Origin of the sequence: Microbacterium sp. A20 (genome assembly GCF_004794515.1) — a bacterium.
Taxonomy (GTDB): domain Bacteria; phylum Actinomycetota; class Actinomycetes; order Actinomycetales; family Microbacteriaceae; genus Microbacterium.
Map to the genome: position 1 here is coordinate 1 of NZ_SSDF01000091.1, position 57671 is coordinate 57671.

Annotated in this window: 50 protein-coding genes (1 of these 50 running past the window's edge); 30 read left to right on the forward strand and 20 right to left on the reverse strand. The window is 68.1% G+C overall.

Features of this window, described 5'->3' with window-relative positions; translation table 11 throughout:
- The 3 genes from infB to DW298_RS17055 form a co-directional block, all read left to right on the forward strand.
- Positions 1 to 2454: translation initiation factor IF-2 (gene infB, locus DW298_RS17045; protein ID WP_136043667.1), on the forward strand; the 2454-nt coding region annotated here is incomplete at its 5' end.
- Between the two features lie 94 nt (positions 2455 to 2548).
- The gene (gene rbfA, locus DW298_RS17050; RefSeq protein ID WP_136043668.1) at positions 2549 to 2974 is read left to right on the forward strand and encodes a 30S ribosome-binding factor RbfA; all 426 of its coding nucleotides are present in this window, start codon (positions 2549 to 2551) and stop codon (positions 2972 to 2974) included.
- Between the two features lie 114 nt (positions 2975 to 3088).
- Positions 3089 to 5212: a LuxR family transcriptional regulator gene (locus DW298_RS17055; RefSeq protein WP_136043669.1), complete on the forward strand. Its 2124-nt coding sequence runs from the start codon at positions 3089 to 3091 to the stop codon at positions 5210 to 5212.
- A gap of 5 nt (positions 5213 to 5217) precedes the next feature.
- Here the strand turns inward: DW298_RS17055 and DW298_RS17060 are convergent, their stop codons facing one another.
- Complete coding sequence (locus DW298_RS17060; RefSeq protein WP_205820434.1) at positions 5218 to 6114, reverse strand: A/G-specific adenine glycosylase; 897 nt, start codon at positions 6112 to 6114, stop codon at positions 5218 to 5220.
- A 55-nt stretch (positions 6115 to 6169) separates the two neighbouring features.
- On the opposite strand from DW298_RS17060, the gene DW298_RS17065 reads away from it, so the two are divergent.
- The 7 genes from DW298_RS17065 (at position 6170) to DW298_RS17095 (ending at position 13185) form a co-directional block, all read left to right on the forward strand.
- Entirely contained in the window at positions 6170 to 6823 is a 654-nt protein-coding gene (locus tag DW298_RS17065) for a hypothetical protein (protein WP_136043670.1), read from the forward strand.
- A gap of 44 nt (positions 6824 to 6867) precedes the next feature.
- Positions 6868 to 7767, forward strand: coding sequence for a tRNA pseudouridine(55) synthase TruB (gene truB / locus DW298_RS17070; protein ID WP_136043671.1), 900 nt, complete (start codon positions 6868 to 6870; stop codon positions 7765 to 7767).
- Positions 7764 to 8132: a hypothetical protein gene (locus DW298_RS17075; protein WP_136043672.1), complete on the forward strand. Its 369-nt coding sequence runs from the start codon at positions 7764 to 7766 to the stop codon at positions 8130 to 8132. The genes truB and DW298_RS17075 overlap by 4 nt, the downstream gene beginning before the upstream one ends.
- A gap of 57 nt (positions 8133 to 8189) precedes the next feature.
- Complete coding sequence (locus tag DW298_RS17080; protein ID WP_240745179.1) at positions 8190 to 8627, forward strand: hypothetical protein; 438 nt, start codon at positions 8190 to 8192, stop codon at positions 8625 to 8627.
- Entirely contained in the window at positions 8624 to 9577 is a 954-nt protein-coding gene (locus tag DW298_RS17085) for a bifunctional riboflavin kinase/FAD synthetase (protein WP_136043674.1), read from the forward strand. The genes DW298_RS17080 and DW298_RS17085 overlap by 4 nt, the downstream gene beginning before the upstream one ends.
- A gap of 232 nt (positions 9578 to 9809) precedes the next feature.
- Positions 9810 to 11954, forward strand: a complete 2145-nt coding sequence (locus DW298_RS17090; protein ID WP_136043675.1) for a DEAD/DEAH box helicase — start codon at positions 9810 to 9812, stop codon at positions 11952 to 11954.
- 202 nt (positions 11955 to 12156) lie between these two features.
- The gene (locus tag DW298_RS17095) at positions 12157 to 13185 is read left to right on the forward strand and encodes a 6-phosphofructokinase (protein WP_029263659.1); all 1029 of its coding nucleotides are present in this window, start codon (positions 12157 to 12159) and stop codon (positions 13183 to 13185) included.
- Positions 13186 to 13295: 110 nt separating this feature from the next.
- On the opposite strand, the gene DW298_RS17100 is transcribed toward DW298_RS17095, so the two are convergent.
- Both DW298_RS17100 and DW298_RS17105 read right to left on the reverse strand, forming a co-directional pair.
- Entirely contained in the window at positions 13296 to 14147 is an 852-nt protein-coding gene (locus DW298_RS17100) for a DUF559 domain-containing protein (protein WP_136043676.1), read from the reverse strand.
- A gap of 199 nt (positions 14148 to 14346) precedes the next feature.
- Complete coding sequence (locus DW298_RS17105; protein WP_136043677.1) at positions 14347 to 16446, reverse strand: S9 family peptidase; 2100 nt, start codon at positions 16444 to 16446, stop codon at positions 14347 to 14349.
- A 155-nt stretch (positions 16447 to 16601) separates the two neighbouring features.
- Between DW298_RS17105 and DW298_RS17110 the strand changes: the two genes are divergently transcribed.
- The 4 genes from DW298_RS17110 (at position 16602) to DW298_RS17125 (ending at position 20801) form a co-directional block, all read left to right on the forward strand.
- On the forward strand, positions 16602 to 17972 hold the full coding sequence (locus tag DW298_RS17110) for an inorganic phosphate transporter (protein WP_136043678.1): 1371 nt from the start codon (positions 16602 to 16604) through the stop codon (positions 17970 to 17972).
- A complete protein-coding gene (locus DW298_RS17115) occupies positions 17969 to 18304 on the forward strand; it encodes a peptidase (RefSeq protein ID WP_136043679.1) in 336 nt (111 codons plus the stop codon). Before DW298_RS17110 ends, DW298_RS17115 begins: the two co-directional genes overlap by 4 nt.
- 54 nt (positions 18305 to 18358) lie before the next feature.
- Positions 18359 to 19279: a phosphodiesterase gene (locus tag DW298_RS17120; RefSeq protein WP_136043680.1), complete on the forward strand. Its 921-nt coding sequence runs from the start codon at positions 18359 to 18361 to the stop codon at positions 19277 to 19279.
- A 61-nt stretch (positions 19280 to 19340) separates the two neighbouring features.
- The gene (locus DW298_RS17125) at positions 19341 to 20801 is read left to right on the forward strand and encodes an aspartate ammonia-lyase (RefSeq protein WP_136043681.1); all 1461 of its coding nucleotides are present in this window, start codon (positions 19341 to 19343) and stop codon (positions 20799 to 20801) included.
- A gap of 69 nt (positions 20802 to 20870) precedes the next feature.
- Here the strand turns inward: DW298_RS17125 and DW298_RS17130 are convergent, their stop codons facing one another.
- Positions 20871 to 21740 carry a fumarylacetoacetate hydrolase family protein gene (locus DW298_RS17130; RefSeq protein ID WP_136043682.1) on the reverse strand — a complete coding sequence of 290 codons (870 nt, stop codon included), beginning with the start codon at positions 21738 to 21740 and terminating at the stop codon, positions 20871 to 20873.
- Positions 21741 to 21829: 89 nt separating this feature from the next.
- Here DW298_RS17130 and DW298_RS17135 point away from each other — a divergent pair, with 89 nt between their 5' ends.
- The 4 genes from DW298_RS17135 (at position 21830) to DW298_RS17150 (ending at position 25092) form a co-directional block, all read left to right on the forward strand.
- On the forward strand, positions 21830 to 23059 hold the full coding sequence (locus DW298_RS17135; RefSeq protein ID WP_275087548.1) for a PrsW family intramembrane metalloprotease: 1230 nt from the start codon (positions 21830 to 21832) through the stop codon (positions 23057 to 23059).
- A gap of 39 nt (positions 23060 to 23098) precedes the next feature.
- Positions 23099 to 23779, forward strand: coding sequence for an alpha/beta hydrolase (locus tag DW298_RS17140; protein WP_136043683.1), 681 nt, complete (start codon positions 23099 to 23101; stop codon positions 23777 to 23779).
- A gap of 208 nt (positions 23780 to 23987) precedes the next feature.
- Entirely contained in the window at positions 23988 to 24356 is a 369-nt protein-coding gene (locus DW298_RS17145; protein ID WP_136043684.1) for an FKBP-type peptidyl-prolyl cis-trans isomerase, read from the forward strand.
- Positions 24357 to 24537: 181 nt separating this feature from the next.
- Complete coding sequence (locus DW298_RS17150; protein WP_136043685.1) at positions 24538 to 25092, forward strand: YceI family protein; 555 nt, start codon at positions 24538 to 24540, stop codon at positions 25090 to 25092.
- Positions 25093 to 25125: 33 nt separating this feature from the next.
- On the opposite strand, the gene DW298_RS17155 is transcribed toward DW298_RS17150, so the two are convergent.
- Positions 25126 to 26418 carry an MFS transporter gene (locus DW298_RS17155; protein ID WP_136043686.1) on the reverse strand — a complete coding sequence of 431 codons (1293 nt, stop codon included), beginning with the start codon at positions 26416 to 26418 and terminating at the stop codon, positions 25126 to 25128.
- A 186-nt stretch (positions 26419 to 26604) separates the two neighbouring features.
- On the opposite strand from DW298_RS17155, the gene rpsO reads away from it, so the two are divergent.
- Positions 26605 to 26874 (forward strand): 30S ribosomal protein S15, encoded by a 270-nt coding sequence (gene rpsO, locus DW298_RS17160; RefSeq protein WP_005048780.1) that lies wholly within the window; start codon positions 26605 to 26607, stop codon positions 26872 to 26874.
- A gap of 79 nt (positions 26875 to 26953) precedes the next feature.
- On the opposite strand, the gene DW298_RS17165 is transcribed toward rpsO, so the two are convergent.
- The 7 genes from DW298_RS17165 to DW298_RS17195 form a co-directional block, all read right to left on the reverse strand.
- On the reverse strand, positions 26954 to 28162 hold the full coding sequence (locus DW298_RS17165) for an MFS transporter (protein ID WP_168429594.1): 1209 nt from the start codon (positions 28160 to 28162) through the stop codon (positions 26954 to 26956).
- Positions 28146 to 29354, reverse strand: coding sequence for an amidohydrolase (locus tag DW298_RS17170; protein ID WP_136043688.1), 1209 nt, complete (start codon positions 29352 to 29354; stop codon positions 28146 to 28148). Before DW298_RS17170 ends, DW298_RS17165 begins: the two co-directional genes overlap by 17 nt.
- A complete protein-coding gene (locus DW298_RS17175) occupies positions 29341 to 30372 on the reverse strand; it encodes a dipeptide ABC transporter ATP-binding protein (RefSeq protein WP_136043689.1) in 1032 nt (343 codons plus the stop codon). The genes DW298_RS17170 and DW298_RS17175 overlap by 14 nt, the downstream gene beginning before the upstream one ends.
- On the reverse strand, positions 30369 to 31391 hold the full coding sequence (locus DW298_RS17180; protein ID WP_136043690.1) for an ABC transporter ATP-binding protein: 1023 nt from the start codon (positions 31389 to 31391) through the stop codon (positions 30369 to 30371). The genes DW298_RS17175 and DW298_RS17180 overlap by 4 nt, the downstream gene beginning before the upstream one ends.
- Positions 31391 to 32389, reverse strand: coding sequence for an ABC transporter permease (locus tag DW298_RS17185; RefSeq protein WP_136043691.1), 999 nt, complete (start codon positions 32387 to 32389; stop codon positions 31391 to 31393). The genes DW298_RS17180 and DW298_RS17185 overlap by 1 nt, the downstream gene beginning before the upstream one ends.
- Positions 32390 to 32458: 69 nt before the next feature.
- The gene (locus DW298_RS17190) at positions 32459 to 34183 is read right to left on the reverse strand and encodes an ABC transporter substrate-binding protein (protein ID WP_136043692.1); all 1725 of its coding nucleotides are present in this window, start codon (positions 34181 to 34183) and stop codon (positions 32459 to 32461) included.
- A 48-nt stretch (positions 34184 to 34231) separates the two neighbouring features.
- A complete protein-coding gene (locus DW298_RS17195; protein WP_240745180.1) occupies positions 34232 to 35245 on the reverse strand; it encodes an ABC transporter permease in 1014 nt (337 codons plus the stop codon).
- 192 nt (positions 35246 to 35437) lie between these two features.
- Between DW298_RS17195 and DW298_RS17200 the strand changes: the two genes are divergently transcribed.
- Both DW298_RS17200 and DW298_RS17205 read left to right on the forward strand, forming a co-directional pair.
- The gene (locus DW298_RS17200; protein ID WP_136043694.1) at positions 35438 to 36904 is read left to right on the forward strand and encodes a chlorohydrolase family protein; all 1467 of its coding nucleotides are present in this window, start codon (positions 35438 to 35440) and stop codon (positions 36902 to 36904) included.
- A gap of 18 nt (positions 36905 to 36922) precedes the next feature.
- A complete protein-coding gene (locus tag DW298_RS17205; RefSeq protein WP_136043695.1) occupies positions 36923 to 37588 on the forward strand; it encodes a GntR family transcriptional regulator in 666 nt (221 codons plus the stop codon).
- Between the two features lie 15 nt (positions 37589 to 37603).
- On the opposite strand, the gene DW298_RS17210 is transcribed toward DW298_RS17205, so the two are convergent.
- Positions 37604 to 38608: a 2-oxoglutarate and iron-dependent oxygenase domain-containing protein gene (locus DW298_RS17210; RefSeq protein WP_136043696.1), complete on the reverse strand. Its 1005-nt coding sequence runs from the start codon at positions 38606 to 38608 to the stop codon at positions 37604 to 37606.
- Between the two features lie 169 nt (positions 38609 to 38777).
- On the opposite strand from DW298_RS17210, the gene efeU reads away from it, so the two are divergent.
- The 3 genes from efeU to efeB are packed head-to-tail and all read left to right on the forward strand — an operon-like array spanning position 38778 to position 42294.
- Positions 38778 to 39722, forward strand: coding sequence for an iron uptake transporter permease EfeU (gene efeU / locus DW298_RS17215; RefSeq protein WP_136043697.1), 945 nt, complete (start codon positions 38778 to 38780; stop codon positions 39720 to 39722).
- Positions 39719 to 40951, forward strand: a complete 1233-nt coding sequence (efeO, locus tag DW298_RS17220) for an iron uptake system protein EfeO (protein WP_136043698.1) — start codon at positions 39719 to 39721, stop codon at positions 40949 to 40951. Before efeU ends, efeO begins: the two co-directional genes overlap by 4 nt.
- 38 nt (positions 40952 to 40989) lie before the next feature.
- Positions 40990 to 42294 (forward strand): iron uptake transporter deferrochelatase/peroxidase subunit, encoded by a 1305-nt coding sequence (gene efeB, locus DW298_RS17225; RefSeq protein WP_168429595.1) that lies wholly within the window; start codon positions 40990 to 40992, stop codon positions 42292 to 42294.
- A 6-nt stretch (positions 42295 to 42300) separates the two neighbouring features.
- On the opposite strand, the gene DW298_RS17230 is transcribed toward efeB, so the two are convergent.
- Together DW298_RS17230 and DW298_RS17235 are read right to left on the reverse strand one after the other, a co-directional pair.
- A complete protein-coding gene (locus DW298_RS17230; RefSeq protein WP_136043699.1) occupies positions 42301 to 43179 on the reverse strand; it encodes a serine hydrolase in 879 nt (292 codons plus the stop codon).
- Positions 43176 to 44318, reverse strand: a complete 1143-nt coding sequence (locus tag DW298_RS17235) for an acyltransferase family protein (protein WP_136043700.1) — start codon at positions 44316 to 44318, stop codon at positions 43176 to 43178. Before DW298_RS17235 ends, DW298_RS17230 begins: the two co-directional genes overlap by 4 nt.
- Positions 44319 to 44429: 111 nt before the next feature.
- On the opposite strand from DW298_RS17235, the gene DW298_RS17240 reads away from it, so the two are divergent.
- The gene (locus DW298_RS17240; RefSeq protein ID WP_136043701.1) at positions 44430 to 45656 is read left to right on the forward strand and encodes an LLM class flavin-dependent oxidoreductase; all 1227 of its coding nucleotides are present in this window, start codon (positions 44430 to 44432) and stop codon (positions 45654 to 45656) included.
- Position 45657: 1 nt separating this feature from the next.
- Positions 45658 to 46302 carry an FMN reductase gene (locus DW298_RS17245; protein ID WP_136043702.1) on the forward strand — a complete coding sequence of 215 codons (645 nt, stop codon included), beginning with the start codon at positions 45658 to 45660 and terminating at the stop codon, positions 46300 to 46302.
- Positions 46303 to 46442: 140 nt separating this feature from the next.
- Here the strand turns inward: DW298_RS17245 and DW298_RS17250 are convergent, their stop codons facing one another.
- Together DW298_RS17250 and DW298_RS17255 are read right to left on the reverse strand one after the other, a co-directional pair.
- On the reverse strand, positions 46443 to 47159 hold the full coding sequence (locus tag DW298_RS17250) for a response regulator (protein ID WP_136043703.1): 717 nt from the start codon (positions 47157 to 47159) through the stop codon (positions 46443 to 46445).
- Positions 47156 to 48445 (reverse strand): ATP-binding protein, encoded by a 1290-nt coding sequence (locus DW298_RS17255; RefSeq protein ID WP_136043704.1) that lies wholly within the window; start codon positions 48443 to 48445, stop codon positions 47156 to 47158. Before DW298_RS17255 ends, DW298_RS17250 begins: the two co-directional genes overlap by 4 nt.
- 144 nt (positions 48446 to 48589) lie before the next feature.
- On the opposite strand from DW298_RS17255, the gene DW298_RS17260 reads away from it, so the two are divergent.
- Complete coding sequence (locus DW298_RS17260) at positions 48590 to 50026, forward strand: cation:dicarboxylase symporter family transporter (RefSeq protein WP_136043705.1); 1437 nt, start codon at positions 48590 to 48592, stop codon at positions 50024 to 50026.
- A 55-nt stretch (positions 50027 to 50081) separates the two neighbouring features.
- Here DW298_RS17260 and DW298_RS19445 read toward each other — a convergent pair whose 3' ends face one another.
- Complete coding sequence (locus DW298_RS19445) at positions 50082 to 50258, reverse strand: DUF5302 domain-containing protein (protein ID WP_017830923.1); 177 nt, start codon at positions 50256 to 50258, stop codon at positions 50082 to 50084.
- Between the two features lie 31 nt (positions 50259 to 50289).
- Positions 50290 to 50874, reverse strand: a complete 585-nt coding sequence (locus tag DW298_RS17265) for a VTT domain-containing protein (protein WP_240745181.1) — start codon at positions 50872 to 50874, stop codon at positions 50290 to 50292.
- Positions 50875 to 51014: 140 nt separating this feature from the next.
- Here DW298_RS17265 and DW298_RS17270 point away from each other — a divergent pair, with 140 nt between their 5' ends.
- A complete protein-coding gene (locus tag DW298_RS17270; protein ID WP_136043706.1) occupies positions 51015 to 52955 on the forward strand; it encodes a GDSL-type esterase/lipase family protein in 1941 nt (646 codons plus the stop codon).
- Positions 52956 to 52971: 16 nt separating this feature from the next.
- Here DW298_RS17270 and DW298_RS17275 read toward each other — a convergent pair whose 3' ends face one another.
- Entirely contained in the window at positions 52972 to 54282 is a 1311-nt protein-coding gene (locus tag DW298_RS17275; RefSeq protein ID WP_136043707.1) for a UDP-glucose/GDP-mannose dehydrogenase family protein, read from the reverse strand.
- A 361-nt stretch (positions 54283 to 54643) separates the two neighbouring features.
- On the opposite strand from DW298_RS17275, the gene DW298_RS17280 reads away from it, so the two are divergent.
- Positions 54644 to 56920, forward strand: a complete 2277-nt coding sequence (locus tag DW298_RS17280) for a polyribonucleotide nucleotidyltransferase (RefSeq protein WP_136043708.1) — start codon at positions 54644 to 54646, stop codon at positions 56918 to 56920.
- A 221-nt stretch (positions 56921 to 57141) separates the two neighbouring features.
- Positions 57142 to 57671: the 5' portion of an aldo/keto reductase gene (locus DW298_RS17285; protein ID WP_136043709.1), read on the forward strand. The gene runs 496 nt beyond the window's last position; 530 of the gene's 1026 nt are visible here — the first part of the coding sequence; it begins with the start codon at positions 57142 to 57144; its stop codon lies off the right edge, out of view.

The following is a 57671-nucleotide window of genomic DNA, read 5'->3' on the forward strand; positions in this document are numbered from 1 at the left end:
GCCCCCGAGGCGCCCGCGCCCGCTGCACCGACTCCTGCCCCCGCGGCAGCGGCCCCCGCAGCACCCGCCGCGGAAGCATCCAAGCCCGCAGAGGGCAATGCACCGACGCCCGGCGCCCCGCGTCCCGGCAACAACCCGTTCTCCTCCGCGCAGGGTATGGGTCAGCGCCCGGCCGGACCCCGTCCGGGCAACAACCCGTTCGCATCCGCGCAGGGCATGGGCCAGCGCCCGACGCCGGGCAACATCCCGCGTCCGCAGGCTCCGCGCCCCGGCGCGCCCCGTCCGGGTGCTCCGCGTCCCGGCTCGCCTCGTCCGGGTGCGCCCCGCAGCGGCGGTGGCGGTCGTCCCGGCGCTCCGTTCCAGCAGCGTCCCGGCGGCCCCGGTCGTCCCGGCGGTGCCGGTGGCCCCGGTGGTGCCGGTGGTCCTGGTGCACGTCCCGGCGGTGGCGGCGGCTTCGCCGGTCGTCCCGGTGGCGGCGGTGGTCGTGGTCGTGGTCCCGGCGGTGGTACCGCAGGTGCCTTCGGCAAGGGCGGCGGCAAGAGCAAGCAGCGCAAGTCGCGGCGGGCGAAGCGGCAAGAGTTCGAGATGCGGAGTGCTCCGGTCGTCGGTGGCGTCAACGTCACCCGCGGCAACGGAGAGATCATCCGCATGCGCCGCGGCGCATCCATCGCGGACTTCGCCGACAAGATCGAGACGCTGACCGGCTACACGGTGCAGCCCGGAACCCTCGTCACCATCCTCTTCAACCTCGGCGAGATGGCCACGGCCACCGAGTCGCTGGATGAGGCGACGTTCGAGGTCCTGGGCGCTGAGCTCGGCTACAAGATCCAGATGGTCTCGCCCGAGGACGAGGACAAGGAGCTCCTCGAGGGCTTCGGTCTCGACCTCGAGGCCGAACTGGAAGCCGAGAGCGAAGACGACCTCGAGATCCGTCCTCCGGTCGTGACCGTCATGGGTCACGTCGACCACGGTAAGACGCGACTTCTCGACGCGATCCGCCAGACCAACGTCATCGAGGGTGAAGCCGGTGGCATCACCCAGCACATCGGTGCCTACCAGGTCTGGACCGAGCACGAGGGCATCGAGCGGGCCATCACGTTCATCGACACCCCGGGTCACGAGGCGTTCACCGCCATGCGTGCCCGTGGTGCGCAGGTCACCGACCTCGCGATCCTCGTGGTCGCAGCCGACGACGGCATCATGCCGCAGACGGTCGAGGCGCTGAACCACGCCCAGGCGGCCAATGTGCCGATCGTGGTCGCTGTGAACAAGGTGGACAAGCCCGACGCCAACCCGTCGAAGGTGCGCCAGCAGCTCACCGAGTACGGTCTGGTCGCCGAGGAATTCGGTGGCGACGTCATGTTCGTCGACGTGTCCGCCCGGGCCAACACGGGTATCCAGGAACTCCTGGACGCCGTGCTGCTCACGGCCGATGCCGGTCTCGACCTGACCGCCAACCCGAACAAGGCCGCTCGCGGTGTCGCCATCGAGGCGAAGCTCGACAAGGGTCGCGGTTCGGTCGCCACGGTGCTCATCCAGTCCGGAACGCTTCGGATCGGTGACGCGATCGTCGCGGGTACGGCATACGGCCGTGTGCGTGCGATGGCGGATGAGAACGGCGAGCAGGTCCTCGAGGCCTACCCGTCGCGTCCGGTCCAGGTGCAGGGTCTGAACTCCGTTCCGCGTGCCGGTGACGTCTTCATCGTCACCGAGGAAGACCGCATGGCCCGCCAGATCGCGGAGAAGCGCGAAGCAGTCGAGCGCAACGCCCAGCTGGCCAAGGCCCGCAAGCGCATCTCGCTCGAGGACTTCACCCGCGCTCTCGAAGAGGGCAAGGTCGAGTCGCTCAACCTCATCATCAAGGGTGACGTCTCCGGTGCCGTCGAGGCGCTGGAGGAGTCGCTCCTCAAGATCGAGGTCGACGATTCGGTCCAGCTGCGCATCATCCACCGCGGCGTCGGCGCCATCACCGAGTCCGACGTGAACCTCGCGACGATCGACAACGCGATCATCGTGGGCTTCAACGTCCGTCCTGACACGAAGGCGCGCGAGCGTGCTTCCCGTGAGGGCGTGGACATCCGGTTCTACTCCGTCATCTACAACGCGATCGACGAGATCGAGAGCTCGCTCAAGGGCATGCTCAAGCCGGAGTACGAAGAGGTCCAGTCGGGTGTCGCCGAGATCCGCGAGGTGTTCCGCTCCTCGAAGTTCGGCAACATCGCCGGTGTCATCGTGCGATCGGGAACGATCACTCGAAACGCCAAGGCTCGTGTCATCCGCGACGGTGTCGTGCTGGCCGATGGTCTCGCCATCGAGTCGCTGCGTCGCTTCAAGGACGACGTCACCGAGGTCCGTACCGACTACGAGGCCGGTATCGGTCTCGGCAAGTACAACGACATCCAGATCGGTGATGAGATCGAGACGACCGAGCTCATCGAGAAGCCTCGCGGCTGATCAATTTCGAACACCTTCGGGCGTCCTCCCCTCCCGCTCCTCCGGAGCGCGGAGAGGAAGGGCGCCCTGAGGGTTCCTGGACAGGGAGAGAACAATGGCAGGCGAACGACAGGCCCGGCTCGCGGACCGAATCCGCGTGATCCTCGCAGAGCGGTTGGAGAAGGGGCTGCGCGATCCGCGCCTCGGCTTCGTCACCATCACCGACGTGCGTGTGAGCGGAGACCTTCAGCACGCATCGGTGTTCTACACGGTGCTGGGCACGGAGGAGGAGCGCATCTCCAGCGGTGCCGCCCTCACCTCGGCCACCGGCATGCTGCGCAGCGAGGTCGGACGGCAGCTGAGCACCCGTCTGGTGCCCACGCTGGAGTTCATCCCGGATGCTCTCCCCGAGAACGCGGACCACATCGGTGCGCTGCTTCGCGAGGCGCAGCAGCGCGATGCCGACGTCGCGAAGCTCGCGTCATCCGCATCACACGCCGGCGACGCGGATCCGTACCGCACCGAGGACGAGCCGGAGTGATCACGGTTTGATACGCTCGGCTTCGCGGGACTGCTTCCGTGAAGCTGGGGGAACGGCATCGAGGGTACGGGTACACAGGGGGCTCTCTTCGTCGCGCCTGCCGCGCTGGGCCTGTTGCTCGACGAGCTCCTGGATGTCGATCTCGGCTGTGTGCCCCATGTGCTCGCCCGCCTCGCCGCCGAGCTGGATGCGGACTCCCGGGCTATCCTCGAAGTCGCCGAGCGGTTGTCGGCGGATCAACGCCATGGCTTGCGCCCGCTGCCCAGCCCGCTGCCGCTCGTACCGTCCATCGCACGCAGATTCGAGGCGACGGAGCTCGGTGCCAGAGACCGCGAGTTGCTCACGGCGCTCGCGCTCTCGCTGGACGGTGGACTCGACGCCCTCCTCGAGTTCGACGGCAGGTCCGCGGCCGCGATCGCCGCGGGCCCGTTGGGGGAGCACATGCGGCTCCATGCCGGTCACGCGCGCTTCGCCGATCCCCGCCTCTCCATCTGGATCAGGGCAACGACCGGCACCGCAGCCGTCGCCGGCGTCCATGCGCGGCTCAGTGTGATCTTCCGTCGTCGAGGGGACCGGGTGAGTGAGGATTGGCACCGCGCTCGCGCCTCCCTCGAGGGCGCTCCCGAGAGCGCAGTCGAGTTGACGACCATCGCGAGGCAGCTCAGCGAGGCCGGCCACCCGGAACGGGCGCTGCTGCTCGCGCGGGAGGCAGCGGAGCATGCGCTCGGCGAAGCCCGGGACGAAGCGCATCTCGTCGCGGGGGCTTCGGCCGTCGGCGCCGGCTTCGCGACGGAAGCGATCGCGTGGTTCAGCGGGCTGTATCCGCACTCCGCGGAGCGCTGGCGACTCATGGGCCTCGGCGGCCTGCTCGTCGCCCAGGCGTTCGAGCAGGGCGCAGTGCCGGAGGTCGAACCGAAAGCCTTGCGCCCGCGCACGGATGACGCCGCGGACTGGTGCCATTGGACGAGGGCTGCGGCGCTGGCCGCCGTGATGTGCGCGGAGCGGGGCGATCGTCGCGCGATGCGGGTATGGCTCGACGCCGTGCGGGAGGGCACCGCACGAATCGGTGGAGAACGCGAGCTCGCAGACCCCGTCATCGCGCTGAGCTGGCTGATCTCCGGAGAGCGCGACATCGACGCGACTGCGGGCTCGGGCCCGGTGGCCGGCGGGATGCTGCGTGCGCTGCAGGCCGCGATGGACGGCGACGTCGATCTGGGGCTGCGGGTGCTGGCACGGGGCGGATCCGGAATGTCCGCCGAGGCGGACCCGTTCGTCCCGGGATTCGAGCACAGTCCCGTCGTCCAGGCGTATCGCGCTGTCATCGAGGTGCTGCTCCTGGTGTGGCGCGGTGACATCGGTCTTGCGCGCGACCGGCTGATCCAGGCCGCACTCGTGTTGCCGGTCTCGTTGCCCCTCGCCGGACTGGGTGTGGTGCTCGCCAGACGTCTCGATCTCGCCGTGCTCGGCGAACTGGGACCGTACGCGCGATCGCTCACCGCCGCGCTGCCGGCCGGTGCGAGGATCGACCGTCTCGTGGATCGGGGCATCCAGTCGTTTCTCGCGGGTTCCTTCGACGATGCTGCAGCGACGATCCGCCTCTGGGCCGATCTCGGGTCGGCGCGGACCACCATGACGGTTCCGGCGCTCGATGAACTCGCGCTCGACCCGGAGGGTGGCTCGACGCCGGCGCCATCCATCGAGCCGCCGGAGATCGCTCTCGCGCAGCGACTGCGGGTCCGGCTCGCGACGGCCGGAGACGGTCGCTGGCGGTCCGAGTGCATCGAGGTGCGAGAGGCGGCACGGACGCTCCGTTCGCCGTTCGCGCGGGCGAGGGTCGAGACGATGCTCGGTACCCAGTACGCCATACGCGATGACCATCGCTCGGCGCGCATCCACCTGCAGCATGCCGAGAGGCTGTTCGAGCTGTGCGGCGCGACGGCATGGGCGCGGACGATCCGCGGACGGTTGGACAGGCTCGACGCCAAGGAAGGGAGCATCGTTCCCGCCGTCGATGCCTTGTCGGCGTGCCGAGCCGCATGGTCGCTTCAGCTGACCGCGCGCGAATTGGAAGTGGCGATGTGCGCCGTCGGGGGAGCGGCGAACCGCGACATCGCTGAGCACCTCAACTTCTCGGTCCGCACGGTGGAGGTGCACCTCGGTCGCATCTTCACCAAGCTCGACGTCCGCAGTCGAGTCGAGCTGACGGTGCTCGCGCATCGCACCGACCACCACCTCTGAGCCTGTCAGCGAGGCAGGGAGAGGGCGGCTCCATCGGCTTCGGCGAGGCCGTCGGCGATGAGAGAGTCGATCGCGCGGTCCCGCTGACGGGCGTCCGGCCAGTCAGGGAGCACGAGGTCGAGCGGCACAGCCCCGGGAGATCGATCGCGCAGCAGCCGCAGCACGGCACCCCGCGCCTGTCGGTCCGAACCCTCGTAGGCGGCCTGGCGACGACGTTCGTCCCCGGTGTCCGGCCTGCCGGCTGCCAGCCACGCACAGCCGCTTGCGAGCGGACACAGCTCGCACCGCGGGGAACGCGCCGTGCACACGGTCGCGCCGAGCTCCATCATGGCGGCGTTGAACTGCGCGGCGTCCGCAAGCGACTCCGGCAGGAGGGAGTCCATCAGATCGAGGTCCCGGCGTGATGCGGCGCCGGGCTGGGCGCGGCCCTCGACAGCGCGGGCGAGCACGCGTCGGGTGTTGGTGTCGACGACGGGGTGCCGGTCGCCGTAGGCGAAGACGGCGACGGCGCGGGCCGTGTAGTCGCCGATGCCGGACAGGGCGAGGAGGGAATCGACGTCGCGGGGCACGACCCCGCCGTGGCGCTCGGTGATCTCCACGGCTGCCCGGAACAACCAGAGCGCGCGACGCGGGTATCCGAGGTTGGCCCACTGCTGCACGACTTCCGCTGCCGAGGCAGAGGCCATCGCCGTCGGCGTGGGCCATCGGGCAAGCCACGCCTCGAGATGCGGGATGACCCTTGCGACCGGGGTCTGCTGAAGCATGAACTCGCTCACGAGAACACCCCACGCGCCGAACTCGTTATGAAACGTAGACCGGCGCCACGGCAGGTCGCGAGCGGTCGATCGATACCATTCAGGCAGGTGCGACCTCATTTCAGGACGGGCCTGCAATTCGGGCATCCATCCACCCTACGTGAGCGGCCCGACGAGCCTGAGACCGGAGATTGGGGCACACATGATCAACACACGTACGAGCGCGCTCGTCGTCGCCACGACCTTGGCTGTGGGAAGCCTGGTCGGGTGCGCGGGGACATCGACACCCGCGTCGACGCCCAGCGGCGGATCCACGCCGACCGCAACGGCAACGACCACTCCGAGCCCGACGGCGGAGCCCCGGGTCGAGGATCCGGCGGACCCCGCTACCTGGATCATCGACGAGGCGGGAGTCGGACCGATCGACGTCGGAGGTGATTTCACCTCGACGCTCGGTGGCCTTGCCGGGCCATGGGCCAACGACACCGCGAACTGCTCGTGGTCAGCGTGGTGGATGGCAGCGGACTCGGCCTACGGTGTTTCCTTCGTCCGCGGAACAGAGAGCGAGGCGGCGCCCATCCGTGAGATCTCCGTGTACTCCGCAGCCGAGACTCCCGCCGTGGTCCCGGGGCCGGTGACGGAGGTCGGGCTGGGCATCGGAGCGACCAAGGCCGAGGTGCTCGCTGCGTACCCTGACGCGCAGGAGGGAGTGTCGACGATCGGAAGCGACACCTGGATCATGCTTCCGAGCGCGACCGATGCTCATGTCTACTTCGCCTTCCGCGAGAACAGCGACACCGCCTGGGACGTCACGGTGACGACCGGTGCTGAACCCTCGTACGAGGTCTGCGGCTGACCCGAGCGGCCGGTGCGCGGCATCGCTCTCGGTAGGCTGGGGGGATGGTCTCGCCCGGCATCCTTCTCGTCGACAAGCCCGCTGGGATGACCAGCCACGACGTGGTCGCACGCACGCGGCGCGCGTTCGGCACGCGGAAGGTCGGCCATGCGGGCACACTCGATCCGATGGCGACCGGACTCCTCGTCATCGGCATCGAAGGAGCCACCCGACTGCTGACCTACATCGTCGGCGCGGACAAGACCTATGAGGCGACGATCCGTCTCGGACAGACCACCGGGACCGACGATGCCGAGGGCGAGATCCTTGCCACCGCCGAACCCGAGGCGTGGAGCGCGGTCACGGATGCCGCCGTCGAAGATGGCATCCTGGCGTTGACCGGCGAGATCTCACAGGTTCCCAGCTCGGTGTCCGCCATCAAGGTCGACGGCCGGCGTGCATACGATCGGGTCCGGGCGGGCGAAGAGGTCGTGCTCGCGGCGCGGGACGTCGTGGTCTCTCGATTCGAGGTGGCGGCACGGCGTCAGCGGGACGGTTTCCTCGACCTCGATGTGATCGTCGAATGCTCGTCCGGAACGTACATCCGGTCCCTCGCCCGCGACCTCGGCGCGTCCCTCGGCGTCGGCGGACACCTGACCGCACTGCGGCGCACAAGAGTGGGGCCTTTCGAGGTGAGCGACGCCGTGGGCCTGGATGCGCTGGAGGGGGCCCGCACACTGACTCCGGCGGCCGCCGCCGGCCGCATCCTTCCCGTGCTCGACGTGTCGGCCGAGGAGGCACGCGATCTCCGCCACGGAAAGCGACTCCTGGATCAGGCCGGTCGCCTCGACGGCGCAGGAGCGAACACCGCGGCCGTCGACCCGGACGGCGTCCTGGTGGGCATCGTCGAGAAGCGCGGCGCAGATCTGAAGAGCGCCATGAACATGCCCGAGGGCGACCGATGATCCTGTGGCTGACGATCGCGCAGATCGCTGTCGCCGTCGCCGCCGGGGTCTTCTGCGTCGTCGCCGGCCTGAGTGGGCGTCGACCCAGCGACATCAGCGTCGGCGCGCTCGCCCTCGTCGAGGTGCTGCTCGTCGTCCAGGTGATCGTCGCGATCGTCGCACCGCTCGCGGGAAACCCGCCCACGGGAGACCTGCTCGAGTACTGGGTCTACCTCGTGTCGGCGGTGCTCCTCCCCATCGGAGCCGTGCTGTGGGCGCTCATGGAGCGCAGTCGGTGGAGCACGGTCATCCTCGGAGTCGCGGCACTCGCCATCGCGATCATGCTGTGGCGCATGCAGGTCATCTGGACCGTCCAGATCGCGTGACGCGAGGCGTCGTGGCGGAGTCCGCCTCCCTCTCGCGGCTCTAGGATGGAATGCGCTATGAGCTCCACCGCCCCCTCCACTCGGATGACCGGAATCGGTCGCGTCCTGGTGATCGTCTACGCCGTCATGGCGCTGGCGGCCACCGGCCGCAGCTTCGTGCAGATCGTCCGTCGATTCGACGAGGCGCCGCTGGCGTACTCCCTCTCCGCACTCGCTGCGGTCGTCTACATCCTGGCGACCCTCGCGCTCATCCTGGCCCGTCGTCGCGGGTGGTACACCGTCGCCTGGGTCGCGATCGTCTTCGAGCTCACCGGTGTGCTCGTCGTCGGGCTGCTGAGCATCCTGATGCCGGCGCTGTTCCAGCACGAGACGGTGTGGTCGCTGTTCGGGCGCGGATACCTGTTCATCCCCCTGGTCCTCCCGGTGTTCGGGATCTGGTGGCTGCGCACGCACCGCCCCGTCGACGCCCCGGTTCCCACCGAGGTGCACGCGTGATCGTCTTCCGCAGCCCCGAGGAGGTTCCGGCCGGATTCGGGCCGAGCGCGGTCGCCATCGGCAAATTCGATGGTGTCCATGCCGGTCATCGTGCGGTCATCGAACGGCTGAAGGAAACGGCCGCGTCCACCGGCAGCCGCGCGGTCGCCGTGACCTTCGACCGCAATCCGCTGGCCGTGATCCGCCCGGATCGGTGTCCCGAGAACGTCGTCACCGTCGATCGCAAGCTCGAGCTGCTGGGTGGCCTCGGCCTCGACGCGACCCTCGTGCTCACGTTCGACGAGGAGATGGCCGCCCGCAGCGCCGAGGACTTCGTCGTCGACATCCTCGTCGGTGCCCTGCAGGTGTCGACCGTGCTGGTCGGCCAGGACTTCCGTTTCGGCCACCGGGGCGCGGGCACCCCTGAGCTGCTGCGCGAGCTCGGCCCCCGCTACGGCTTCTCCGTCGAGGTCGTCGACGACGTGTACCTTCCGGGCTCCACCCGACGCGTCTCATCCAGTTGGATCCGTGAGCTGCTGATGGAAGGAGACGTCGCGTCGGCGGCCACGGTTCTCGGGCGCTATCCCGATGTCCGCGGCGAGGTCGTCCACGGCCTCAAGCGCGGCCGGGAGCTGGGGTTCCCGACCGCCAACCTCTCGACCATCGTCGACGCGTTCGTTCCCGCCGACGGCGTCTACGCCGGGTGGCTCGTCGATCACGACACGGGCATCCGTCATCCTTCCGCGATCTCCGTCGGCACGAATCCGACCTTCGATGACGTCCTCGTGCGGCAGGTCGAGGCGCATGTGCTGGGTGAGACCGGCCTCGACCTGTACGGACACGACGTCACGGTCGAGTTCGTGGCGCGGCTGCGGGGCATGGTGGCGTTCGAGGGAATCGAGAAGCTGATGGAGCAGATGGGGGCGGACGTCACGGAAGCTGCTCGGGCTCTCGGCGTCACGTTCGAGTAGTCTCCGCCCGCCGCCGTCCGCGCCCTCCTCGGACGACTCGGCGTGGGCGATCCGCAGGTGTCGCGTCGGATGACATAGAATGGACTCGGCTCCCGCCGATTCTCACGCTTCTCGCGTGCTTCGGCGGGAAGAAGACCCACTGTTCGTACGGTCCTGGCTCACGCCACACGCGGACATCGAGAACGGCCCGCGGCTTCATGGGGAAGCCGGAGCCTTCACGCTCAGGAGGAGCATGCCGACCACGGCAACCGCCACCACACGGCGCAAGAAGACGTCCCGTCGAGATGACGAGGCACCCCTCATCCCGATCCTCGCGCGCAAGGTGCGCGAGATCGAGGCGAAGTCGCAGCGAGGGAAGCTCGGCCCGACCAATCGGGTGAAGTTCCAGGTGATCGCATTCCTGGTGCGCGAGGAGCGCGCCCGAGTGAAGGCGGATGCCGAGATCGGCGAACCCGCCCGCGCTGAGCTGCTGAAGCGGCTCGACGGTGTGGCCACGATCCTCGCCAAGACGGCTGCACGCGACACTTCGCTCATCCAGCTGCTCGAGGCCGACCAGGCGACGTCGCCGGTGGCCAAGCGCATGCGACGCGACTGGCTGCTCGAATCCGGTGCGGAGCTGGCTCCCGAAGAGCTGATCATCGCGGATGCCGCACCGGTCCAGATCTCCACGATCCCCGCGGCCATCGCCGAGCGACAGGTCACGCCGCCCTCGGTCGAGTCCCGGCAGTTGGCGAACCCGTTCCTCGCTCCCGACCTGACGCCGCGACCGGCCGCGACCCCGCGCCGCCGCCTCGACGGCTGGGAGCTCATGGGCCCGCTGTACAAGGCTTTCGAGACCGGCGCCGGCGGATCCGCTGCGTCCATGGATCTGCCACCCGCGCCGGAGTACGACCACATCTCGCCCAAGGGCCTCGAGGTCATGGTGCATCAGTCACGATTCCTCGAGGCCGTGAAGGCGGGCCACCGCAGCTTCCTCCTCGCCGATGAGCCTGGCCTCGGCAAGACGGCGCAGTCGGTGCTGGCCGCGTCGGTGGCCGGTGCCTACCCGCTGCTCGTCGTCGTGCCCAACGTCGTGAAGATGAACTGGGCGCGCGAGGTCGAGCGGTGGACGCCGCAGCGACGGGCCACGGTCATCCAGGGCGATGGCACCGACATCGACGCATTCGCCGACGTGTTCATCGTGAACTACGAGATCCTCGACCGGCACATGTCGTGGTTGGCCTCGATCGGTCTGCGCGGAATGGTCGTCGACGAGGCGCACTTCATCAAGAACCTCTCCTCGCAGCGTTCGCAGAACGTGCTGTCGCTCGCCGCGCAGGTTCGTGAGCGCACCCCGGGACACGATCCGCTCATGCTCGCTCTCACGGGCACCCCGCTGATCAACGACGTCGAGGACTTCGACGCTATCTGGCGCTTCCTGGGGTGGACCACGGGGGAGAAACCGGGTCCCGAGCTGATGGAGAAGCTGGATGCGACCGGGTTCACCCCGGCCGACAAGGCGTTCTACTCCGAAGCCCGCGACGCGGTCATCTCGATGGGCATCGTCCGCCGTAAGAAGAAGGACGTCGCCGCCGACCTGCCGGACAAGCTGATCGCCGATCTGCCCGTGCAGCTCGACGACGAGTTCGGACGCAGCATCCGTCAGGCCGAGCGCGAGCTGGGGGAGCGGCTCGCCGCTCGCTACCGCCGCATCATCGAGGCCCGTGGCGACCGCGGGTTGGCCCCCGGAGAGATCGACGACGACATCGTGCGTCTCGTCGCTCAGAACGAGCTCGAGGAGTCGAAGGCCGCCGGCACCGGGGGAGACAACGTCTTCACCATGGTCCGTCGCATCGGTCAGGCCAAAGCGCCGCTGGCCGCGGACTACGCCGCCCAGCTGCAGCGCTCGGTCGGCAAGGTCGTCTTCTTCGCGAAGCACATCGACGTGATGGACCAGGCCGAGGCGCACTTCGCCGCCGTCGGCATACGGTCGGTGTCGATCCGAGGCGACCAGACCTCGACGACACGTCAGCAGGCGATCGACGATTTCAACAGCGATCCCGCCGTGGGCATCGCCGTCTGCTCGCTCACCGCTGCCGGCGTGGGGCTCAACCTGCAGGCGGCGTCGAACGTCGTGCTCGCCGAGCTGTCGTGGACGGCTGCCGAGCAGACGCAGGCGATCGACCGCGTCCACCGCATCGGTCAGGACGAGCCGGTCACCGCGTGGCGGATCATCGCCGCGCATACGATCGACACCAAGATCGCGGAGCTGATCGATCAGAAGCAGGGTCTCGCAGCTCGCGCGCTCGACGGTGAGGCTGTCGAGGAGTCGGCCGCAGAGCCCGTGCAGCTGGCGGCGCTCATGCACCTGCTTCGTCAGGCTCTGGGCTCGGCCTGAGCGTGAAGAACATCCGTTCTTAACGCTGGTTTCCCCTCTCCGACGACCGGAATCGGGAAGTTCGTCGATATCGGCGAATCTCGGTGTCAAGATCGGTGGTTTTCGTCGCCATCGAATGGCGCGGGGGGAGCCGGGACGCTAGTGTCGATCGAAGGCAGCGTCGCCTTTCCCCCATATCTCCCGAACGTCTGAAGGCACCAGCATGAAGATCGGCATCCTGACGAGCGGCGGCGACTGCCCCGGCCTCAACGCGGTCATCCGCGGCATCGTGCTCAAGGGCACCACCACGTACGACCTGGAGTTCGTCGGCATCCGTGACGGGTGGCGAGGCCTCGTCGACGGCGACTTCATGCCTCTCACCCGCCACGAGGTGAAGGGTCTGTCCAAGGTCGGCGGCACGATCCTCGGCACCAGCCGCACGAACCCCTACGAGGGTGAGCGCGGGGGAGCGGAGAACATCGCCAAGACCCTCTACGGGCACAAGATCGACGGCATCATCGCGATCGGCGGCGAGGGCACTCTCGCCGCGGCCGACCGTCTCGCGAAAGACGGGATCAAGGTCATCGGGGTCCCCAAGACGATCGACAACGACCTGCAGGCGACGGACTACTCGTTCGGCTTCGACACGGCCGTGAACATCGCCACGGACGCGATGGACCGGCTTCGCACCACCGGTGACTCGCACCAGCGGTGCATGGTCGCCGAGGTCATGGGACGCCACGTGGGCTGGATCGCCCTGCACGCCGGCATGGCTGCGGGCGCGCACGTGATCTGCATCCCCGAGGTGCCGATGTCGATCGACGACATCACCGAGCTCGTGACCAGCGCCCACGACCGAGGCCGCGCGCCCCTGGTCGTCGTCTCCGAGGGTTTCAAGCTGCTCGGTATGGACGAGGCATACAGCGACAAGGGCCTCGACGCCTTCAACCGGCCGCGGCTGGGTGGTATCGGCGATCTGCTCGCGCCCGAGATCGAGCGCATCACGGGCATCGAGACGCGCGCCACGATCCTCGGCCACATCCAGCGGGGCGGGTCTCCTTCCGCATTCGACCGTGTGCTGGCGACGCGTCTCGGCCTCCACGCCGCGGACGCGCTCGTCGACGGCGCCTGGGGTCAGATGGTGGCGATGCAGGGCACCGACATCGTGCGGGTCCCGTTCGCCGACGCGCTCGGGGAGCTGAACACGGTTCCGCGCTACCGCTACGACGAGGCCGCTGCGCTCTTCGGCTGAGACTTCGGCTCGCCCGGCGCTCTGTTCGCCGATTCAGGCGATGTTGCGACAACAGGCAGTTTCGCCGCTCAGATGCCTGAATCCGGCTGATTGCCTGATCTCGCGGGCGTTCAGGCGTGCGCGCGACGGCAATGCAGACCCTGCGCCATCGCGGTCAGCACCGTCTGTTCGACGTAGCGGGCGTCGTTCATCACCTGGTGCACGTCGAATCGGAGGATCGTGTAGCCGCGGAGCACCAGGCGCGCATCGGCGCGGATGTCGCGGCGCCGATCCTTCGGGGAGCTGTGATATGCGAACCCGTCGATCTGGATGCCGAGGCGGTCACCGATCATCCCGTCCAACGGGTGCCCGTCGACCCAGACCTGCTGGCGCACGACGACGCCGATCCCGCGCATCAGGGAGACGAAGGTGGTCTCCGGCCCCGAGTCCGAGCGATCGCCGACGAGCATGGTGAGACGGGATGCCGCCGCCGAGCGCCACGCGACGCGCTCGAGGACATCGACATCGACCCCGCCTCGGCGCACCGCGGACTCCCAGACCGTCAGGGCATCCGGTTCAGGCAGACACCGGGCGATCTGGAACAGGACGTTGATTACAGGCTCCTCCGTCGAGCGCGGATGCACGGGAACGGGACCCTGGCTGCGGTGGACGAGGATGCCGGATGCATCGAACCGCGATGCGCTGTGCGCGAGTGCGACGTGCACGGCATCCGTCTTCAGCTCCCACCAGCCGCGGAGACTGGCCGCGCTCGCGCAGGTCACGCGTCCGCCGACCTTCGCAGCCGCGACGCGCCTCGGGTCGCACTCGGGGGTGAGGAGCCAGGATCGGCGTACACGCCTGAGCCGTCCGTCCTCCACTGCTCGCGACACCGCGTGATCGGTGAAACCCGCACGGCGGAGGGCGGAGGAGTGCGCGGCACCGTTCTGCGCGCGCACCCATTCCGCAGCTGTCAGATCAGGCATGAGGTCAGCTTGCCCGTGCCGGCGGGCGTGGCGGAGCCGCAGTCCCGGCGCTGGGGGAGAGACGCCCTCGCGCGCGAATCTGTGGAGAGGGCGTCGCGCGCGCCGGCGGCAGAGCCGAGACAGGCGATCGCGCCGGAACAGGCAGTTTCGGGCGGGATCTGCCTGATTGGGCGGGATCGCCTGATGCGGCCGCGGCGGCTCAGGCCTCGGCGAGTCCCAGCGTGTCGAGCAGCCAGGCGAGCTCGAACGCACGCTCGCGCCACGAGTTGTAACGGCCGCTCACGCCGCCGTGCCCTGCCACCATCTCGCACTTGAGGAGCACATCGGATGCGCCGGCCTCGCGCAGGCGCGCGACCCACTTCGCCGGTTCCACGTACAGCACGCGGGTGTCATTGAGCGATGTCACCGCGAGGATGCGCGGGTAGCGGATGCCGTCGCGCACGTTCTCGTACGGGGAGTACGACTTCATGTACTCGTAGACGTCGGCGTCGTGAAGAGGGTCGCCCCACTCATCCCACTCGATGACGGTCAGCGGCAGCGAGGGATCGAGGATCGTCGTCAGTGCGTCCACGAACGGCACGCCCGCGAGGACGCCCGCGAAGAGCTCGGGCGCGAGGTTGGTCACGGCACCCATCAGCAGTCCGCCGGCGCTGCCGCCCTCGGCCACCATCCGGCTCGGCGAGGTCACACCGGTCGCGACCAGGTGCTCGCCGCACGACACGAAGTCCGTGAAGGTGTTGCGCTTGTTGAGCAGCTTGCCGTCTTCGTACCACTGGCGGCCCATCTCGCCGCCGCCGCGCACGTGAGCGACCGCGAAGATCACGCCACGATCGAGCTCCGAGAGCCGCGCGACCGAGAAACCGGGGTCGATCGAGTGCTCGTAGGAGCCGTAGCCGTAGAGATGCACGGGACGTGCTTGCGCACCCGGCTCTCCGAATGACCGCTTCCACACGAGAGAGATCGGCACCCGCACCCCGTCGGAGGCCGTCGCCCACTCCCGCCGCTGGCCGTACTCTTCGGGGTCGTAGCCGCCGAGGACGGTGACCTGCTTGCGCAGCAGCAGCTCGCGGCTGGCGAGGTCGAGGTCGTACACCGTGCCGGGCGTGACGAAGGATGTGTATCCGAGTCGCAGGAAGGGCGAGTGCCACTCCGGGTTCCCGCTCACCCCGGCCGAGTACAGCGGCTCGTCGAAGGGGATCTCGTCGACCGTATCCGTGGCGTAGTCGAGCAGTCCGACACGCTCGAGACCTTCGCTGCGGTACTCGATCGTGGCGAAGTCGCGGAACGCATCCATGCCGAGCAGACGCCGGCCGGCTTCGTGGGCGATCACCCGGTGCCGCTCGCCCTGAGGGTCGGACGCCGCCACCGAGACGAGTTCGAAGTCGAGGGCTCCGTCGTTGTGCAGGATGAAGAGCCGGTCCTCGCCGTCCACCACGGCGTGATCGATCGAGTACTCCACTCCTTCCCGGCGCGGCCAGACCAGGCGGGGTGCCGCGGTCAGGTCGCCGGTCAGGTCGACGAGGTACTCCTCGCTCGTGATGCTCGAACCGACCCCGATCACGAGGTAGCGCCGGCTGCGCGTGATCCCTGCGCCGAGCCAGAACTTCTCGTCGGGTTCGTGGAACAGCTGCACGTCGTCGGTGATCGGAGTGCCGAGACGGTGGAGCCAGAGCGTGTCCGGACGCCACGCCTCATCCCGGGTCGTGTAGAGGACGCCGGTGCCGTCCGGGGTGAAGAACGCGCCGCCGGTGTTCGGGATCTCGTCCTCGAGGGTGTCGCCCAAGACGAGGTCGCGCACGTGCACCGTGTACAGCTCGTCCCCCTCGAAGTCGGTCGACCAGAGCAGTTTCGTCGCGTCGTCCGACGTGTCGAACGCCCCGAGCGAGAAGAACTCGTGCCCCTCGGCCTCGACGTTCCCGTCGAGCAGGATCACCTCACCGGGAACCGGCACGCCGGCCTCGAGCGTCGGGGGAGTCCAGTCGTCGTGTTCCGCGGCAGCCCGGCAGTGGATGCCGTACTGGGCGCCTTCCTCGGTGCGGCTGTAGTACCACCAGTCGCCGCGTCGGGTGGGCACCGACAGGTCGGTCTCCTGCACCCGGCTCTTGATCTCCTCGAAGAGGCGCTCGCGGAGATCGGCCAGGTGCGCCGTCTCAGTGTCGGTGTGGGCGTTCTCCGCTTCGAGGTGTGCGATGACCTCTGCGGAGTCCTTCGCGCGCATCCACTCGTACGGGTCGTCGAACGTGTCACCGTGGTGCGTGCGAAGTGCGGAGCGGCGGGCAGCGAGAGGAGCGTCAGTCACCGTCCCACGCTATCCCAGGTCGAGTTGACCGGCACGGGGGAGGGTGGGAGAATTCACCGGGGCCGGTTAACGGAAGTCAAACCCACGGTGAACTCTTCGTTCGTCACGTCGATCACGTCGACATCTCCTTCTTCCTCAACGACCGAAAGCGAACGGTGGAAACCGCAGCCCTCATCGTCGTGCTTGTCATCGCGCTGGCACTCTTCTTCGACTTCACCAACGGCTTTCACGACACGGCGAACGCCATGGCGACGCCGATCGCCACCGGTGCGCTCAAGCCCAAGACCGCCGTCCTCCTCGCCGCCGTCCTGAACCTCGTGGGTGCGTTCCTGTCCACGGAGGTGTCCAAGACGATCTCCGGCGGCATCATCCGCGAGGACGCGATCATCTCTGCGGGAGCGGATCTGTTCCTCTCGCTGATCTTCGCGGGCCTCATCGGCGCCATCACGTGGAACATGCTGACGTGGCTCCTCGGCCTCCCGTCGAGCTCCTCGCACGCACTTTTCGGCGGCCTCATCGGCGCCACCCTGGTGGGCGCAGGTCTCGGCGGCATCGACTTCGGCATGGTGCTCTCGAAGATCGTGCTGCCGGCGCTCATCGCCCCCGTCACCGCGGGTCTCATCGCCTTCGCGGCGACGAAGATCGCCTACTCGGTCACGCGACGCTACGACGGCAAGCCCGACGGTCGCGACGGTTTCCGGTGGGGGCAGATCTTCACGTCCTCCCTGGTCGCCCTCGCGCACGGAACCAACGACGCGCAGAAAACGATGGGTGTGATCACCCTCGCCCTGATCACGATCGGTTGGCAGTCCGGAGTGCACCACGAACCGCAGCTCTGGGTGATCGTCGCGTGTGCCTTCACGATCGCGCTCGGCACGTACCTCGGCGGCTGGCGTATCATCCGCACCCTCGGCAAGGGGCTCACCGACGTCAAGCCCGCCCAGGGCTTCGCAGCGGAGAGCTCGACCGCCGCGACCATCCTGGCCTCCAGCGCGCTCGGCTTCGCCCTCTCGACCACGCAGGTGGCATCGGGATCCGTGATCGGCTCCGGCCTCGGTCGCAGAGGCTCCACGGTCCGCTGGCGGACGGCGGGTCGAATCGGCATCGGATGGCTCCTCACCCTCCCCGCAGCGGGAGCCGTTGGCGCTCTGGCCGCTCTTCTGGTCGTCTGGCTCGGCAACTGGGGTGTGGCGATCGATGCGGTCATCGCCCTCGCCATCATCCTCGGCCTCTTCATGCGCTCGCGCCGCAACGCGGTCACGTCGGCGAATGCCATGAGTGACGTGGCCGAATCGGGCATGGCCATCGAGCTGCCCGACACCCCGCCGCCGACGCGTCGCCAGCAGCGCATCCAGCAGGCCAAGGCGGAGGCGAAGGCCCGGGCCGAGGCCCGTGAGAAGGTCAAGGCTCAGGCGAAGAAGGACGCGCAGGCCAAGGCGAAGAAGAAGGCACAGGCCAAGGCGAGTGCCAAGGTCGACTCTTCCTCGAAGAACACGGACGCGATTCGGAACGGGGACTCGGAATGAACGTCGTCATCGATTGGATCGCGTTCCTCCAGGTGTTCCTCGCGGCGCTCATCGGCGCCGCCGCGATCGTCACCTTCTACGCCCTCGGTCTTCGTCTGCTGGTGCGCAGCGGTCGCGCACCGGTGGTGAGCCCCGCGGAATTCACGGATGCCATCACCGTGATCACCGAGAAAGAACTGAAGCGCGCGGAGAAGCAGGCGGCGAAGGCCGCGCGGAAGAGTCCGCTCACCGAGGGGCAGAAGCGGGTCGCACTCCTCGGCGCGTACGGCTGCTTCGCGCTGTGTGCCGCGGCCGTGGTCGCCGGCATCCTGCTCCTCGTCATCGGACACTGATCCGAGCTCGGCGCCGGCACGTCGAGCGTCGGTGCGGAGGCCTAGGCTGTTGGTATGTCCGCAGGAACGGGGAGAACGTACGCCTTCGGCCGCCATGAGCCCGCAAGCCATGTGCTGATCCACGTCAGTGATCCGCACTTCCTCGCGGAGGGGGCCCGGCTCAGCGGCCGCTACGACGTCGAAGCGAACTTCGCCCGAACGCTGGACGCCATCAGATCCGTGCATCCGCATCCGTTGGCGATCGTCGTCACCGGCGACCTCGCTGATCTGGGCGAGCCCGACGCATACCGCCGGCTGAGAGCCGCGGTCGAGCCGGTGGCGGATGAGCTGGACGCTCCGCTCATCTGGGTCGCGGGCAACCACGACGAACGCCCGGCACTGCGGGCAGGACTGCTCGATGCGGAGGCGACCGAAGACCCGGTGACGGGCGTCTGGGACCTCGACGGTCTTCGTCTCATCGCCCTCGACACGAGCGTCCCCGGCTGGCATCACGGCGACATCGATCAGGACCAGCTGTCCTGGCTCGCCGATGTGCTCTCGGACCCCGCTCCGTACGGCACCCTGCTCGCGATGCACCATCCACCGCTCCCGAGCCATCTGCCGCTCTTCGACATCCTGGAGCTGCGGCATCAGGACGAGCTCGCCGAGGTCATCCGGGGAACAGATGTCCGCGGCATCCTCGCCGGGCATCTGCACTATTCGTCCCAGGGCACGTTCGCCGGAGTCCCGGTGAGCGTCGCATCGGCCACCTGCTACACGATGAACGTGGCGCGCCCGTCGGCCGACGTGAACGGTATGGACGCGGCGCAGGCGTTCCAGCTCGTGCATGTGTATCCGGAGACGATCACGCACACGGTGGTGCCGGTGACCGAGGCTCCGACGGGAGACTACTTCTCCGAGGCCTGGCTGGAGCGGATGGCCGCCCTCACGCCGGAGGAGCGACTCGAGGCGTTCTCCCGCAAGCCCGGTCGGTGAGCGGCGTAGACTGGCAGCATCCCCCACCCTTCTCACCCGCCACGACCCACGAGGATGTGACATGGCTTCTGCCGCGCCTACCCCGACCCGCACCGAGACCGATTCGCTCGGGAGCATGGAGATTCCCGTCGACGCGTACTGGGGGATCCACACTGCCCGCGCCGACGCGAACTTCCCGATCACGAAACGGCCCATCTCGGTCTACCCCGACCTCGTGGTCGGCCTGGCGATGGTGAAGCAGGCGAGCGCGCGGGCGAACCGCGAGATCGGCGTGTTGGATCACGAGCGTGCCGACCTGATCGACCGTGCGGCGCAGCGCGTGATCGACGGCGAGTTCCACGAGCAGTTCACGGTGGGCGTCATCCAGGGCGGTGCCGGAACCTCGACCAACATGAACGCGAACGAGGTCATCACCAACATCGCGCTCGAGCTGGCCGGCCGCGGGAAGGGCGACTACGCGTTCCTCTCGCCGATCGACCACACCAACCGCAGCCAGTCCACCAACGACGTCTACCCGACCGCCGTGAAGATCGGCCTGTCGCTGACGCTGCGCTCGCTGCTTGAGGAACTGGACCTGCTGCGCCTGTCGTTCCTCGGCAAGTCCCGCGAGTTCCACGATGTGCTGAAGGTCGGACGCACTCAGCTGCAGGACGCCGTGCCGATGACGCTCGGCCAGGAGTTCAACGGCTTCGCCACGACCCTCGGCTACGACCACACGCGGCTGACCGAGAACGCCTCGCTCATGTTCGAGATCAACATGGGCGCCACGGCGATCGGAACTGGCATCACCACGCACCCCGGCTACGCGCCCGCCGTGCTCAAGCACCTGCGGGAGATCACCTCGCTCGACCTCCGCACGGCCGGCGACCTGGTGGAGGCCACCAGCGACACCGGCTCGTTCATGTCGTTCTCCTCGACCCTCAAGCGCAACGCGATGAAGTTGTCGAAGATCTGCAACGACCTCCGTCTGCTCTCTTCCGGCCCGCAGGCGGGCTTCGGCGAGATCAACCTGCCGGCGATGCAGGCGGGCTCCAGCATCATGCCAGGCAAGGTGAACCCGGTCATCCCCGAGGTCGTGAATCAGGTGGCCTTCGCGGTCGCGGGCGCCGACATGACGGTGACGATGGCCGCCGAGGCGGGTCAGCTGCAGCTGAACGCGTTCGAGCCGGTCATCGCACACTCGATCTTCCAGTCGATCACGTGGATGCGCCAGGCGATGTGGACCCTGCGCGTGAACTGCGTCGACGGCATCACCGCCAACCGCGACCGTCTCGGCGCGATGGTCGGAGCATCGGTCGGCGTCATCACCGCCCTGACGCCCTTCATCGGATACGCGGCAGCCGCGGCGCTCGCGAAGACCGCGCTGCTGACGAACCGGAGTGTCGCGGACCTGGTCGTCGAGGCCGGTCTGATGTCGCGCGACGAGGTCGTCAAGCAGCTCTCGCCCGCGCGTCTGTCCGGACTCGAGACGATCACCGCGGCGATCCCGGTGATCTCGCCGGAGGACCGCATCGAGGTCTGACCTGCTGCGAACGCGAGAAGGGGGATGGATGCCGCGGCATCCATCCCCCTTCTTCGTGCGTCGAACTTTTCAGTCGATGATGCGGCAGTGCGTCGTGAGCTCGCCGATGCCGTCGATGCCGACGGTCACGGTGGAGTGATCGCGCAGGAAGATCTGCGGATCCCGCGAATAGCCGGCGCCGCCGGGGCTTCCGGTCGAGATGAGGGTTCCGGGCAGCAGCGTGAGGGACTGCGAGAGGTGCGCGATCAGTTTCGCGACGGAGCGCACCATCTGGTCCGTGCTGGCGTCCTGAACGGTGTGGCCGTCCACGACAGCCCAGATGTGCAGATCCTGCGGGTCGGCGACCTCATCGGCGGTCACGGCGAACGGTCCGGTCGGAGTGAAGCCGTCGAACGACTTGCAGCGCGACCACTGAGCCTCGGAGAACTGGATGTTCCTGGCGGTGATGTCGTTGACCACGGTGTAGCCCCAGACGTACGAGAGCGCATCCGCTTCGCTGACGTCTTTGGCGGGGGTGCCGATGAGCACACCGAGCTCGGCCTCGTAGTCGACCGCCTCGCTGAGGGACCGTGGCCACGACGTGATCTGCTCGTGCCCCGTGAGCGAGTTCGGCCACAGCGTGAACACGGTCGGCGCGGCATCGGTCTTCAGGCCCAGCTCGCTGGAGTGCGCTGCATAGTTGAGCCCGACGGCGAGCACGGCCGGGGGAGCGATCACGGCGGAGGAGAACGTCCAGTCGCCCAGGGGATGGCGCACCACGTCTCCCGCGGCCAGCGCAGCGCGCAGTCGCTCGAGCAGGGCGTCTCCTCCCTCGATCAGCTGCTGCAGCGTGGCAGGGGGGTCGTTCAGGAGATCAGAGACGAGGATGGCGTCCGAGTCCTGCACCACCGCGAGAACGGCGCGGGGGGAGTCAGGACGGCGCAGGTGAGCGAACCGCATGGTTCTACGCTACCGGCTGGCGCACGGCGAGCGGGTGGAGGACTCAGCCATACCCGGGCCGCCTGGTTTGTTCCCCATAAGCTTTGGCTATGAGTTTCGGAGGACCCCCGCCGCCGCAGCAGCCCTCGCCGTACATGCCGCCGCCCGCGCGGCAGCCGTCGTATGCCTCACCTTTGGCGCAGCCGACGCCGTACACGCCTCCCGCGCCGGTCGCGCCGTCGCCGGCCGAGTCGCTGCCCGCGCTGCCCGTGCCGACACGCAAGGGACGCACGATCTCCCTCTGGCTCTTCGGTTTCCTCGGCTTCCTGCTGCTCGCTCTGGTGGGCTACTTCGGGTGGGCGCTCGGAGTGTTCGCCTCGGTCGTCGGCCTGGTGCTCGCCCTCATCCCGCTCACGGTCGTGTTCCTCGGAGTCCGGATGATCGACCGTTGGGAGCCCGAACCGAAGCGCCTGGTCTTCTTCGCGATCGCCTGGGGTGCCGTGGCGGCTGCGGGACTGACGCTTCTCGTCGACGTGGGGCTGACGATCCTCCTCGGCGTCACGTCCGATGCCTTCACGGCGGTCGTGCAGGCGCCGATCGTCGAGGAGTTCTGGAAGGGGCTCGGGATCTTCCTGATCTTCCTGCTCGCCCGGCGCGCGTTCGACGGCCCGGTGGATGGCGTCGTGTACGGAGCGCTCGTGGGGGCGGGGTTCGCTTTCACCGAGAACATCCAGTACTTCGCGCTCAGTCTGATCGAGGGAGGCGGCGAGCAGCTCACCGTCACCTTCGCCGTGCGCGCGATCCTGTCCCCGTTCGCACACGCCATGTTCACCGCGGTGACCGGTTTCGCCATCGGACTGGTCGCGCGTCGCCACGGGTCCGCGAGTTCCGCGATCGGCGCCGGCCTGCTCGGAATGCTCGGAGCCGTTCTCCTGCACGCACTCTGGAACGGCTCCGCGACCTTCGCGGACTTCTTCGGGCTGTACTTCACCCTGCAGGTGCCGCTCTTCATCGGCTTCATCCTCGGGATCGTCGCCCTCCGCCGCGAGGAAGCGCGCCTCACTCGTGCGCGGCTCGCCGAGTATGCGAATGCCGGTTGGTTCACGCCCGAAGAGGTCACGATGCTTGCCACACCAAGCGGGCGCAAGGCCGGTCTCAACTGGGCACGAGGTCTTCGCGGCGACCGGCGACCGATCATGCAGGAGTTCATCAGGGACGCGACCGCGCTGGCCGCGGTCCGTCAGCGGGCGATCACGGGTCGCGACCCGCTCGCCGTCGAGGACGAGCGCGCGCTGCTGATCCGCACCCGCGCCGCCAGGGCGGCCCTGCTGGCCTACTGACCTCCGCTCCGCGATACTCGTCGTGAGGAGGCGGTCGCGATGAGCACATTCGTCCTGATCCACGGTGGGGGAGACGTCGGGTGGTCCTGGCATCTCGTCGCCGCAGACCTCGTGGCGCGCGGACACGAGGTCGTCGCGCCCGATCTCCCCGCCGATGACGAGTCCCTCACTCTCGAGGACTACGCGGACTCCGTGGTGGCGGCCGTGGGGCAACGCGTCGATGTCGTCGTGGTCGGTCACTCGTTCGGGGCGTTCACGGCGCCCTTGGTCGCCGAGCGGCTGTCCGCCGACCTGCTCGTGCTTGCCGCGGGGATGATCCCTGCTCCGGGTGAACCCCCGGAGCGGTGGTGGTCCGAGTCCGGCTACCTCGCCGCCGCCGAGGCGCAGGCGGCGATCGACGGCGGGCTGACCGGTAACGACGACCCGTACGTGAGCTTCTACGACGACGTGCCGCGGGAGTTGGCGGACGAAGCCCTGCGGCGGGAGCGCGCCCATCCGTCCGCAGCGGCCATGGAAGAGCCGTGGCCGAGGGAGAGATGGCCGGAGGTGCCGACGCGTTTCATCGTGTTCGCGGACGACCGCTTCTTCCCGCCGAGCTTTCTCCGCGACCTCGCCCGCGAGCGTCTCGGGGTCGTCGCCGATGAGGTCCCGGGCGGACACTGCGCGATGCTGAGCAGGCCGATGGAGCTCGCGGAACTGCTCGCCGGCTACGTCGACTGACGCGGAGGAACCCTGTCGTGGCAAGACTCAGCGCCCGGTGCTGCGGCGATGCCTGCGAGTCTCCCGGGCGCTGAGTTGATCTGTAATCAGGGTGCACCCGACCACGGAGGGTGTCAAGAGGCTGTTGTCGGTGCACCCTTTCGAAGTGTTCGCTGTGAGCAGGTGCAATCGCGTTGACCCCTCCCGCGGGCTCGGGTTTGATGGAGGCATGACTGATCGCACAAAGCCTGAGTTCGATGCCCCCAGCGCCCCCGCTCCCGCGGAGCTCGTCATCCGCGACATCATCGAGGGTGACGGAGCCGAGGCGAAGCCCGGTGACACCGTGACCGTCCACTACGCCGGTGTCGAGTTCGAATCCGGCGAGGAGTTCGACTCGTCCTGGGGCCGTGGTGAGACGATCCAGTTCCCGCTGCGCGGACTGATCCAGGGCTGGCAGGACGGCATCCCCGGGATGAAGGTCGGCGGACGCCGTGAGCTGATCATCCCGCCGCACCTGGCCTACGGCCCGGTCGGCGGCGGCCATTTCCTCTCCGGCAAGACGCTGATCTTCATCATCGATCTCGTCGCCGTCGGCTGAGTCCGGCCCGCACGCACAGACGCCCTTCCTCTTCGGAGGAGGGGCGTCTCTGCTGTATATCGGAAGAACATCCGCATTCAGGGGAATATATGCGAATGAATGTAAGTTGTCACAGAGGTCGCGGCGAACGCGGCCCCTGTCCGAAGCCGCATCAGCGGCAGATGTCTCCGGAGGAGAAACCATGACCAGCATCGACATTCCCGGCTACCGTCCCGGCACCTGGGTGCTCGACCCCTCGCACAGCGAGGTGACGTTCAGCGTCCGCCACATGATGATCTCCAAGGTGCGCGGCACCTTCGGCGTCAAGAACGCGACCCTGATCGCGCCCGAGAACCCGCTCGAGGCCAAGGTCGAGGCTTCTGTCGACGTCACCTCGGTCGACACGAACGACGAGGGCCGCGACGCCCACCTGCGCTCCGCGGACTTCTTCGACACCGAGAACTTCCCGACGATGGAGTTCGTCTCCACCGGCGCGCGCGTCAAGGGCGACGAGCTCTTCGTCGACGGCGACCTCACCATCCGCGGCATCACCAAGCCGGTCAGCTTCGAGCTCGACTTCGGCGGCTTCGGCACCGACCCGTATGGCAACTACAAGGCGGGCGCTTCCGCGAAGACCGTCATCAACCGCGAGGACTTCGGTCTCACCTGGAACGCCGCACTCGAGACCGGTGGCGTGCTCGTGGGCAAGGACATCACGATCAACCTCGACCTGCAGGGCGCGCTGCAGCAGGACTGATCCCGTCAGGCGGTTCCTCGAACCCCGGGCCCGTCAGGGCTCGGGGTTCTCTGCGTCGTAGTCGTGGAAGCGGCGGTTGCGGCGCGAGAGCATCGCGACGAGGGCGATCACCAGGACCCCGCCGAGCAGCGGGGGGAACCACAGAGTGGTCAACGTGGCGAGCGTGCCGGCGTAGAGGGCTCCGACCCGCGGGCCACCGGCCACGACCACGACGAACAGGCCCTGCAGTCGTCCGCGCATCGCATCGGGCACCGCCGCCTGCATCATCGTGTTGCGGTAGATCGAGCTGACGTTGTCGGACGCGCCCGAGAGTGCGAGCGCCACGCAAGCGGCGACGATCAGGCCGATGTTCGGGGCGTCTTCGCCGGCGGGCGCGGAGAACGCCCCGATCAGCAGCACCACACCGAAGAGCAGGATCGATGCACCGTAGGCCTCGACAGCCCGCGCGATGCCGCGTCCGTGCCACCGGTACTGAACGACGCGGCCGGAGAACATGCTGGACGCGAAGGTTCCGACCGCGACGGCCGCCGTGAGGATTCCAGTCGTCACGGCACCACCGCCCAGGAGGACGGTGCCGAGGGCGGGGAAGAGCACGAGGGGCTGCCCGAACGTCATCGCGATGATGTCGATGATGTACTGCATCCGGATGTTGCCTGCCCTGCGCAGGAAGCGCCAGCCGTCGACGAGCGACTCCAGCCCGGGGCGCACGATCTCGCCCTCCGGCCGCAGCACCGGGAGCGTCCACAGGCCGAGGAACATCGACAGCATCAGCACGACGTCGATCGTGTAGGTCCAGCCATAGCCGGTGAGGGCCACGAGCAAGCCGGCCAGTGCGGGGCCCGCCATGACCGTGAGGCCGAAGGCGACTCCGTTGAGTGCGGATGCCGCGGCCAGCTGACCCCGGGGGATGAGGCGCGGCACGATCGCCGTACGCGTGGCCATGCCCACAGAGTTCGCGGCGGAGTTGATCATGCTGAGTGCGTACAGCCACCAGATCGTCTCGGTGCCGGTCCAGGTGAGCGCGGCGAGCAGTGCGGTCGATGCAAATGTGATGGTCGCCGCGATCAGGGCCACCCGGCGCCGGTCGAACGCGTCCGCGAGCATCCCGCCGTACAGCCCGGCGAGGATCATCGGGATGAGTCCGGCGACCGCGATCATCGAGACGGCGAACGTGCTCTCGGTGAGCACGAACACATGCAGCATCACGGTGACGATCGTCAACTGGCCACCGATGCCGGCGAGGGTCGATCCGATCCACATCCGCGCGAAGGCGGGACTGGTCTTGAGAGGAGTGAGGTCGATCAGGTGACCGCGTCGGCCGCTCACTCGTCGATCTTCTTCTGCACCGTTCGAGCCTAGTTGACCCCGATCGGGCCGCGGCCTCGGCGTTGTCACGCGGGGGACCCCTCGGCTGGTAGACTCTTCAGGTTGCCGTTCGATCGGCCGCGGATAAAGAGAGCCCTCGCATCAGGCGTCGGGCGCCGCGCAACAAGCAGAGAGGGGATCGAATCTATGGCACTGGAAGCAGACGTCAAGAAGGCGATCATCGAAGAGTACGCGACGCACCCCGGTGACACCGGATCCCCCGAGGTGCAGGTCGCAATGCTGACGCAGCGCATCAAGGACCTCACCGAGCACCTCAAGGAGCACAAGCACGACCACCACTCGCGTCGTGGTCTGTTCCTGCTCGTCGGTCAGCGCCGTCGCCTGCTGGGTTACCTGCAGGACATCGACATCAACCGCTACCGGTCGCTCATCGAGCGTCTCGGCCTGCGTCGATAAAGCAAGGCGATCCTGCGTTCAATCGCGCAGAACATTCTTGAGAAGGCCGCCCCACGGTGTGGGGCGGCCTTCGTCGTGTTCAGGGGCGTGCGGGCACCACAGACGGCACCTGCAGGTCGACCGGGCGGCAGCGGATCACGAACCCCACGACCAGGGCGAGCGCCGCGGCGCACACGATCATGAACACGAGGCTCGCCGTCCAGCCGGCGGTGAGGTCGTGCAGGACCCCGACGAGAAGACTCCCCGCGCCGGCGAAGGCGTAGCCGATGCCCTGCGCCACAGCTGACAGCACGCCCGCCGAGGCCTCGTTCGCGGCGAGCATCACGATGAGCGCGAGCGAGAGCCCGAACGTCGCGCTCTGCACGGCGCCGAGCACGACGGTGATCGCGATGTACGACTCGTCGCCGGAAGCGAGCCAGACGAACGCCGCCAACATCGCTATACCGAGGCCCGGACCGAACCAGAGCAGCACACGGCGGCGTCGGGCGAGGATCGGCGCGACGAGCGTCGGCACCAGGCCCGCGACGCTGGTCAGCGCGAGCAGCCAGCCGGCGGTCTGCGCGTCCACACCGCGATCTCCGAGGATGCGGGGGAGCCACGAGGCCACTGCGAAGAACAGCATGGCCTGCAGGCCGAACATCGCGGTGATCAGTGCGACGGTCGGTCGGGCCGACCGGGGCAACGTCATCCGAGACGAAGAAGGCGGAGGAGCATCCGAGCGCAGTGCCACGCCGACCATGGCGCCCGCGGCGATCAGAGCCGGCACGGCCCAGAGCCCGAGTGCCACGGCGGGCCCGCCGACCGCCTGGCTCAGCGGCACGGCGAGTCCCGCCCCGAGCGCGGCGCCTGCGCTGAACGACATGCTGCTCAGGCCGATCCAGAGTCCGCCCGCCCGAAGGGACTTCAGGTACTGCGGGAGCAGGGTCCCTGCAGCCATGATCGATACCCCGGCGAGGAACGTCCCCGCGAGCATGCCCCCGGGAACGGCGACCCGCAGCGCGAGCGCCCCGGCGAGCGCCACCATGGTCCAGATCAGCGCCCTGGTCACGCCGAGACGGCGGGCGAGCAGCGGCCCGACCGGTGCACTGATCCCGAAGGCGATCACCGGCAGCGTCGCCAGGAGGTTCAGCTGCACCGGTGCGAGGTCGAACGCCACCCTCGTCGGCTCGAGCAGAGCGGCGACCGAGGTGATCGCCGGGCGCAGGTTGAGCCCGATCAGCAGGGCTGCGCCGAGCCCGACCGCGCGATCGCGGAACTCGCTGCCTCGACGCTCAGAGCGCGAGGACACGAAGGCCATCGGCGACCACACGGCCGTCGTGCATGACGAGTCGGTCGACTCCTCGGTCCATCACCGCGCTGGTGGGCGTCTCGCCATCGACCAGGACCAGATCGGCCCGGTCGCCGACAGCCAGGCCGGGTCGGTCGTCGACCCCCTTGAGGCGCGGAGACGAGGCGGACATGATGCTCGCGCCACCCATCGTCGCGACGGCGAGAGCCATCTCGATGTGGTCGTCGCGGCGGAAACCGTTGGTGAAGGCCAGCTGCCAGGTGCGGTCGAGCATGTCTGTGTTGCCGTACGGGCTCCAGTAGTCGCGCTGGCCATCCTGACCGAGCCCGATCCGCACTCCGGCCTCGACGAGCTGTACCAGCGAGAGCTGGTTGCTGGTCGACGGGGCGACCGTGGCCATCGAGATGTCGAGCTCGGCGAACTCCTCGATCAGACGACGGCTGGTGGCCTCGCTCACCGAACCGAGTTCGTACGCGTGCGACATTGTGACTTTGCCCTGCATGCCGAGCGCACGTGTTCGTTCCATCACGAGCTCGGTGCTGAACACCCCGAGCGCACCGGGCTCGTGCAGGTGGATGTCGACCTCGACCTGGTACTTCTCGGCGAGACCGAACACGATGTCCAGGTGCTTGGCGGGGTCACGGTCGAGCTGTGACGGATCGATGCCGCCGATCACGTCCGCGCCCTGCTTGAGGGACTCCTCCAAGTACTCGACCGTCCCTTCTTCGCGAAGGATGCCGGCCTGGGGGAAGGTCATCACCTGCACGTCGGCGTGCCCGGCGAACTTCTCCTTCGCCGCGATCACCGCGTCGAACTTCTCGAGCTTGCAGTCGACGTCGACCTGCGCGTAGGAGCGGACGCGAGTCGTCCCCCGGGCGATCATTCGCTCGAGGGTACCGGCCACGCGGGTGGGAAGGTCGATCTCCGCATTGCGCCAGTTCTCGCGGTCGTTCATCATCATGCCCCAGACCCCGGGAGCGCCGGTGTGCTCACGGAACGGCAGTCCGATCCGGGTCGAATCCAGGTGCACGTGCACGTCGCTGAAGGAGGGCAGCAGAAGCCGGCCACGTCCGTCGACGTCATCGCCGGACACGGGCGCCTCTTCATGAGGGAGGATCCGGGTGATGCGCCCGTCCTCGATCAGGACATCGGAGGCGGAGCCGCCCCAGGGGCGCACGTCACGAATCAGCATGGACTTTCCTTTCTTCGGGGGAGCCGAGCCGCGACGCGAGGTCGGCGGCTTCAGCGAGATGATGGCACGCGGCGTCGCCGGTGGGAACCTGATCCACGCACTGCCGGCGCCTGTCTTCGTCGAGAAGGGGCAGCACCGGGCAACGTGTGCGGAACACGCACCCGCTGGGCGGGTTCGACGGATGGGGCAGGTCGCCGACGAGACGGATGCGCCGACTGCGATCGGCTGTGGGATCGGGGCTCGGAACGGAGGACAGCAGCGACTGCGTGTACGGGTGCTGTGGAGCGCCGAACACCGCGTCCCTGGTGCCGTGCTCCATGATGCGCCCGAGGTACATGACGGCGACCTCGTCGGCGAAGTGCTTGACGACCGACAGGTCGTGCGCGATGAACACGTAGGAGATGCCGGTGTCGGCCTGGATGTCCTGCAGCAGGTTGATGACCTGCGCCTGAACCGAGACGTCGAGGGCTGATACCGGCTCGTCGCAGACCACGACGTCGGGCTCCAGAGCGAGCGCCCTGGCGATGCCGACACGCTGCTTCTGTCCACCCGAGAACTCATGCGGGAAGCGGTTGTAGTGCTCCGGGCGCAGACCCACCCTGTCCATCAGAGCCGCGACGCGGTTCTTCATACCCTCCTTGGGGGCGATGCCCTGGGCCTGAAGGGGGGCCGCGATCGCCGCACCGACGCTCTGCCGCGGGTTCAACGACGAGGAAGGGTTCTGGAACACCATCTGCACGCGGCGCCGGAACTGCTGCAGGTCCGCTCCGCGCAACTGCGAGACGTCGGCGCCGTCCAGCAGGATCCGCCCCGACGTGGGAGTGAGCAGGCGCATCAGCAGCCGTCCGGTGGTGGACTTGCCGCAGCCGGATTCACCGACCAAGCCCAGTGTCGATCCGCGTTCGAGCGTGAAGGAGACCCCGTCCACCGCTTTCACCTGCGAGGAACCGCGCAGGAACCCCTTGCTGACGCTGAAATGCTTGGCGAGGTTCTCGACGCTCAGCAGCGGTTCGCTCATCGGGCCACCTCCTGCAGATCGAGCGTGGGAGTCGTGACGTCGATGTCCGTGAGGTGGCAGCGGGCACGGTGGTCGGTGCCGACCACCGTGAGGCCGGGGCGCTCGGTGCGGCATCTGTCGTCCGGGACGAGCGCTGCGACGGGGCAGCGATTGGCGAAGAGGCAGCCCTGCGGGAGATCGAGCAGCGAGGGCGGGAAGCCGGGGATGGGCGTGAGGCGCCCTGCGTCGTCGACCATCGAGGGCATGGATGCGAGCAGGCCCTGGGCGTAGGGGTGCGCGGTCCGGAAAAACAGGTCGTGCACGCCGGCCTCTTCCACGCACTGGCCGCCGTACATGACGACGACGCGCCGGCAGACTTCGGCGACGACGCCTAGATCGTGCGTGACGAAGATCACGGCGGAACCGGTCTCCGCCTGGAGCGATCCGATCAGATCGAGGATCTGCGCCTGCACCGTGACATCGAGCGCCGTGGTCGGCTCGTCGGCGATCAGGAGCTCCGGTTCGCAGATGAGGGCCATCGCGATCATCGCCCGCTGCCGCATGCCGCCGGAGAACTCGTGAGGGTACGAGTCGTATCGTGCCACCGGGTCGGGGATGCCGACGCGGTTCAGCATCTCGATCGCCTGGGCCTTCGCGGCTTTCGCGCTCACTCGGTTGTGCACGCGATACGCCTCGGAGATCTGCCGACCCACGGTGTAGAACGGGTGCATGGCCGAGAGCGGATCCTGGAAGATCATCCCGATCTTGCGACCACGATACGGGCGCATCTCGCTCTCGCTGAGCGGCACCAGATCCGTGCCGTCGAACAGGACCTGTCCGGTGACCCGGGCGCTGGTGCCCTTGAGGAGCCCCATCAGGGTCTGACTGGTCACCGTCTTCCCGGAACCGGACTCGCCGACGATGCCGACGGTCTCTCCGCGCTGCACGACGAGGTCCATGCCGTTCACGGCATTGACCAGACCATCGTCGGTGGGGAAGGTCACCCGCAGATCGCGGATGTCGAGGATCGGCGTGGTCATCAGTTGACTCTCACTCTCGGGTCGACGCTGGCATACACGAGGTCAACGATGACGTTCGCGGTGATGATGAAGAAGGCGGCGAGCATCGTGATCGCCATGGTGACCGGCAGGTCTCCCGAGGTGGCTGCCCGCACCGCGGTGAACCCGAGACCGGGGACGGAGAAGATCTGCTCCGTCAGCACGGCACCGCCGAGCAGGGCGCCGATGTCCAGGCCCAGCATGGTGATGATCGGAGTGATGCCGGCACGGACCCCGTGGGTCGTGATGCGTCCGGGACTCAGACCCTTCGCACGCGCCGTGCGCATGTAGTCCTCGCCGAAGGTCTCGATCATGTTGTTCCGCGTGATGCGGATGTACTGCGCACTGAACAGGATGGCCAGCGCGACCCAGGGGAGCAGGTAGTTCGTGAACCACGCCCCGGGTCCGGCGGGGCCGAACGGGGAGGAGATCTGATTGCTCGTGAACGGCAGCCAGTGCAGTGCGCTCACGAACACGAGCAGGAGCAGCAGCCCGGTGACAGGGACGGGGAGCGAGACGCCCACGGATGCGGCGCCGACGATGATCTTGTCCGTCGCCCTGCCCTTGCGGAGCGCGGCGAGGAGCCCGAGGCCGACGCCGACCACGGTCCACAGCACGACAGCGCCGACGGCGATGGAGATCGTGTAGGGGAGCGCCCGGACGATGACGTCGGTGACGTTCTCGTTCGTCTGGAACGACTTGCCCAGGCAGGGCCAGGCGCACACCTGCTCGGCGCCGGGGGCTCCGATGAGCCGTTCGCTGAAGAACCCACTGAGGTAGGTGAAGTACTGCACCAGGAACGGCTTGTCCATGCCGAGAGCGACGCGCGCCTGGTCGATGCGGTCAGGGGTGCACTCCTGGCCACAGGCGGCTGCCGCAGGGTCTGCCGGGCCGATCTGGAACAGGGCGAACGTCACGAAGCTCACGACGAGCAGGAGGATGACCAGCGCGGTCACGCGGCGGACGATGAATCCGAACATTGCTGTCCCGTACGGGGCCGACCGACCAAGCGGTCGGCCCCGTCCTTTCCGGAGGTGTCGTGTCGGGCGTTACTGCTCGACGCCGATGGTGGACAGGTCGATGCTTCCGAAGAAGTACCCCACCTGGGCGTTGTGGATCTTCGAGCCCACGACGCTGTTGGTGAAGGTGCGGATCAGCGGAACGAGCGGGTACGACTCCATGGCCTCGTTGTAGAGCTCCGCCCACTCGGTGTTCAGCTCTTCGGAGGTGCCGTTGGTGTTGCGCAGCTCGTACATGTCGCCGGAGAGCTTCTCGTCGTAGAAGCGCGAGATGTTGCTGAAGCCGTACGTCGTTCCGTCGAGGCTCGGCCCGATGTTGGGGTCGACCGTGGTCCGGGTGGATCCGGAGGCCGCACCACCGCACCAGCCGGCGCGGGCGATGTCGGGCATCTCGTCGCTGGCGAGCACCGTGTAGTAGTTCGCCGCCGGGATCGGCACGAGCTGCAGATCGATGCCGAGCTCGGCGAAGTTCTGCTGGAGCACGGTGCCGAGGTTCTTGTACCGGTCGATCGCGTTCGAGTATCCGTACGTGAGCGAGGCCGGAACGTCCTTGCCCTCGAGCAGCTTCTTCGCGGCGTCGAGCTGCGGGGCGCCGTCGATGTCGAGGTCGGTGGTCTCGGCGACGTAGCCGACCTGAGAATCGTTGAGGTACGAGTTGGTGAGCTTGCCGAAGCGCGCACCGCCGTACTGCACCTGGATCGCCGCACGGTCCATCGCCAGGGCGAGCGCGTGGCGCACGTCGGGGTCGGTGATGGTCTCGGTGTTGAAGTTCAGCACGTCGGTGCAGCCGAGCAGTCCGGAAGCCGTGCGGTCGGCGACAGACGACTCGGTCAGGCGTGACGTGTCCGAGGCCTGCAGGGCGCCGTTCGAGTCGAGTGTGATCGCGGTCGGGTCGGCGTCGGAGATCAGCTGCTGGCTGATGGTCGCCTGCGCGGTCGAGAGGGAGAACGTGAAGGTGTCCGGGAGGGCGGTCCGGTTCTCATCGGTCGCGGGGTCCCAGGAGGGATTGCGCACGAGCTTCAGCTCCCGGCCGCGGTCGTAGCTGGCGATCATGTACGGGCCCGAAGAGATCGGGTGGTTCGTGTAGTCGAGCATCGTGTCCTTCGCCTGCGGGACCGGCGCCGTGTTGGAACGCGACACGAGTGCGGCGAAGTCCGGGTTCGGCTGCTTCAGGTGGAAGATCACCGTCTTGTCGTCGGGGGTCTCGACGGCCGTCAGATCGCCACCGCCCGAGTACGGCCCCTTGTAGTCATCGGCGTCGAGAGCGGAGTTCAACTCCTGCGGCGCCTGGGTGAAGACGTCGCGCGCGAACGTGCGGGCGATGCCGTACTTCACGTCGGCGGCGGTGATGGGTGTACCGTTCTCGTACTTCAACCCGTCCTTGAGGGTGTAGGTCCAGGTGAGGCCGTCCTCCGAGGCGGTGCCGGTATCGGTCGCGAGGTCGCCGACGATCGTGGGCGGCTCTCCGGCCGTCTCCTTCGCCATCGTCAACGTGCGGTAGTAGAGCTGGCCGACGTTCGCGGTCTGCACGTAGTTGCTGTTGCCGGGGTCGAGCGTCATGAAGTCGCTCGACATCAGGACGTTGACGTTGCCGCCGGCCTCGTCGAAGCCCGGCTGCACGATGTGCGCGGCGTACGGGTCCTTCGAGCCGGTGGGGGCGGATTGCCCGTTCTGTGCGGTGACGCTCGTGCAACCGGTGACGACCAGGGCGATGGCCACGGTCGCAGCGGCGAGCAGGGGACTGCGGTGTCTCATGACGCGTTCTCTTTCAGTGGGGGTCGGGATGTTCGGGAGCGGGAAAGGTCAGCTGCGGGAGGCCTTGGGATCGAGCGCATCACGCACGGCGTCGCCGAGCAGGTTGAAAGCGAGCACCGTGATGATGAGCGCGGTGCCGGGCACGATCAGGAACCAGGGGTCGCTCAGATACCAGTTGCCCGCCTGTGCGGCGTTGAGCATCTGCCCCCAGGACGGCGTCGGGTCCTTCACGCCGACGCCGAGGAACGACAGTGCGGCTTCGGCGGAGATGTTCGCGGGGATCATCATGGTCGCGTACACGAGCACGACCCCGAGCACGTTCGGGATCACCTGACGGAAGATGATGGTCCGGTGCGAGGCTCCGTAGGACTTCGCCGCCTCGATGTACTCCTGCTCGCGGATGCTCAGCACCTGGCCGCGCACGACTCTGGCCAGGTACGCCCAGCCGAAGAACCCGAGGATCAGCACGAGGGAGGCGATGGGGACGAAGCTGCCCTGACCGAGCGGGGTGTCCCGCAGCCGCGACTGCAGGATCGGGGTGAGCGAGAGCACCAGGAGAAGATGCGGGAACGCGAGGAACAGATCGATGATGCGGCTGATGACCATGTCGACCTTGCCACCGAAGTAGCCGGCAGCGGCGCCGAGCACGGTGCCGAGGACGACCGAGACCACGGTAGACAGAAGGGCGATCAGCAGCGAGACCTGCGCTCCGTAGGCGATGCGCGCGAAGATGTCGCGCCCGAGTCCCGGCTCGACCCCGAGCCAGTGCTCCACGGACGGGTACATGTACGCGGGGAGCGGCAGGCCGGGGGTGTTGAAGTTGTCGAGCACTTCGGGCCCGGTGTTCGTGGTGAACGGATCCTGCCCCTCGATCGCGACCACCACGGGGGCGAGCAGGGCGAAGAGCACGATCGCCACGACGACCCCGAAGGAGGCGAGTGCGACCGGACTCCGACGGATGCGCAGCCACGCCGTCCCGAGGAGCGAGCGTCCGGTCGCGATCTTCGGCGGCGCGGTGGGCAGCGCCTCCGTCTTCGGGCTCAGCGTCTGGGTGTCCGTCACGATCTTCCTTGATGGCTCGGGGAGCGGGTGCTCAGAATTGTATACCAGCATCGGTCAACTTGGGATACCAAATCTCCAAGACGTCAATACGGCGCCGATTTAGTGGGCGAATTCAGCGGCGGCGGTTGAGGGGAGTAGGCGCGTGAGATAGTTTTTGGATACCAAACCGCATCTCAGATCATCGGGGCTCTCATGCGCACATTGCTCACCGCCGACCACGTCCTGGTGTTCGACGGCACCTCACATGCAGAACTTCGGCAGGGGGCCGTGATCGTCGAGGACGATGTGATCGCCTATGCCGGTCCGGCCGAGGAGGCGCCGTCGAACGTCGATGACCGCATCGACCTCGGGGAGAGCCTGCTGATGCCCGGGCTCATCGACCTGGACGCGCTCACGGACATCGACCACCTGATCCTGGACGCATGGGGTACCCGCGAGCAGTCGGCGCGACTGCAGTGGTCAGAAGGCTATTTCGATCGTCGACGGCATGTGTTCGACGAGGAAGAACGCGCGCGAGTGCGGGAGATAGCTCTCGTCCAGCTCGCGCTGCACGGCATCACCTCGTACATGCCCATCGCCTCGGAGGTGCACTCGGCGTGGGCTGAGTCGGCGACCGACCTTCACCGGATGGCGGAGTTCTCGCGGAAGCTCGGGCTGCGCGGCTTCCTCGGTCCGTCCTATCGGTCTGGCGTGAACGTCGTGACGGCGTCGGGTGAACGCGAGGTGCGGTTCGCCCCGGAGGAGGGTGAGGCCGGGTTCGCCGACGCCGTCCGATTCCACGACGAACTCGCTGCACTCGACGATCCGCTGCTGACCCCGGTCTTCCTGCCCTGCCGCATCGAGACCTTGACTCCTGCGCTGCTTGCGGCGACCGCAGCGGCGGCTGCCGAGCGCGGCGCGATCGTCCGGCTTCATGCGCTGCAGGGCGAGGTCGAGCGCGAGCTCGTCCTCCATGCCCACGGCTGCACTCCGCTCGAGTTCATCGAGAAGATGGGGCTGCTGAACGATCGCCTCATCGTGCCGCACGGCGTGTTCCTCGACGTGAACCCGCGGGTGCACGGCGAAGACCGCGGCGACCTCGCCCGACTGGTCGATGCCGGGGTGTCGATCGTGCACTGCCCGCTGACGAACGCCCGCTACGGATCCGAGCTGGAGACGTTCCAGCGCTACCGGCAGGCCGGAGTGAACATCGCGCTCGGTACGGATTCGTTCCCGCCCGACCTCGTCCGGGGCATCGACACCGGGGTGTCGGTCGCGAAGGTGCAGAACGGCAGTCTGGCTGCCGGCGACCTCGCGGGTTATGTCGACGCGGTGACGCTCGGAGGGGCTCAGGCGCTTCATCGGCCGGATCTCGGTCGAATCGCGCTCGGCGCCCAGGCCGATCTGACGGCGTTCCGGCTGGACGACGTGCGGATGGGCGCCGTCGATGACCCGCTGCGCACCCTGGTCCTCAACGGCACGGCGCGCGATGCGTGTCTGACGATGGTCGCCGGTCGGGTCGTCATGCGAGACGGGAGGGTCGACGGGATCGACCTCGACGCGATCCGCGCCGACACGCAGATCCTCTTCGCACGGATGCGGAACGCCTACACTGGGCGCGACCATCTGAGCGGAACGACGGACGAACTCTTCCCTCCGGTCTTCCCCCTTCATGCCTGACACCCGAGAGGTTCCGCGATGAGTTCCGACAGCATGATCACCGACGGATCCGCCCTCGCCGAGCGGGTCTATCGCGGCGTGCTGCGCAGGATCATCATCGGCGAGCTCACGCCGGGATCCTGGCTGAAGGAGCGGGATCTGTCGGAGCGGTTCGAGGTGTCCCGCGTCCCGGTTCGGCAGGCACTCCAGCGGCTGGAGGTGGAGGGTTTCGTCGTCACGACCCGAAACAAAGGGGCGAGTGTGACGCCGGTGACCAGGGCAGACGTCGAGGAGCTGTATGACGCGCGGCTGTGCATCGAGCCCTATGCGACGCGCCATGCCGCGCAGCGTGTCCACTCGGGAGCGGCGAGCGCTGACCGGTTGCGCGAGCTCCTCGAGCGTGCGCTCGCTCCGGGTGAGACGGCGGAGTTGGGGGAATCGAATCTCGGGTTTCACCTCGAGATCGTGCGCCTCTCCGGGAATCGCATCCTCGAACGCAGTCTGCTGCCCATGCTCGGCCGGATGCAGTGGATCTTCGGGATCACGCACGCCACGCGCGAGCAGGAGCACGCGGTGGAGCACCAGCAGCTGCTCGATGCCATCGTCGCCGGGCGCGGTGAGGTGGCGGCTGCGCAGGCCTACGCGCACATCGACCAGGGGCGCGAACCCATCATCGAAGCTCTCGCGAAGGCGCTCGACTGGTAGCGACGGTCGTTCGGGTCAGGCCGTCGCGCCCACGAGGTCGGCGTGGTGGATCGCAGCGACGTCGGGGTGAGCGCGCAGGCGCGACTTGAGGGCGTTCTCCCCATAGAGGGCATGGATCGGGTTGTTCGGATCCTTCGTGACGCCCTTCGCCTCCGCCGCGAGCTCGGGCGGAAGCTCGATCAGCGGGAGGCGCTGGTCGAGCGCGGGGTTGAAGAAGAACGGGATCGAGATCCGGTCGTTCGGAGCCTTGGGCGACACGACGCGGTGGTTCGTCGCCTTGAGGTAGCCGCCGGTGGCGTACTCCAGCAGCTCGCCGATGTTCACGACGAAGGCGCCGGGCACCGGGGGAGCGTCGACCCAGGTGCCATCGCGTTCGACCTGCAGGCCGCCCTTGCCGGGTTCGACCCAGAGGAGTGTGAGGACGCCCGAGTCCTTGTGCGCCCCGACGCCCTGCTGCGGCTCGGGTTCGTGGGTTCCCGGGTAGCGGACGATCTTGATAAGCGTCGAGGGCTCACCGAAGTGATCGTCGAAGTAGGTCTCATCGGCTCCGAGCGTCTGTGCCCACTCCCGCAGGAGACGCCGGGCGACGTCGGACAGGGTCGCGTGCCATTCGGCGACGACCTCCTGCAGCTCCGGCTGTGCCGCGGGCCACAGGTTGGGCCCGACGAGACGGTTGAACGCCGGACCGCCCTCGACGGGCTCGCGCTCGGGTCCGATGTCGATCTGCTCGCGCCAGTCGACCTGGCCCTGGGTCCGCTCGCCGCCGATGCGGGTGTAGCCGCGGAAGTGCGGGCTGTTGACGTTCTCGATGGCGAGCTTGTCGGCCTCGGGGAGGGCGAAGAAGTCGAGGGCGGCGCGGTGCAGGCGCGCCTCGAGCTCGGGGGAGATGCCTGTGCCGGTGAGGTAGAAGAAGCCGACGTCGTGCGTCGCCGCCCTGAGGTCGTCGCGGAATCGTGCGGCGGCCTCCGGGCCTTCATCGAGCTGGGACAGGTCGAGGATGGGGAGCGAGAGTTCAGCCATGGACCGAGGGTATGTCGGCTTTCGGGGCGGGAGGGCGACTGTTGCGCCGCGTTACCGTCCGGGGTCACCGGTGGGCGGCATTCGGTGTTCCGGGATGATGCGAACGCGGTGCTAGAGTCCTTTAGGTAAGGGCTGCCTTACCTCAATCGTCGCTATAGAAATCGTCTCCGTGCTCGCCACTTTTCTCATCGGCCTCCGTGAAGGTCTGGAAGCCGCGCTCGTCGTCGGCATCCTCGTCGCCTACCTCCGCCGCCTCGGCCGGAGGGACGCCCTGCCGAAGATGTGGGTCGGTGTCGGCCTCGCCATCGTCCTGGCCCTGGGTATCGGTGCCGTGCTCACATTCGGCGCCTACGAGCTCACCTTCGAGGCGCAGGAGCTGATCGGCGGCGGGCTCTCGCTGCTCGCCGTCGCGATGGTCACGTGGATGATCTTCTGGATGCAGCGTGCCGGACGCACCATGAAGGCGACGTTGGAGGGTGGCATCGATCGTGCGCTCACGGTCGGCGGACTCTGGGCGTTGATCGCGATCGGCTTCGTGTCCGTCGCGCGGGAGGGCATCGAGACGACGCTCCTCCTCTGGTCGATGGTGCAGGCCTTCGGCGACGCGCCGTCCGCTCTCCTCGGCGCTCTGCTCGGGCTCGCGGCCGCCGTCATCATCGGCTGGCTCATCTCGCGCGGGGCCGTGAAGCTCGATCTCCGCCGCTTCTTCGCCTGGACCGGCGGCTTCCTGGTCATCGTCGCCGCGGGGGTGCTCGCCTATGCGCTGATGGATCTCCAGGAGGCCGGCGCCCTCCCCGGCCCGTTCACCAGCGCGGCGCCGCTCGATCCCGCCACCGGGGCGGTCGCGATCGGGTGGGCGGCGTTCCCGTTCGGCTGGGCGTTCGACGTGTCGTCCGCCATCGCACCCAGCGGGGCGCTCGCCGCTGTGCTGCAGGCCACTGTCGGCTTCATGCCGGCGATGACCTGGCTGCAGGTCATCGCCTGGACTCTCTACATCCTCATCGTCGGTTCGTTGTACGTCCGCGGTCTCCGCTCGCGCCGCGCGCCGAAGCCCCGTGCTTCGGACGAGCTCGAATCCGACACGACCCCTCTCTCACCACAAGGAGCAGTATGACCACCTCTCATCGTGTCTTGGGGGCACTCGCCGCCGCGGGCGCTGCCGTCCTCGTCCTGAGCGGCTGCGTCGCGAAGAGCGATGTCGCGGCCGGTGCCTCGTTCGACGTCTCGTCGACCGATGGCGACTGCGCGGTCTCGGCGGCCACGGCGAAGAGCGGAACCCTCACCTTCGACGTGAAGAACGACACGGATCAGGTCTCGGAGTTCTACCTGCTGGCCGAGGACGGTCTGCGCATCGTCGGCGAGGTGGAGAACATCGCGCCGGCCGCCTCGCGCACGCTGACCGTGGTCGCGCAGCCCGGCGACTACTTCACGCTGTGCAAGCCCGGCATGCTCGGCGACGGCGTCGGAAAGGCGGCCTTCACCGTCACCGGTGACCGCGTCGCCGTCGACGGTCCCGATGCCGAGCAGAAGCAGCAGGCCGTCGACCTCTACGCCGCGTTCGTCAAGGACCAGGTCGGCCAGCTCGTCCCGGCCGTCGAGGAGTTCGTCGCGGCGTACGAGTCAGGAGATGATGAGGCCGCCCGCGCGAAGTTCCCGCTGACCCGTGCGTTCTACGAGCGCATCGAGCCGGTCGCCGAGGCGCTCGGAGACCTTGATCCGCGAATCGACTACCGCGAGGTCGACGCGGTGGCCGAGGGCCTGGACTGGACGGGGTTCCACCGCATCGAGAAAGACCTGTGGGTGCCGGCGCAGGACGCGCTCAACGCCGATGGTGAGACCCCGGCCTGGCAGGATTGGGCTCCGTCGACGCCGGCAGAGCGCGCTGACTTCGGCGACCTGCTGCTCGCCGACGTGCAGGAGCTCTACGACTATGTGCATTCCGACGACTTCACGACGGCTCTCGACGATCAGGGGATCGGAGGCATCTCGAACGGCTCCATCGCACTGCTCGACGAGGTCGCCACGGGCAAGATCTCGGGCGAGGAGGACTGGTGGTCGGGCACCGACCTCTACGACTTCGCGGCGAATGTCGAAGGCTCGAAGATGGCGTTCTCGCTGGTGAAGGACTTCGCCGCGGCACAAGGCGACGACGGTGAGGCACTCGTCGCGGAGATCGAGGGCGGCTACGCCGCGCTCGAGGAGTCTCTCGCCGCTCACGGCTCACTGACCGACGGCTTCGTCGGCTACGCCGAACTGATCGAAGACGACAAGCGCGAGTTCACCGACCTGATCAACGCACTGGCCGAGCCGCTCTCGCAGCTCACCAGCACCGTCCTCGACTGAACAGCGTCGAGCGGAATCGAACGGATACCATCACGGACGTGAACGAACCAGCAGCGGAGGCCGCGCCCGACACCTCATCGACGGGTGAGGTCTCCGCCTCCGGCGGGCTGAGCAGGCGCGGACTCCTCGGCCTCGCCATCGGCGGTGGCGTGGCCGGGCTTGCGGTCGGGGCTGGCGCGGGCCTGACCGGGGGAGTGGCGCTGGGCCGGGCGCGCGCCGCGGAGGACGCGCATTCGGCGTACGAGTTCTTCGGGACGCACCAGGCCGGCATCACCACGCCGGTGCAGGATCATCTGCATTTCGCGAGCTTCGACATGATGCCGCGCAGCGACCGCGACGATCTGATCTCGCTGCTGCAGGATTGGTCGTACGCCGCGGCCCGCATGTCGCAGGGACTCGAGGTCAGCGCGAGCGGCGCCGTCGGCGGCCCCGCCGAAGCACCGCCGGACGACACCGGCGAGGCGCAGGGACTCCCGGCCTCCGGCCTCACGATCACGTTCGGGTTCGGGCCCGGCCTCTTCGAGAACGAAGACGGCGACCGCTACGGGATAGCCGCGCGGCGTCCACCGGGCCTCGAACGGCTCCCGCCATTCCTCGGCGACGATCTCGACCCGCAGGCCTCCCACGGAGACCTCTGCATCCAGGCCTGCACCGACGACCCCCAGGTCGCCGTGCACGCGATCCGCAACCTCAGCCGTATCGCCTTCGGGCGTGCGCGCCTGCGCTGGTCGCAGCTGGGATTCGGCAAGACCTCGCGCACGACCGCCGCGCAGGCCACGCCCCGCAACCTCTTCGGCTTCAAGGACGGCACCGCGAACATCCTCGCCGATGACACCGAGGCCCTCGCCGACCATGTGTGGGTGTCTGAGAAGGACGAACCCGCCTGGCTCGCGGGTGGCTCGTACCTCGTCGCCCGCAAGATCGCGATGCTGATCGAGACCTGGGATCGTGTGCGCCTGTCGGAGCAGGACGCGATCATCGGACGTGACAAGGGGGAGGGTGCGCCGCTCTCGGGTGGAGATGAGTTCACCCCGCCCGATTTCCACGGTCGTGCCATCGACCCGAACAGTCACGTGAGCCTGGCGCATCCCGAACAGAACGACGGGGTGCGGATCCTGCGCCGCGGCTACAACTACGTCGACGGCAACAACGAACTCGGACGCCTCGACGCCGGACTCTTCTTCCTGTCATACCAGCGCGACCCCGCGCAGTTCATCTCGCTGCAGAGGCGGCTGTCGACCGATCTGATGAACGAGTACATCCGGCACGTCGGCTCGGGGATCTGGGCCGTGCCGCGAGGAGCGACCCCCGGTTCGTACGTGGGCGCGCAGCTGTTCGCCTGACTCTGCTCAGACCCCGTGTCGGGCGGTCTCGAGGATGTCGACCACCGTGGCGGCCATCTCGTCCGCGCCGAAGTGGTCGGCAGCGGTGATGGTCACGACCGCGTCGTCGAGGAAGATCAGCAGCTGGCCGTGTGCGCCGTGGAGCCGCCACCCGCGTCCGGGACCGCCCCAGCCGGCGAGGGCGTAGCGGTCGTAGCCGGGGTTCGGGCCGGCGACGACGCCGTTCTCGTGCATCGCATCGATCCACTGCGGCGAAACCAGCTGCTCGCCGCGCCACCTCCCGCGGTCGCGGATCAGCAGGCCGATCCGCGCCATCTCGCTCGTTCGCAACGGAAGCCCGCCGCCCGCTTCGATGCGTCCGTTCGGGCTCCGCGCCCAGGCCACGCCATCGATTCCGAGCGGGCGGAAGAATCGGACGTCCAGGTAATCGCCCACATCTCCGACTCGCGCGGCGAGTGCCGTCATCGCGGTGTAGGTGCTGGCGTTCGAGTACTGGAACACCCGCCCGCGCGACGGCCGACTCAGGAACTCGCGGGCGAGGTCCGGCCAGTCCGTCATCAACGTCTCGGACCACGGCAGATCGATGCCGCTCGACATCGTGAGCAGGTGGCGCAGGGTGACCGCGTCGACATCGTCACCGAGATCGAAGTCGGGCAGGTACGTGGCCACGGGCACATCGAAGGAGATCGCGCCCTCATCGGCGGCGATCGCGGCCGCCAGCACGCATACGCCCTTGGCGACCGAATGCATGTCCTCGCGCACATCGGGCGTCCAGCGGTGGTCCGCCTCGCCGGCTCCGATGCGCACGTGGAGTCCGTGCGCGTCGAACCCCGACATGGACGCGGCCTCGACGATGCGGTCGCGGACTGCCTCGGCGACGGTCATCGAGACTCGGCCCGCGGTCGTCGCGATCCGGTGGGGTCGTTTCGGCGTCCTTCCCGCGATGTGAGCGCGGGGTCGGCGAAGAGCCAGCGGGGGCGAGGCTCGACGAGTGGCCGGAACACCCAGCGCACCGGCTTCGTGGCCAGCAGCAATGCGACGACCACGGAGAGCGCCGTCACCAGCGGCAGCCAGATCCACGTCGGTTCCAGATCGCGCAGCGCGCCCGTCTCGCGGAACGGATAGAGCACGAACGAGTGGAGGAGGTAGACGTACATCGTGTACTGGCCGAACGTGGTCCACCAGTACGAGCCGCGCGGGATCAGGGCGAAGAAGGCGGCGCACAGCAGGACCGCGAGCAGCATCAGGGCGATGCGGATCGCGCCGGCCCACCACTGGTCGCCGACCAGGTCGGAGTACGAGTCCTCGTAGAACAGCCAGTGACGCAGGTCGACGGCCTGCCACAGTGGCAGCCAGTTCCACGCCGCCCAGCCGACCCCCGCGAAGACCGCGACCGCGGCGACCCGGATCCACCAGGGACGGAAATCGAGCAGGCGGAGCCGATCGACGATGTCGTGCTCGCGCAGCCACCAGCCGAGCGCGAAGAACGGCAGGAGACCGAGAGTGCGGGACAGCGAGAACGTGCTGTCGACGTTCGGAAGATAGCCGGAGCCGATCGAGATCACGACCGTCCACAGCAATGGCCAGCGCAGCAGTGCGAGATAGGGGAGCACCAGCCGGAAGATGCCGAGCGCGAGCAGGAACCACAGGGTCCAGCTCGGCTTCGTGAAGTTCGGTGTCGCCTCGCCCTCGACGAGCCACTTGGTGAGCGTCCACAGGGTCTCGAAGATCACGTACGGGAGGATGATGTCCGTGATCACCCGGGCCATCTGCGTCTTGGTGGGCGTGCCCGACTTGGAGAAGTAGCCGGAGATGATCGCGAACGCCGGCATGTGGAATGCATACAGCGCCAGGTAGAAGGCGAAGGCGATGTCCGAATCGTAGATGAGTCGCTGGATCGCATGCCCGAGCACGACGAGGACGATGCAGATGTATCGCGCGTTGTCCCAGAAGGGCACGCGCCGGCGTTTTCGCGGGATCGATCCTGTGGTGGGCCCTGAGATGTCCGCGCCGGTACTGCTCATCGTTCGAGGCTACAGGCCGGGAATAAAGTTGCGATGAGCGCGTTGACACATATACATTCAAATGAATAGAAACGGATGCGAGTCATCCGGTTCGGAGAACACGGAGCAATCATGAGCGAGCAGTCAGGCGCGCAGGCGATGCAGTTCGGCATCATGTCGGTCAGCGACATCACCCGCGATCCCACCACGGGCATCACCCCCAGCGAGCAGGAGCGCATCAAGGCGACCACGGCCATCGCCGTGCACGCCGAAGAGGTCGGCCTCGACGTCTTCGCGATCGGCGAGCATCACAACCCGCCGTTCTGGTCCTCCAGCCCGACGACCTTCCTGGCGGCCCTGGCCGCGCAGACCGAGCGCCTCATCGTGTCGACCTCGACGACGCTCATCACCACGAACGACCCGGTGCGCATCGCCGAGGAGTACGCGATGCTGCAGCACGTGTCCGACGGGCGCATGGACCTCATGCTCGGGCGCGGCAACACCGGACCGGTCTACCCCTGGTTCGGTCAGGACATCCGTCAGGGACTCCCGCTCGCGATCGAGAACTATGCGCTGCTGCACAAGCTATGGCGTGAAGACGTCGTCGACTGGGAAGGAAAGTTCCGCACCCCGCTGCAGGGCTTCACCTCGACGCCGCGCCCCCTCGACGGCATCGCGCCCTTCGTGTGGCACGGCTCCATCCGCACTCCGGAGATCGCCGAGCAGGCCGCCTACTACGGCGACGGGTTCTTCGCGAACAACATCTTCTGGCCGAAGGAGCACTACCAGCGGCTCATCGAGCTGTACCGTCAGCGCTTCGAGCACTACGGTCACGGCACCCGGGAGCAGGCGATCGTCGGCCTCGGTGGACAGGTGTTCATGGCAGCCAAGTCGCAGGACGCGGTGAACCAGTTCCGTCCGTACTTCGACAATGCGCCGGTGTACGGTCACGGGCCGAGCATGGAGGACTTCACCGAGATGACGCCCCTGACGGTCGGTTCGCCGCAGCAGGTCATCGATCGCTACGCCGGCATGCGCGAGCACTACGGCGACTACCAGCGTCAGCTCTTCCTCATCGACCACGCCGGTCTCCCGCTGAAGACGGTTCTGGAACAGCTCGACATCCTCGGGTCCGAGGTCGTGCCGGTGCTGCGCAAGGAGCTTGCGAAGGACCGCCCGTCCTCCGTGCCGGACGCACCGACCCACGCCGCCCGGGTCAAGGCCGAGTTCGGTGACGGTCCGACGCGCCAGGCTCGCCCCGGCGCCAACCGCGGTGACAACCTCACCGGCGACTCGCCTTACCAGGACAGCCCGGCACCCGCCGGGGCAGCGTTCGGGCTCGGCCGGAAGGAGGCGTGAGATGACCTCGCGTCGTATCGCCGTCGTGGCGGCGGGGCTCTCGAACCCGTCGTCCACCAGGATGCTCGCCGATCGGCTGGCCGCGGAGACGGTGAAGGCCCTCGCGGAGCGCGACATCGAAGCCACCGTCGACGTGATCGAACTGCGCGACTATGCGCACGACATCACGAACAACATGCTCACGGGGTTCGCGCCCCAGGCGCTGGAGACCGCGATCAACACGGTGGTCTCCGCCGACGCGCTCATCGCCGTCACGCCGATCTTCTCGACGAGCTATTCGGGGCTGTTCAAGTCGTTCATCGACGTGCTCGACCCCGATGCGCTCACCGGGAAGCCGGTTCTGATCGGCGCGAACGCAGGTACGGCTCGGCATTCGCTGGCGATCGACTATGCGATCCGTCCGCTGTTCGCCTATCTGCACGCCGAGGCCGTCTCGACGGGCGTGTTCGCGGCATCGAGCGACTGGGGCGATTCGGGTGACGACGTCGCTCCGCTCGCCAAGCGCGTGGAGAAGGGTGCGAGGGAACTCGCTGATGCGATCGCACGGAAGGAAGCGACGACGGTCGTGGACCCCTACGATCCCGCGACGTACCTGGGCGAAGGGCGCTCTTTCGGGCACATGCTGGGCGGTCTCGCCGGAGAGTGATCCGCCTTCCTCCGACCTGAAACGCGCCGAACGCCCGAAGAGGGCGTGCGGCGCGTTTCATCGTTCGGGGAGATCACATCACGGCCCGCAGATCGGTCAGGCGTCGCCCTGCATCGGAGCGGTCCGCGAAGATCAGTCGGTCACCGGGCCGCGAGTCCACCGTCGCCCACCCCGTCCGCTTCCTGTCGCCAGGCATACTCCGTCTCGGGGCGGCCTCGTGCGCCACGACGGGCGGTTCGGAGAACGACCCCTTCGGCGGTCAGGTGCTCGAGGTACCGGCGGGTCGCCACCCGGGAGAGCCCGAGCCGATCAGCGGCTTCGCGTGCCGACAGCGGCCCGTGCGCGCGCAGCTCCACCGTGACGCTCTCCAGAGACGAGGACGACAGTCCTTTGGGGAGCGGGATCGCTCCGGTCGCACGGCCGAGCAGCGCATCGATCTCCGCCTGCGTGGCCTGGCCTCTGGTCGATCGCGCTTGCTCCCGATGAGCGCGGTACTGCTCCATCCGCTCCCGGAACACCGCGAACGGAAACGGCTTGACGAGGTACTGGTGCACGCCCAGCGCCGCCATCTGTCGGACGCTCTCCGCATCGCGGACGCCGGTGATCGCGATCACGTCGGTGGCGGCGGCACGGGCGCGCAGTGCGCGCAGGACGTCGATCCCGGAGCCGTCGGGCATGGTGATGTCGAGGAGAACGAGGTCGAACGCGTCGGCACCGGGGTTCCTCAGCACGGCATGCATCGCTGCGCGGGCACTGCTGCATTCTCCGGCAACGATGAATCCGTCGAGCCGGGCCACGTAGTCCCGGTGCAGTTCGAGGGTCAGGGCATCGTCGTCGACGATCAGTGTGCGGATCATGCTTGCGACCTCCGGGATTGCGCGCCAGGGAGCACGACGCGGAACATCGTGGGGTCGTCGCTCACCGTGACCGAACCGCCGAAACCCGTGACCACGGAGCGCACGAGTGCCAGCCCCACGCCGCGTCCCTGCGCATCGGCGGGCTTCGTGGAATAACCCTGGTCGAAGATCCGCTCGCGGAGCGACTCCGGTATGCCGGGGCCGCTGTCGGCCACGTCCAGCACGATGCCCCCGTCGCCACTCGGGCGCAGCAGCACCTGCACCCACCTGTCGTCGGACTCGGCTGCCGCGTCCATCGCGTTGTCCACGAGGTTGCCGAGCACCGAGACGGCGTCCACGGGTGACAGCGGGGTGCGCGGTGTGTCCGGCTCGATGCGGACCCGCCAATCGATGCCGCGCTCCTTCGCCTGGGACGCCTTGCCGAGCAGGAGAGCGCCCACGGCGGGGTCCCCGTGGCGGCGGGCGGTCACCTGATCGACGAGCGACTGACTCTGGCGCGACGTCTCCGTGAGGATCTCGATCGCCTCCGCTGTGCGCCCGAGCTCCAGCAGCGCGACCGCGGCGTGCATCCGGTTGCCGTGTTCGTGGGTCTGCGCGCGCAGCGCCTCGCCCAGCGTCCGGATGGATTCGTACGACGACACGGCATCCCGCAGCTGCCCCGGCGGAAGGTCACCGGCGATGCGCCGGGTCAGCCGCCGAGCGATCACGGCCCCGCCGGCACCGAGCGCGACCAGCCCCACGGTGATGCCGAGTGAGAGGGGCAGTCGTCGGAGCAGGGTGTCGCTGATCGATTCGGTCGTGACGCCGGCGGCCACCCACCCGATGAGCTCTCCGCGGGATGTGGTCACCGGCGCGATCGTGCGAACCGATCGTCCGAGCGTGCCGGTGAACTCTTCCGTCAACGTGCGAGCTGTCGTCGGGATGGTGCCGAGGTAGTGTCCACCGATCCGGGTGAGGTCGGGGTGCGTGATCCGGATGCCGTCCGGCGTCATGATCGTGATGAAGTCCAGTTCTGCGTCCTCGACGACGACGTTGGCATACGGTTCGAGCGCAGCGGTGACCGCCTCATCCTCGTCATCGACCTCCGCCTGCAGACCGGCGACGACGGCGGGGGAGTGCGCGAGTGCGACAGCTGTGGCTGCGGTCACGCGCTCGGCCTCGGCCCGGATGGCACGCTGCGCCTCGACCACGAGGAACACCGCCACCAGGGCACCGACGACCAGTGCCGCGCCGAGCACGACGAGGAACACACGCGAGGCGATGCTGCGTCCGGAGGTGTGCGGCATCGCTTCCTCCGCTCGTCGATGGCCGGTGTCGAGACCAATACGACCACAAATCGCATCGGGGTGCGCGGTGGACCACCGTGAGAACCGATCGGCGGCGCAGAAGCCGCCATTCCGACGAAGCCGTCGACGATCGAGGAGGAAGCCATGGCGCTCACAACAGGATTCGCACTGCCGAAGTTCAACTGGCGACGAGGGAAGCACGCGTGGGACCGGCACACCTGGCTGTACGTGTCGGTGCTGATCGCCGTCGTGCTCGGCGCGGTGGTGGGGCTCATCTGGCCGGAGGTGGGTCGTGGGTTCGAGGCGCTGGGCACGGGGTTCGTCGCACTGATCAAGATGATGATCGCCCCGATCATCTTCTGCACGATCGTGGTGGGCGTCGGATCCATCGCCAAGGCCGCGACGGTCGGCAAGATCGGGGGCCTCGCGCTCCTCTACTTCATGGTGATGTCGACGTTCGCCCTGGCGATCGGACTCGTCGTCGGGAACCTCATCCATCCGGGTGCGGGGCTCGACATGGCGTCTTCGTCTTATGACGCGGTCGAGGCGGAGGCCAAGACGACGCAGGAGTTCATCCTCGGCATCATCCCGACCACGTTCTTCTCCGCCTTCACGGGAGAGAGCGTGCTGCAGGTGCTGTTCATCGCCTTGCTCGTCGGGTTCGCCCTGCAGGGACTCGGCGAGCGCGGCGCGCCGATCATGGAGGCGGTCAAGCAGCTCCAGAAGCTCGTCTTCCGCATCCTCGGGATGATCCTCTGGCTCGCACCCATCGGCGCCTTCGGGGCGATCGCCGCCGTGGTGGGCAAGACCGGCGTGGCGGCGATCTGGAGTCTCGGGACGCTGATGGTCGCGTTCTACATCACCTGCATCCTGTTCATCGTCGTGATCCTCGGCGTGATGCTGTGGGCGGTGACGCGGGTGAACATCTTCGCCCTCACGAAGTACCTCGCGCGGGAGTACCTGCTGATCGTCGGCACATCGTCTTCGGAGTCGGCCCTGCCTCGCCTCATCGCGAAGATGGAGTTCGTCGGTGTGTCCAAGCCCGTCGTCGGCATCACGGTGCCGACCGGATACTCGTTCAACCTCGACGGGACCGCGATCTACCTGACGATGGCCTCGCTCTTCATCGCCACGGGGATGGGGCAGCCGATGTCGATCGGCGAACAGATCGGACTGCTCGTGTTCATGATCATCGCGAGCAAGGGAGCGGCCGGCGTGACCGGTGCGGGACTGGCGACACTCGCCGGAGGTCTGCAGGCGTATCGCCCCGATCTGGTCGACGGGGTGGGCGTGATCGTCGGCATCGACCGCTTCATGTCGGAGGGACGCGCGCTGACGAACTTCACCGGCAATGCCGTGGCGACGCTCCTGATCGGCACGTGGACCCAGCAGATCGACCGCGACCGCGTGCGTCGGGTGCTGAGCGGTGAGCTTCCCTTCGATGAGTCGCTGCTCGACGGCGTCGACGCGCACGGGCGTCCGGATGCGCCTCAGGGCGCGGACGTGCAGGAGCTGCGGGAGGCAGCCGTGACGGAGATGGCGGCGAAGGAGGAGCGGGCAAGGGCGCGCGCGGAACGCTGACGAGAGGAGTGAGGGATGCGGGAGCCGCGGTGAACGGGCTCCCGCATCCGCGCGGTCAACCGCTCTTGCGTCGGAACTCGCGCCGGGTCTGCGGGGCGTTCGCACTGTGCACGGCGGAGTCGCCATCCAGGTGCGCCTCGCCCTGCCGGTGGTGCGCGTTCTTCTTCTCGAGCGCTTCCTTGAACTTGCGCTTCATCTCCTCAGACGAGGAGGCGCCTTCTTCGGTGCTCATGACCCGAGCCTAGAGCACCTGCCGCGGCGGGTCACCCTCTCGTGCCGCGCAGGATGCGATCCAGCAGCACGCCCAGACCGAGCGCGATGACGATCGACACCGGGACGGCGACCAGCGGCCCGCCGGGAAGGACGGCGGCGACCAGGGCGCCCACCGCTGCCTGGTACAGCGCCCATCCGGTCGCGGCCACGGCGACCAGCGCGAGGTACCGCGGTGGGTGGATGCGCGAAGCCCCGGCGACCAGGTTGATCGCCAGCCGTGCGAAAGGCACGAACCGCGCCGTGAAGAGCACAGTGGCCGTCCCGTCATCCAGGCGCCGCCGTGCCCATCCCAGTGCCTGCTGCACACGAGGCGCCCTCATCCACCGCCAGCGATCGGTCCCGACGATCCGGCCGACCAGGTAGCAGCAGGCGTCTCCGACGGTCGCGGCCGCCGCGGCGCAGACGATGACACCCCACAGCGGCGGGGTTCCGGTCGTCACAGCCAGCGCCCCGAGCGCGGTCACCGCGATCTCGCCCGGCACGACGACGAAGAAGGCATCCCCGACCACGAGCAGGCTCATCAGCACCAGGCTCCATGGGCCGGTGAGGGTTTCGGCGAGCAGATCCGTCGACACGTCGCCCACTGTGCCCTCGCACGGTGAACGGCAACCAAAGAGCACATAGCCGGTGACCCGTCGCCCAGCATCCGGTGAACATCCGGTGCCTCAGGCCGTTTACGGCAGGTGCGCTCTCGGAGCTCGGTCATCCTGAGGCTGTGAGAGTAGCGATCGTCACGGAGTCCTTCCTTCCGCACATGAACGGCGTCACCGGGTCTGTGCTGCAGATCCTGCGACACCTCGAGCAACAGGGGCACGACGCCCACGTGATCGCGCCCGCCGCCGCGGGAATGCCCGAGGAGGTGCACGGTGTGCCGATCGAGGCGATCCCGAGTCTCGCGCTTCCGGGGTATCACAGCGTCAGGGTCGGCACGTCGGGAGTCTCGCGCATCGCCTCCTCCCTGCGCCGGTTCCAGCCCGACGTCGCGCATCTCGCCTCGCCGTTCGCACTCGGTTGGCGCGGGGTGCTCGCCGCCGAGCGGATCGGTGTCGCCCGCGTCGCCGCGTACCAGACCGACGTCGCGGCCTACACGGAGCGCTATCGGGTCGCCGCGGCTACCGGAATCGCTCAGACACACATTGCGCGACTGCACCGACGAGCCACGTTGACGCTCGCTCCCTCTGCGGATTCCGCCCGGCAGCTGGCCAGACTGGGAGTCGATCGTGTGCGCCGCTGGGGGAGGGGCGTCGACGCGGAACGCTTCCAACCGAGTCGCCGGGATGCTGCGCTGCGTGCCGGGTGGGACGCCGAGACCGTGATCGGCTACGTCGGCCGCCTCGCTCCGGAGAAGCAGGTCGAGGACCTCGCCGTGCTCCACGACATCCCGGGCACTCGATTGGTGATCGTCGGAGACGGCCCGAGCAGGGCGCGATTGGAGGCGCTGCTCCCGAACGCGCTGTTCCTCGGCCACCTCGCCGGCGCTGCGCTCGCCGCGGCCACGGCATCGTTCGACGTCTTCGTGCACCCCGGCGAGAGCGAGACGTTCGGGCAGACCCTGCAGGAGGCGCACGCCAGCGGGGTTCCGGTGGTCGCGACCGGTCGCGGCGGACCCCTCGATCTCGTTCGCATGGGGGTCGACGGGTGGCTGTACCGTCCCGGTGACCTCGGTGACCTGCGCATGCGCGTGGCCGATCTGGCAGGGGATGCCCGCAAACGGCGTGCATTCGGCGAAGCCGGCCGAGAAGCGGTGCAGAGTCGCAGCTGGGCGAGTGTGTGCGAGCAGCTGCTCGGCCACTTCGAGGAGGCTCAGCTGCTGCAGCGGGTGGATGCGTCTTCGCGCGCTCGCCGCGTCGCGAGGCCCGAGTCGCCGCCGCCTGTCCCCGCACGCCGTTGGCGCCGCTTCGTCGCCCTGGGCGATTCGCTCACCGAGGGCCTGTGTGATCCCGCGCCGGACGGAGCTCTGCGCGGATGGGCCGATCGGCTCGCGCTGCTGCTCGCCGCACAGGGCGGGCTGCACTATGCGAATCTCGCGATCCGATCCAAGCGCGTGAGCGATGTGTCGGGTCGACAGCTGGAGCGTGCGCTCGAGTTGCATCCTGACCTCGTGTCGATCCTGATCGGTGCGAACGACCTGGTGAAGAGTCATGTCGACGTCGCAGCGCTCGCCGCGGAGCTGGAGCACACCGTCGTGCGGCTCCGGGCGGTCGGTGCGGATGTGCTGCTGGTCACTCCCTTCCTGCCGGATCGTCGAGCGGCTGCCATCTACGCACGGCGGTTCGCGGCATTCGCGACCGCGATGACGGGGATCGCGGCGCGCACCGGAGCGATCCTGATCGACACGGATCTGCATCCCTCACTGGGCGAGCGGCCGAACTGGGGTGAGGATCTGGTGCATCTGAGCAGTCGGGGGCACCGTTTCCTGGCGTATCGTGCGGCAGAGATGCTGGGGGTTCCCGATGCGGATGCGCTGGGCGTCCTCGACGCCGCCCTGCACGAGCACGAGCCGATCGGCGCGGGCGTGTGGTGGCGCCGGCATGCGCTGCCGTGGGTCTGGCGTCGCCTGCATGGCCGTGCGGCAGGTGATGGTCGAACCGCGAAGCACGACGACTATGTGTATCTCGGGCGTTCGTCCGCGACGCGATGGGCGAACGTCGGCTGATCCTCGCGGCCGGTGGTCAGCGGCGGCCCATCCCGTGATACTGCCAGCCGGCTGCGCGCCAGGCTGCGGCGTCGAGGCAGTTGCGCCCGTCGATGATGACCCTGCCACGGACCAGACCGCCGGCGTGCGCGGGGGAGAGGTCGCGCCGGTACTCGTCCCACTCGGTGACGACGACGACCGCATCGGCTTCCCGAAGAGCATCGTCGCGATCCCGCGCATAGCCCAGCTGTGGATGCGCGGCGGCGGCGTTCTCCATCGCGGCGGGATCGGTCACCACGACATCTGCTCCGAGGCCGCGCAGGCGAACAGCGACGTCAAGGGCCGGGGAGTCGCGGATGTCGTCGCTGAACGGTTTGAACGCGGCGCCGAGCACAGCGATCCGACGTCCGAACACGAGCCCGCCCAGCGCGTCGACGACGAGTCGGACCGCCCGCTCGCGCCGTCGGAGGTTGATCGCGTCGACCTCGTGGAGGAAGCCGACCGCTTCGCCGCGACCCAGCTCCTCCGCACGCGCGGCGAACGCACGGATGTCCTTCGGCAGGCACCCGCCGCCGAAGCCGATGCCGGCGCCGAGATAGCGTCGACCGATCCGCGAGTCGTGGCCGAGGGCGTCCGCGAGCAACGCCACGTCGGCGCCGGAGGCCTCGGCGATCTCCGCCATCGCGTTGATGAACGAGATCTTGGTCGCGAGAAACGCGTTCGCGGCCCCCTTGACGAGTTCGGCCGTGGCGAGGTCGGTGACCAGGAACGGCGTCCCCGTCTCCACGGCCGCCCCGTATACCTCGCGGAGCACTTCGACGGCGCGTGCACCGGCCGCGTCCGGTTCGGCGCCGACGACGAGTCGGTCCGGTGTCAGAGTGTCGTGCACGGCCCAGCCCTCTCGGAGGAATTCGGGGTTCCACACGAGGGTCGCACCGGAGTCGACGATGCGGGTCGCGAGTCGTGTGGCAGTGCCGACCGGAACGGTCGATTTGCCTGCGACAACGTCGCCGGGACGCAGATGGGGGAGAAGCCCGTCCACCGCCGCGTCGACGTATCGGAGGTCGGCGGCGTGACCGCCCGGGATCTGCGGCGTCCCGACCGCGAGGAAGTGCACCTTCGCGCCCGCGGCGTCCGCCATCCGATCGCTGAACCGGAGCCGTCCGGACTCCCGCCCTTTGGCGAGCAGCTCGGTCAGCTGTGGTTCGAAGAACGGCGCGGAGCCTGCATCGAGCGCCGCCACCTTCCGCTCGTCGACGTCGATGCCGACGACGTCGTGTCCGATGGAGGCCATGGCTGCGGCGTGCACGGCACCGAGGTACCCGCAGCCGATCACTGACATGCGCATGGACACAGCACAACCGACTCCCGCCACGGCGTGGCATCCGCCCGGTGAACGTTCCGTGGCCGGCGCATGTCCGCTGCGCGATGCGGGGGCGACGTGGGTTTTACGGCACGCGCTGGTAGGGTGGAGGCGGTTGGCGTGTGTCAACCGCACAATCGAATATCGACTCATGGAGCGAGCGGCGGAGAAGCTGGTCCCCTGTGGTGGGTTCCTCGGCAGGACGTGTCGGGTGGCTTTCTACTGGTGGCCAGCGCAGGCGACATTCGCGGGAATGCCCGCGCGCCCGAACCCTTCCGTTCCGCTCCTTTGAACACGCTCGCGCGTCACATGGACTCGCGAGTCTAAACAAAGAAGGAGAGACCTCTTGGAAGGTCCTGAAATCACCGCCACCGAGGCCGTTCTCGACAACGGCCGCTTCGGCACCCGCACCATCCGCTTCGAGACCGGCCGCCTCGCGCAGCAGGCTCAGGGCGCAGTCGCCGCGTACCTCGACGGCGAGACCATGCTCCTCTCGGCCACCAGCGCAGGCAAGCACCCGCGTGAAGGCTTCGACTTCTTCCCGCTGACGGTCGACGTCGAGGAGCGCTCCTACGCCGCCGGCAAGATCCCCGGCTCGTTCTTCCGTCGTGAGGGCCGCCCCTCCACCGAGGCGATCCTCGTCTGCCGTCTGATCGACCGCCCGCTGCGCCCGTCGTTCGTCGACGGCCTGCGCAACGAGGTCCAGGTCGTCATCACCGTCATGTCGATCGCTCCCGGCGAGTTCTACGACGCTCTCGCGATCAACGCCGCGTCGGCGTCCACGCAGATCTCGGGTCTCCCGTTCTCGGGCCCCGTCGCCGGTGTGCGCCTCGCGTTCATCCCGGGCAACGGCCAGAACGAAGACCAGTGGGTCGCGTTCCCGACCGCCGAGCAGGTCTCGGAGGCCGTGTTCGACCTGATCGTCGCCGGTCGCGTCGTCACCAAGGCCGATGGCACGGAAGACGTCGCCATCATGATGGTCGAGGCCGAGGCGACCGAGGGCAGCTGGAACCTGATCAAGGCCGGCGCCACCAAGCCGAACGAGGAGATCGTGGCCCAGGGCCTCGAGGCCTCGAAGCCCTTCATCGCCCAGCTCGTCAAGGCTCAGGCCGAGCTCGCTGCGACCGCGTCGAAGGAGCCGGGCGTCTACCCGGTGTTCCCGGCGTACAGCCAGGAGGTCTACGACTTCGTCGCCGGCCGCTCCTACGACGAGCTCGTCGGCGTCTATCAGATCGCCGACAAGGTCGAGCGTCAGACCGCTGATGACGCGATCAAGGACCGCGTCAGGGCCGAGCTCATCGAGGCCACCGAGGCGGGCTCGCTCCCGGCTGCGGCTCCGCTCGAGTTCTCCGCGGCGTACAAGTCGGTCACCAAGAAGATCGTCCGTGGTCGCATCCTCACCGAGGGCGCTCGCATCGACGGCCGTGGGCTTGCGGACATCCGCCCGCTCGACGCCGAGGTGCAGGTCATCCCGCGCGTGCATGGCTCCGCGGTCTTCCAGCGCGGCGAGACCCAGATCCTGGGGGTCACCACGCTGAACATGCTCAAGATGGAGCAGCAGATCGACTCGCTGTCGCCGGTCACGAGCAAGCGCTACATGCACCACTACAACTTCCCGCCCTACTCGACCGGTGAGACCGGCCGTGTCGGTTCGCCGAAGCGTCGCGAGATCGGGCACGGCTTCCTCGCCGAGCGCGCACTCGTGCCTGTGCTGCCGAGCCGCGAGGAGTTCCCGTACGCGATCCGTCAGGTGTCCGAGGCGCTGAGCTCCAACGGCTCGACGTCCATGGGCTCCGTGTGCGCGTCGACCCTGTCCCTGCTGAACGCGGGTGTGCCGCTGCGCGCCCCCGTCGCCGGTATCGCGATGGGCCTCGTCTCCGACGAGGTCGACGGTGAGACCCGCTACGCGGCGCTGACCGACATCCTCGGTGCGGAAGACGCTCTCGGCGACATGGACTTCAAGGTGGCGGGTACGAGCGACTTCGTCACGGCGATCCAGCTCGACACGAAGCTCGACGGCATCCCGACGTCGGTGCTCACGGGCGCGCTGACGCAGGCTCGCGAGGCTCGCCTCACGATCCTCAACGTCCTGAACGCCGCGATCGACGCACCTGACGAGATGGCGCCCACCGCGCCGCGCGTCATCAGCGTGCAGATCCCGGTCGACAAGATCGGTGAACTGATCGGGCCGAAGGGCAAGACGATCAACGCGATCCAGGATGAGACCGGCGCGCAGATCTCCATCGAGGAGGACGGCACCGTCTACATCGGCGCGACCGACGGCCCCTCGGCCGAGGCCGCCCGCGCCCAGGTCAACGCGATCGCCAACCCCACCAACCCGGAGGTCGGGGAGCAGTTCCTCGGCACCGTCGTGAAGATCGCCACCTTCGGTGCGTTCATCTCGTTGCTCCCGGGCAAGGATGGTCTGCTGCACGTCACCGAGGTGCGCAAGCTCGCCGGTGGCAAGCGTGTGGAGAACGTCGACGACGTGCTGTCGGTCGGTCAGAAGATCCTCGTCAAGATCACGAAGATCGACGACCGCGGCAAGCTCTCGCTCGAGCCGGTTCTCGACGATGCCGCCGCCGCAGAGGCAGCTCCTGCAGAGGACGCGGCCGCCGAGTAAGCGCGAATTGCGAAAACCGGAACCCGGGTCCGTCCGTCGAGGACGGGCCCGGGTTCCGTCGTATCCGGTGTGACCAAATCGTTATCGGCCGTTTCCGCGCCGTTCCCCGGATTGGTCAGGGCGTTCGATGAATTCGCTTACCCTCGAAGTACGCACCGGGGGGTGCAGATCCAGCAGGTACGCAGGTCGGCACGCACCGATCGACGCGGGGGTGAGAGAGTATGCGGTTGTTCAGCGTAGGCGCAGGAGCGTCGACTGATCGCGCCCAGCAGCACACCGAGCACCCGTCCGCCCCGATCCCCATCGTCGGACCGGGGATAGGGGAGACCATCCGCGTCCCGCTCGGCGAGACCGGCTACGAGACCTTCCCTCTGATGCTGGGCGCCGCCGAGTTCGGTTGGAACGTCGACCTCGAGACCAGCCACGGCATCCTCGATCGCTACCTGGAGTTCGGCGGCAACGCCATCCACACGGCCGACGGCTTCTCCGGCGGACGCAGCGAGCACATCATCGGCCAGTGGCTGCGGTCTCGCGGGCGACGTGATCGTGCCCTGCTGAGCGTGCGCATCGGCGCCCACGCCGACAATCCCGGGCTGGGCTCCGTCAACCTCGTGCGGGCTGTCGAGGGCTCGCTCACACGGCTCGGCGTCGAGCGCATCGACGTCCTCTACCTCGACGCGACGCTCGACGCGACCACCAATCTGGAAGACACCCTGGCGACCGTCGAATGGCTGTCGGACGCGGGGAAGGT

Bases quoted from the DNA above. Each gene is read 5' to 3' on its own strand.
- rbfA (WP_136043668.1), top strand. From the start codon at position 2,549: ATGGCAGGCGAACGACAGGCCCGGCTCGCGGACCGAATCCGCGTGATC.
- DW298_RS17060 (WP_205820434.1), bottom strand. From the start codon at position 6,114: ATGCCCGAATTGCAGGCCCGTCCTGAAATGAGGTCGCACCTGCCTGAA.
- DW298_RS17065 (WP_136043670.1), top strand. From the start codon at position 6,170: ATGATCAACACACGTACGAGCGCGCTCGTCGTCGCCACGACCTTGGCT.
- truB (WP_136043671.1), top strand. From the start codon at position 6,868: ATGGTCTCGCCCGGCATCCTTCTCGTCGACAAGCCCGCTGGGATGACC.
- DW298_RS17075 (WP_136043672.1), top strand. From the start codon at position 7,764: ATGATCCTGTGGCTGACGATCGCGCAGATCGCTGTCGCCGTCGCCGCC.
- DW298_RS17080 (WP_240745179.1), top strand. From the start codon at position 8,190: ATGAGCTCCACCGCCCCCTCCACTCGGATGACCGGAATCGGTCGCGTC.
- DW298_RS17090 (WP_136043675.1), top strand. From the start codon at position 9,810: ATGCCGACCACGGCAACCGCCACCACACGGCGCAAGAAGACGTCCCGT.
- DW298_RS17095 (WP_029263659.1), top strand. From the start codon at position 12,157: ATGAAGATCGGCATCCTGACGAGCGGCGGCGACTGCCCCGGCCTCAAC.
- DW298_RS17100 (WP_136043676.1), bottom strand. From the start codon at position 14,147: ATGCCTGATCTGACAGCTGCGGAATGGGTGCGCGCGCAGAACGGTGCC.
- DW298_RS17115 (WP_136043679.1), top strand. From the start codon at position 17,969: ATGAACGTCGTCATCGATTGGATCGCGTTCCTCCAGGTGTTCCTCGCG.
- DW298_RS17120 (WP_136043680.1), top strand. From the start codon at position 18,359: ATGTCCGCAGGAACGGGGAGAACGTACGCCTTCGGCCGCCATGAGCCC.
- DW298_RS17125 (WP_136043681.1), top strand. From the start codon at position 19,341: ATGGCTTCTGCCGCGCCTACCCCGACCCGCACCGAGACCGATTCGCTC.
- DW298_RS17130 (WP_136043682.1), bottom strand. From the start codon at position 21,740: ATGCGGTTCGCTCACCTGCGCCGTCCTGACTCCCCCCGCGCCGTTCTC.
- DW298_RS17135 (WP_275087548.1), top strand. From the start codon at position 21,830: ATGAGTTTCGGAGGACCCCCGCCGCCGCAGCAGCCCTCGCCGTACATG.
- DW298_RS17140 (WP_136043683.1), top strand. From the start codon at position 23,099: ATGAGCACATTCGTCCTGATCCACGGTGGGGGAGACGTCGGGTGGTCC.
- DW298_RS17145 (WP_136043684.1), top strand. From the start codon at position 23,988: ATGACTGATCGCACAAAGCCTGAGTTCGATGCCCCCAGCGCCCCCGCT.
- DW298_RS17150 (WP_136043685.1), top strand. From the start codon at position 24,538: ATGACCAGCATCGACATTCCCGGCTACCGTCCCGGCACCTGGGTGCTC.
- rpsO (WP_005048780.1), top strand. From the start codon at position 26,605: ATGGCACTGGAAGCAGACGTCAAGAAGGCGATCATCGAAGAGTACGCG.
- DW298_RS17170 (WP_136043688.1), bottom strand. From the start codon at position 29,354: ATGCTGATTCGTGACGTGCGCCCCTGGGGCGGCTCCGCCTCCGATGTC.
- DW298_RS17175 (WP_136043689.1), bottom strand. From the start codon at position 30,372: ATGAGCGAACCGCTGCTGAGCGTCGAGAACCTCGCCAAGCATTTCAGC.
- DW298_RS17180 (WP_136043690.1), bottom strand. From the start codon at position 31,391: ATGACCACGCCGATCCTCGACATCCGCGATCTGCGGGTGACCTTCCCC.
- DW298_RS17185 (WP_136043691.1), bottom strand. From the start codon at position 32,389: ATGTTCGGATTCATCGTCCGCCGCGTGACCGCGCTGGTCATCCTCCTG.
- DW298_RS17190 (WP_136043692.1), bottom strand. From the start codon at position 34,183: ATGAGACACCGCAGTCCCCTGCTCGCCGCTGCGACCGTGGCCATCGCC.
- DW298_RS17200 (WP_136043694.1), top strand. From the start codon at position 35,438: ATGCGCACATTGCTCACCGCCGACCACGTCCTGGTGTTCGACGGCACC.
- DW298_RS17205 (WP_136043695.1), top strand. From the start codon at position 36,923: ATGAGTTCCGACAGCATGATCACCGACGGATCCGCCCTCGCCGAGCGG.
- DW298_RS17210 (WP_136043696.1), bottom strand. From the start codon at position 38,608: ATGGCTGAACTCTCGCTCCCCATCCTCGACCTGTCCCAGCTCGATGAA.
- efeO (WP_136043698.1), top strand. From the start codon at position 39,719: ATGACCACCTCTCATCGTGTCTTGGGGGCACTCGCCGCCGCGGGCGCT.
- DW298_RS17230 (WP_136043699.1), bottom strand. From the start codon at position 43,179: ATGACCGTCGCCGAGGCAGTCCGCGACCGCATCGTCGAGGCCGCGTCC.
- DW298_RS17235 (WP_136043700.1), bottom strand. From the start codon at position 44,318: ATGAGCAGTACCGGCGCGGACATCTCAGGGCCCACCACAGGATCGATC.
- DW298_RS17240 (WP_136043701.1), top strand. From the start codon at position 44,430: ATGAGCGAGCAGTCAGGCGCGCAGGCGATGCAGTTCGGCATCATGTCG.
- DW298_RS17245 (WP_136043702.1), top strand. From the start codon at position 45,658: ATGACCTCGCGTCGTATCGCCGTCGTGGCGGCGGGGCTCTCGAACCCG.
- DW298_RS17250 (WP_136043703.1), bottom strand. From the start codon at position 47,159: ATGATCCGCACACTGATCGTCGACGACGATGCCCTGACCCTCGAACTG.
- DW298_RS17255 (WP_136043704.1), bottom strand. From the start codon at position 48,445: ATGCCGCACACCTCCGGACGCAGCATCGCCTCGCGTGTGTTCCTCGTC.
- DW298_RS17260 (WP_136043705.1), top strand. From the start codon at position 48,590: ATGGCGCTCACAACAGGATTCGCACTGCCGAAGTTCAACTGGCGACGA.
- DW298_RS19445 (WP_017830923.1), bottom strand. From the start codon at position 50,258: ATGAGCACCGAAGAAGGCGCCTCCTCGTCTGAGGAGATGAAGCGCAAG.
- DW298_RS17275 (WP_136043707.1), bottom strand. From the start codon at position 54,282: ATGCGCATGTCAGTGATCGGCTGCGGGTACCTCGGTGCCGTGCACGCC.